This is a genomic window from Xylophilus sp. Leaf220, from assembly GCF_001421705.1.
In the GTDB taxonomy this organism is placed as follows: domain Bacteria; phylum Pseudomonadota; class Gammaproteobacteria; order Burkholderiales; family Burkholderiaceae_C; genus Xylophilus.
This window is the reverse complement of record NZ_LMKO01000002.1, coordinates 56,475-113,053: the sequence shown is the minus strand read 5'-3', so window position 1 is coordinate 113,053 and position 56,579 is coordinate 56,475. Positions and strand designations below refer to the sequence as shown.

The 56,579-nt window shown below is 69.6% G+C and carries 49 protein-coding genes (1 of these 49 only partly in view); 23 read left to right on the top strand and 26 right to left on the bottom strand.

Annotated elements, in window-relative coordinates:
• Positions 1-4 precede the first annotated feature (4 nt).
• Entirely contained in the window at positions 5-442 is a 438-nt protein-coding gene (locus ASE76_RS05385) for a hypothetical protein (RefSeq protein ID WP_055835932.1), read from the top strand.
• Positions 443-694: 252 nt separating this feature from the next.
• Here ASE76_RS05385 and ASE76_RS05380 read toward each other — a convergent pair whose 3' ends face one another.
• The 6 genes from ASE76_RS05380 to ASE76_RS05355 all read right to left on the bottom strand — a co-directional run bounded on the left by ASE76_RS05380 (position 695) and on the right by ASE76_RS05355 (position 6,869).
• Positions 695-1,267, bottom strand: a complete 573-nt coding sequence (locus ASE76_RS05380; protein ID WP_236698345.1) for a cytochrome b/b6 domain-containing protein — start codon at positions 1,265-1,267, stop codon at positions 695-697.
• Complete coding sequence (locus tag ASE76_RS05375; protein ID WP_055835929.1) at positions 1,264-1,566, bottom strand: PepSY domain-containing protein; 303 nt, start codon at positions 1,564-1,566, stop codon at positions 1,264-1,266. Before ASE76_RS05375 ends, ASE76_RS05380 begins: the two co-directional genes overlap by 4 nt.
• An 88-nt stretch (positions 1,567-1,654) precedes the next feature.
• Entirely contained in the window at positions 1,655-2,347 is a 693-nt protein-coding gene (locus tag ASE76_RS05370; RefSeq protein ID WP_055835926.1) for a Fe2+-dependent dioxygenase, read from the bottom strand.
• 11 nt (positions 2,348-2,358) lie between these two features.
• Positions 2,359-4,656: a TonB-dependent siderophore receptor gene (locus ASE76_RS05365; protein WP_236698344.1), complete on the bottom strand. Its 2,298-nt coding sequence runs from the start codon at positions 4,654-4,656 to the stop codon at positions 2,359-2,361.
• Positions 4,657-4,911: 255 nt separating this feature from the next.
• The gene (locus ASE76_RS05360; protein ID WP_055835923.1) at positions 4,912-5,646 is read right to left on the bottom strand and encodes a 16S rRNA (uracil(1498)-N(3))-methyltransferase; all 735 of its coding nucleotides are present in this window, start codon (positions 5,644-5,646) and stop codon (positions 4,912-4,914) included.
• A gap of 74 nt (positions 5,647-5,720) precedes the next feature.
• The gene (locus tag ASE76_RS05355; protein ID WP_055835920.1) at positions 5,721-6,869 is read right to left on the bottom strand and encodes an aminoglycoside phosphotransferase family protein; all 1,149 of its coding nucleotides are present in this window, start codon (positions 6,867-6,869) and stop codon (positions 5,721-5,723) included.
• A 106-nt stretch (positions 6,870-6,975) separates the two neighbouring features.
• Between ASE76_RS05355 and ASE76_RS05350 the strand changes: the two genes are divergently transcribed.
• The 3 genes from ASE76_RS05350 to rsmA all read left to right on the top strand — a co-directional run bounded on the left by ASE76_RS05350 (position 6,976) and on the right by rsmA (position 11,855).
• Positions 6,976-9,492 carry an LPS-assembly protein LptD gene (locus ASE76_RS05350; RefSeq protein ID WP_201781838.1) on the top strand — a complete coding sequence of 839 codons (2,517 nt, stop codon included), beginning with the start codon at positions 6,976-6,978 and terminating at the stop codon, positions 9,490-9,492.
• A gap of 100 nt (positions 9,493-9,592) precedes the next feature.
• Positions 9,593-11,062: a peptidylprolyl isomerase gene (locus tag ASE76_RS05345; protein ID WP_055835914.1), complete on the top strand. Its 1,470-nt coding sequence runs from the start codon at positions 9,593-9,595 to the stop codon at positions 11,060-11,062.
• Between the two features lie 13 nt (positions 11,063-11,075).
• Positions 11,076-11,855, top strand: a complete 780-nt coding sequence (rsmA, locus tag ASE76_RS05340; RefSeq protein WP_055835911.1) for a 16S rRNA (adenine(1518)-N(6)/adenine(1519)-N(6))-dimethyltransferase RsmA — start codon at positions 11,076-11,078, stop codon at positions 11,853-11,855.
• Positions 11,856-12,045: 190 nt separating this feature from the next.
• Here the strand turns inward: rsmA and ASE76_RS20420 are convergent, their stop codons facing one another.
• From ASE76_RS20420 to ASE76_RS05330, 4 genes are all read right to left on the bottom strand, one after another.
• Complete coding sequence (locus tag ASE76_RS20420; RefSeq protein WP_156362526.1) at positions 12,046-12,264, bottom strand: hypothetical protein; 219 nt, start codon at positions 12,262-12,264, stop codon at positions 12,046-12,048.
• Positions 12,243-12,668 carry a barstar family protein gene (locus ASE76_RS05335; protein ID WP_055835908.1) on the bottom strand — a complete coding sequence of 142 codons (426 nt, stop codon included), beginning with the start codon at positions 12,666-12,668 and terminating at the stop codon, positions 12,243-12,245. The genes ASE76_RS20420 and ASE76_RS05335 overlap by 22 nt, the downstream gene beginning before the upstream one ends.
• Before the next feature lie 90 nt (positions 12,669-12,758).
• The gene (locus ASE76_RS19890; RefSeq protein WP_201781837.1) at positions 12,759-13,187 is read right to left on the bottom strand and encodes a ribonuclease domain-containing protein; all 429 of its coding nucleotides are present in this window, start codon (positions 13,185-13,187) and stop codon (positions 12,759-12,761) included.
• A gap of 219 nt (positions 13,188-13,406) precedes the next feature.
• Positions 13,407-15,743, bottom strand: coding sequence for an NADP-dependent malic enzyme (locus ASE76_RS05330; protein WP_055835904.1), 2,337 nt, complete (start codon positions 15,741-15,743; stop codon positions 13,407-13,409).
• Between the two features lie 196 nt (positions 15,744-15,939).
• Between ASE76_RS05330 and ASE76_RS05325 the strand changes: the two genes are divergently transcribed.
• The 4 genes from ASE76_RS05325 to ASE76_RS05310 all read left to right on the top strand — a co-directional run bounded on the left by ASE76_RS05325 (position 15,940) and on the right by ASE76_RS05310 (position 21,140).
• On the top strand, positions 15,940-16,992 hold the full coding sequence (locus ASE76_RS05325; RefSeq protein ID WP_055835901.1) for an SPFH domain-containing protein: 1,053 nt from the start codon (positions 15,940-15,942) through the stop codon (positions 16,990-16,992).
• A gap of 127 nt (positions 16,993-17,119) precedes the next feature.
• Positions 17,120-18,613 (top strand): DUF4178 domain-containing protein, encoded by a 1,494-nt coding sequence (locus tag ASE76_RS05320; RefSeq protein WP_055835898.1) that lies wholly within the window; start codon positions 17,120-17,122, stop codon positions 18,611-18,613.
• 67 nt (positions 18,614-18,680) lie between these two features.
• The gene (locus tag ASE76_RS05315; RefSeq protein WP_055835895.1) at positions 18,681-18,905 is read left to right on the top strand and encodes a DUF350 domain-containing protein; all 225 of its coding nucleotides are present in this window, start codon (positions 18,681-18,683) and stop codon (positions 18,903-18,905) included.
• Between the two features lie 168 nt (positions 18,906-19,073).
• Complete coding sequence (locus ASE76_RS05310) at positions 19,074-21,140, top strand: glycoside hydrolase family 28 protein (RefSeq protein ID WP_082448027.1); 2,067 nt, start codon at positions 19,074-19,076, stop codon at positions 21,138-21,140.
• Between the two features lie 41 nt (positions 21,141-21,181).
• Here the strand turns inward: ASE76_RS05310 and ASE76_RS05305 are convergent, their stop codons facing one another.
• Complete coding sequence (locus tag ASE76_RS05305; RefSeq protein ID WP_055835893.1) at positions 21,182-21,430, bottom strand: hypothetical protein; 249 nt, start codon at positions 21,428-21,430, stop codon at positions 21,182-21,184.
• Between the two features lie 163 nt (positions 21,431-21,593).
• Between ASE76_RS05305 and ASE76_RS05300 the strand changes: the two genes are divergently transcribed.
• The 8 genes from ASE76_RS05300 (at position 21,594) to ASE76_RS20415 (ending at position 32,898) form a co-directional block, all read left to right on the top strand.
• Complete coding sequence (locus tag ASE76_RS05300; protein WP_055835890.1) at positions 21,594-23,144, top strand: class I SAM-dependent DNA methyltransferase; 1,551 nt, start codon at positions 21,594-21,596, stop codon at positions 23,142-23,144.
• On the top strand, positions 23,134-24,462 hold the full coding sequence (locus ASE76_RS19885; RefSeq protein WP_082448025.1) for a restriction endonuclease subunit S: 1,329 nt from the start codon (positions 23,134-23,136) through the stop codon (positions 24,460-24,462). The genes ASE76_RS05300 and ASE76_RS19885 overlap by 11 nt, the downstream gene beginning before the upstream one ends.
• An 84-nt stretch (positions 24,463-24,546) precedes the next feature.
• On the top strand, positions 24,547-25,452 hold the full coding sequence (locus tag ASE76_RS05295) for a DUF3800 domain-containing protein (protein WP_055835887.1): 906 nt from the start codon (positions 24,547-24,549) through the stop codon (positions 25,450-25,452).
• A gap of 70 nt (positions 25,453-25,522) precedes the next feature.
• Positions 25,523-28,783 (top strand): type I restriction endonuclease subunit R, encoded by a 3,261-nt coding sequence (locus ASE76_RS05290; RefSeq protein WP_055835884.1) that lies wholly within the window; start codon positions 25,523-25,525, stop codon positions 28,781-28,783.
• Entirely contained in the window at positions 28,780-30,327 is a 1,548-nt protein-coding gene (locus ASE76_RS05285) for a polyamine aminopropyltransferase (RefSeq protein WP_055835881.1), read from the top strand. The genes ASE76_RS05290 and ASE76_RS05285 overlap by 4 nt, the downstream gene beginning before the upstream one ends.
• A 141-nt stretch (positions 30,328-30,468) precedes the next feature.
• A complete protein-coding gene (locus ASE76_RS05280) occupies positions 30,469-32,115 on the top strand; it encodes an FAD-dependent oxidoreductase (RefSeq protein ID WP_055836211.1) in 1,647 nt (548 codons plus the stop codon).
• A gap of 251 nt (positions 32,116-32,366) precedes the next feature.
• Positions 32,367-32,723, top strand: a complete 357-nt coding sequence (locus tag ASE76_RS05275; protein ID WP_055835878.1) for a hypothetical protein — start codon at positions 32,367-32,369, stop codon at positions 32,721-32,723.
• Entirely contained in the window at positions 32,713-32,898 is a 186-nt protein-coding gene (locus ASE76_RS20415; RefSeq protein ID WP_055835874.1) for a hypothetical protein, read from the top strand. Before ASE76_RS05275 ends, ASE76_RS20415 begins: the two co-directional genes overlap by 11 nt.
• Before the next feature lie 98 nt (positions 32,899-32,996).
• On the opposite strand, the gene ASE76_RS05265 is transcribed toward ASE76_RS20415, so the two are convergent.
• A complete protein-coding gene (locus ASE76_RS05265) occupies positions 32,997-34,640 on the bottom strand; it encodes a methyl-accepting chemotaxis protein (protein ID WP_082448023.1) in 1,644 nt (547 codons plus the stop codon).
• Positions 34,641-34,953: 313 nt separating this feature from the next.
• Here ASE76_RS05265 and ASE76_RS05260 point away from each other — a divergent pair, with 313 nt between their 5' ends.
• From ASE76_RS05260 to ASE76_RS05245, 4 genes are all read left to right on the top strand, one after another.
• Complete coding sequence (locus tag ASE76_RS05260; RefSeq protein WP_055835872.1) at positions 34,954-35,583, top strand: DUF4198 domain-containing protein; 630 nt, start codon at positions 34,954-34,956, stop codon at positions 35,581-35,583.
• Positions 35,584-35,719: 136 nt separating this feature from the next.
• Positions 35,720-36,103, top strand: coding sequence for a DUF3649 domain-containing protein (locus ASE76_RS05255; protein WP_082448021.1), 384 nt, complete (start codon positions 35,720-35,722; stop codon positions 36,101-36,103).
• Positions 36,100-37,815, top strand: a complete 1,716-nt coding sequence (locus ASE76_RS05250) for a PepSY domain-containing protein (protein WP_055835869.1) — start codon at positions 36,100-36,102, stop codon at positions 37,813-37,815. Before ASE76_RS05255 ends, ASE76_RS05250 begins: the two co-directional genes overlap by 4 nt.
• On the top strand, positions 37,812-38,162 hold the full coding sequence (locus ASE76_RS05245) for a DUF3325 domain-containing protein (protein WP_055835866.1): 351 nt from the start codon (positions 37,812-37,814) through the stop codon (positions 38,160-38,162). The genes ASE76_RS05250 and ASE76_RS05245 overlap by 4 nt, the downstream gene beginning before the upstream one ends.
• A gap of 231 nt (positions 38,163-38,393) precedes the next feature.
• Here the strand turns inward: ASE76_RS05245 and ASE76_RS05240 are convergent, their stop codons facing one another.
• The 9 genes from ASE76_RS05240 to ASE76_RS05200 form a co-directional block, all read right to left on the bottom strand.
• Positions 38,394-39,788 carry an FAD-binding oxidoreductase gene (locus ASE76_RS05240; protein WP_055835863.1) on the bottom strand — a complete coding sequence of 465 codons (1,395 nt, stop codon included), beginning with the start codon at positions 39,786-39,788 and terminating at the stop codon, positions 38,394-38,396.
• On the bottom strand, positions 39,785-40,564 hold the full coding sequence (locus tag ASE76_RS05235; protein ID WP_236698349.1) for an ABC transporter permease: 780 nt from the start codon (positions 40,562-40,564) through the stop codon (positions 39,785-39,787). The genes ASE76_RS05240 and ASE76_RS05235 overlap by 4 nt, the downstream gene beginning before the upstream one ends.
• A gap of 238 nt (positions 40,565-40,802) precedes the next feature.
• Entirely contained in the window at positions 40,803-41,639 is an 837-nt protein-coding gene (locus ASE76_RS05230) for an ABC transporter ATP-binding protein (protein WP_055835860.1), read from the bottom strand.
• Between the two features lie 125 nt (positions 41,640-41,764).
• Positions 41,765-42,757 (bottom strand): ABC transporter substrate-binding protein, encoded by a 993-nt coding sequence (locus ASE76_RS05225; RefSeq protein WP_055835856.1) that lies wholly within the window; start codon positions 42,755-42,757, stop codon positions 41,765-41,767.
• A gap of 70 nt (positions 42,758-42,827) precedes the next feature.
• Positions 42,828-43,700: a creatininase family protein gene (locus tag ASE76_RS05220; protein ID WP_055835853.1), complete on the bottom strand. Its 873-nt coding sequence runs from the start codon at positions 43,698-43,700 to the stop codon at positions 42,828-42,830.
• Between the two features lie 175 nt (positions 43,701-43,875).
• Entirely contained in the window at positions 43,876-44,316 is a 441-nt protein-coding gene (locus ASE76_RS05215; protein ID WP_055835849.1) for a RidA family protein, read from the bottom strand.
• The gene (locus tag ASE76_RS05210; RefSeq protein ID WP_055835846.1) at positions 44,313-45,647 is read right to left on the bottom strand and encodes an amidohydrolase family protein; all 1,335 of its coding nucleotides are present in this window, start codon (positions 45,645-45,647) and stop codon (positions 44,313-44,315) included. Before ASE76_RS05210 ends, ASE76_RS05215 begins: the two co-directional genes overlap by 4 nt.
• 1,050 nt (positions 45,648-46,697) lie before the next feature.
• Positions 46,698-47,285 (bottom strand): NAD(P)H-dependent oxidoreductase, encoded by a 588-nt coding sequence (locus ASE76_RS05205; protein ID WP_055835843.1) that lies wholly within the window; start codon positions 47,283-47,285, stop codon positions 46,698-46,700.
• A gap of 112 nt (positions 47,286-47,397) precedes the next feature.
• Positions 47,398-48,081 (bottom strand): TetR family transcriptional regulator C-terminal domain-containing protein, encoded by a 684-nt coding sequence (locus ASE76_RS05200; protein ID WP_082448020.1) that lies wholly within the window; start codon positions 48,079-48,081, stop codon positions 47,398-47,400.
• A gap of 121 nt (positions 48,082-48,202) precedes the next feature.
• Between ASE76_RS05200 and ASE76_RS05195 the strand changes: the two genes are divergently transcribed.
• On the top strand, positions 48,203-48,889 hold the full coding sequence (locus ASE76_RS05195) for a DUF502 domain-containing protein (protein WP_055836201.1): 687 nt from the start codon (positions 48,203-48,205) through the stop codon (positions 48,887-48,889).
• Between the two features lie 268 nt (positions 48,890-49,157).
• On the top strand, positions 49,158-50,210 hold the full coding sequence (locus ASE76_RS05190) for an alpha/beta hydrolase (protein ID WP_055835839.1): 1,053 nt from the start codon (positions 49,158-49,160) through the stop codon (positions 50,208-50,210).
• A gap of 89 nt (positions 50,211-50,299) precedes the next feature.
• Here ASE76_RS05190 and ASE76_RS05185 read toward each other — a convergent pair whose 3' ends face one another.
• From ASE76_RS05185 to ASE76_RS05165, 5 genes are all read right to left on the bottom strand, one after another.
• Positions 50,300-51,697, bottom strand: coding sequence for an aminopeptidase P N-terminal domain-containing protein (locus ASE76_RS05185; protein ID WP_055835836.1), 1,398 nt, complete (start codon positions 51,695-51,697; stop codon positions 50,300-50,302).
• A complete protein-coding gene (locus ASE76_RS05180; protein ID WP_055835833.1) occupies positions 51,694-52,455 on the bottom strand; it encodes a nucleotidyltransferase family protein in 762 nt (253 codons plus the stop codon). Before ASE76_RS05180 ends, ASE76_RS05185 begins: the two co-directional genes overlap by 4 nt.
• Positions 52,456-52,756: 301 nt before the next feature.
• A complete protein-coding gene (locus ASE76_RS05175; protein ID WP_055835831.1) occupies positions 52,757-53,824 on the bottom strand; it encodes a hypothetical protein in 1,068 nt (355 codons plus the stop codon).
• 127 nt (positions 53,825-53,951) lie between these two features.
• A complete protein-coding gene (locus ASE76_RS05170) occupies positions 53,952-54,968 on the bottom strand; it encodes a metal-dependent hydrolase (protein WP_055835828.1) in 1,017 nt (338 codons plus the stop codon).
• A gap of 63 nt (positions 54,969-55,031) precedes the next feature.
• Positions 55,032-55,430: an S-adenosylmethionine decarboxylase family protein gene (locus ASE76_RS05165; protein WP_055835826.1), complete on the bottom strand. Its 399-nt coding sequence runs from the start codon at positions 55,428-55,430 to the stop codon at positions 55,032-55,034.
• A gap of 294 nt (positions 55,431-55,724) precedes the next feature.
• On the opposite strand from ASE76_RS05165, the gene tkt reads away from it, so the two are divergent.
• On the top strand, positions 55,725-56,579 hold the beginning of the coding sequence (tkt, locus tag ASE76_RS05160) for a transketolase (RefSeq protein WP_055836198.1). 1,185 nt of this gene lie beyond the right edge of the window; only the first 855 of its 2,040 coding nucleotides appear in the window; the start codon lies at positions 55,725-55,727; its stop codon lies off the right edge, out of view.

Genomic DNA, 56,579 nt, shown 5'->3' with positions numbered 1-56,579 from the left:
GACGATGCAGCCCACACCCATCCCGATCCGCACCGAATGCCCGCCCGGCGCCTGCGTCTGCGACCGCGACGCGCTGCTGGCCGCGCCGGGCGCCGACCTGCGGGTGCTGATGCTGACGCGCGAGGAAGAACGCCGCCTGCTGGAGCGGCTGGAAAACCTGCAGAGCCTGGCCGAGCTGCGGCGCATCGAGGCCCGCATGGCCGCACAGCTCGGCCTGCGGCTGCGGATCAGCTTCAGCCCGAACGAGGTGCGCAGCCTGCGCGGCATCGCGATCCTCGTGCTGGAGCAGCCGGGCCTGTGCAAGAAGACCCGGCAGAACATTCCCGCCGCGATCCGCAAGAGCCTGGAGCGCCGGCCGCAGATCGCCTTCGACCTGCTGGACGACGGCGGGCTGTTCGGGGGCGCGGCACCGGAGGCGCCGTCGCAGGGCGGGCTCGCCTAGTTGGCGCGCGGGTGGACTCCGTGCGGACTATCCTCGGAATGTCTGAAATGCTACAGAATCTGTAGCGTGTGGCCGGCGGTTGATAAGGACTTCGGCATCTTATATGCCTGAAACGCCTGCTGTACGGCGGCTACCTGCTATCGATTTTGTTGCAGCGATTCGCTGTAGACCGCTGCTCTCGGCTCGGCATCGCTCGCCGACCTGCCATTTCCGGCACCTGCCGTCGGTCGGGATCGCCCACAGCGGTTCTCGCTACCGCCCGTCCTCGTCCACCGCGCCGCCGCCGCGCTTGCGGCCGTGCACCATCGCCGCGACCAGGTTCTCTCGCTGGTGCCAGCCGGTGAACACCACACCCGCCACATGCAGCCCCACCAGCGCCAGCACCGCCCAGGCCAGCGCGCGGTGCAGCCAATCGAGCCAGGCCATGCCCCAGAACGCGTCGGTGGTGTAGAGCCAGCCGGTGATGCCGGTGGCGGCCACGGCGGCCAGCAGGGCGACGGCCATCCAGCCGCCGAGCGGGTTGTGGCCCAGGTAGCGGGGCGCCGTGCCGTGCAGCACCTGGGCCGCATAGCGCACCGTCGCAGCCGGGCCGCGGACGAACGTTCCGAACCGCGCGAAGCGGCCGCCCCGCGCACCCCACGCCAGCCGCGCCGCCACCGCCGCCAGCCCGGCCCATCCGGCGGCCTCGTGCCAGCGCAGCGTCTCCTCGCCGGTCAGCCAGGCGCCCGCGACCGCTGCCGCCAGCACGATGTGCAGCAGCCGCACCGGCAGGTCCCAGACCCGCACCGCCGGGGCGGGCGACGGCGTGGGGCGCGGGTCGCTCACGACGGCTGCTTGACTTCGCCGATCTTCTCGAACGTCTTGGGGTCGAAGAACACCTCCATCCGCTCGCCCTGCTGGTTGAAGCCGTAGACCTCGTAGCAGCCGTTGAAGGTCTTGACCTGCCGCACCTTCCAGCCTTCGGCCACCAGCTTCTTCTGCAGCTCCATCTGCGGCCGCATCTCTTCCTTGGGCACCGGCGCGCACCGCACGGTGTCGTGGTTGACGATCTGCGCCGCGGCGCCGCCCGAGGCCACGGCTGCCGCCAGTGCGGCGATGCCCAGGAAGAACGATGTATTTTTCATGCTTGTCGTTGGTTGGTTCGCGCCATTGCACAACGCCGGGAAGGGTGCAGGAACCGTAGCGCGTGCGCAGTAGGTTCATGCACCCTTCTCAGACGTCGAGCCACATGCGCAAAAGGTTGTGGTAGGTCGAGGTCAGGCCGATCACCGACGGATCGGTCTCGCCCAGATGCGCGCCCGAGCGCAGCCGGCGCAGGTGGTTGTCCATCTCGAACAGCAGCCGGCGCTGCTCGTCGCTGCGCACCATGCTCTGGATCCAGAAATAGCTGGCGATGCGGTGCCCGCGGGTCACCGGTTCCACCCGGTGCACGCTGGTGCCGGGATACAGCACCAGGTCGCCGGCGGCCAGCTTCACCCGCTGCTCGCCGAAGGTGTCCTCCACCATCAGCTCGCCGCCGTCGTACTCGCCGGGCTCCGACAAGAACAGGGTGCACGAGATGTCGGTGCGCACCCGGCCCGCGCCGTTGCGCAGGTAGCGCACCGCGCTGTCGACGTGGTTGCCGAAGCTGTTGGCCGCGCCGCCGTAACGGTTGAACAGCGGCGGCGAGATCTGCTTGGGCAGGGCGGCCGAGAAGAACACCGCGTGCCGCTCCAGCCCGCGCAGCAGCAGCTGCTGCACCGCCCGCGTCGCATCGCAATCCTCGGGCAGCTGTTCGTTGTTCTTGGCCTCCGCCGACTGGCTCCCCGCGGTGATCCGCCCGTCGCCCCACGGCGCATCGGCCAGGATCTCGCGGGCCCGCGCCACTTCGGCCGGGGTCAGGACTTCACGTACGTGCAACAGCATGGTGTCGAATGCTAGAACCTCACGCCAAGGGTCGCCAGTACCTGGCGCTTCGGGCCCAGGATCGTGAAGCCCGGGTACAGCTGGTCGCCGTAGGCCTTGTTGCGCAGGTTGTTGACGTTGATCTGGGCGAACACGTCGGGCGTGAACTTGTACTCGGCCATCGCGTCGGCGACCATGAAGCCGGGCACGCGGGCGGTGGCCGAGGCGGCGCCGGTGGTGCCGGTCAGCGGCCGGTTCTCGGTGGCGCCGTGGCCGCCGAGGGCCACGCGCAGCTTCGGCGTCGCCTGGTAGCTGACCCATACCGCGCCCGACTGCTTGGGCGTCAGGCCCACCCGCTGGCCGACCGAGGCCTGCGCACCGGCGGCGACGCCGGCCGCGTCGATCTTCGCGACCGGCACCCAGGTGTAGGAGCCGTAGACCTCCCACTGCGGGGTGATGCGGCCGACCACGTCCAGCTCCAGGCCGGCGGTGTGGCGCTTGCCCGAGAGGGTGTAGGCGGTGCCGGCGAAGTCGGCGTCGGTGGTGCGCTCGTTGTACTTCTCGGTGCGGAAGATCGCGCCGCGGGTCGAGAGCTTGCCGTCCAGCCAGTCGAGCTTGGCGCCCAGTTCGATGTTGCGGCTCTTCTCCGGCGGGGTGTTGGCGTTCTGCGGGGTGACGTACTGGTAGGTGTCGGCCGAGGTGTTGAACGAGGTGCCGTAGGAGAGGTGGTACGACTGCGTCGGCGAGGGCTGGAACAGCACGCCGCCGCGGTAGCTCCACGGCGACTCCTTCAGCCGGGTGCGGGCGATGTTGGTCAGCGCGCCGTTGGCGCCGGTGGCATAGGCCAGCTGCTCGAAGTCGCCCTTGAAGTTGTCATAACGCACGCCGCCCAGCAGCTTCCAGGCGGGGGCCACCTGCACCAGGTCCTGCGCGTACACGCCGAAGGCCTTGGCGCTGTAGTTGCTGGAGTTGCGCCACTGCGGCGACAGGCGGGTGCCGACCAGCCCGGCCCCGTCGTCGGGCGTGCCGATGGTGGTGGCCGGGCGGGTGCCGAGGGTGCTGCCGTTGTTCTGGAAGCGGTTGGCCTCTTCGTGCGCCGCGTCCACACCGGTCAGCACCTCGTGGCGCAGGCCGAACCAGTCGAAGGCGTTGCTGTAGTCGCTTTGCGCATACGTCGCCTTGTAGCGGTCCTTGCGGGGCGTGAGGCCCGAGCGGGTGAGGAAGGTGTTGGGGTTGAGCGAGGTGACCGCCGGCGCGCCGGTGGGACAGGCGCCGGCGGCGGTGGGCGCCGCGCCGCAGAAGCCGGCCGCGGTGCTCCACTGGGCGCGCTCGAACACGCCGCTGCGGATCTGGCTGCGCAGCTCGCCGCCGTTGTCGAACACGTGCTTCCAGGCGCCGTGCAGGTAGTTGGCCTCGCCGTCGACGAAGTCGGCGCGGGTGCCGTAGAAGTTGCCCGGCTTGACCGGTGCCAGGCCGCCGTTGAGGTAGCGGATCGCCGACATCGGCGTGTTGTTGTTCTTCAGGTGGAACAGGCCGACGGTGAACTCGTCGGCCGTGCCCAGGCCCCAGCTGAAGCTGGGCGCGATGCCGTTCTTGTCGATGTCGGCGCCGCCGTTGTCGGCCTTGTTGTACATCGCGTTGATCCGCAGGGCCGAGGTCTCGCCGGTGCGGATGTTGAAGTCGGCGGTGGTGCGCAGGTAGCCCGCGGTGCCCACGGTGCCGACCACGTCGGTCTGGTCGGCGAGCACCGGCTTCTTGTTGACCTGGTTGACCACGCCGCCGGTGGAGCCGCGGCCGAACAGCATCGAGGCCGATCCGCGCATCACCTCGACCCGGTCGAGGTTGAAGGTGTCGCGGTCGTACTGCGACGGGTCGCGCATGCCGTCGATCATCAGGTCGCCGGTGCTGGCGATCGGGAAGCCGCGCAGGCGGATGTCCTGGTCGGTGCCGTTCTCGGTCGCGGCGAAGGTAATGCCGGCGGTGTAGTGCAGCGCGTCCTTCAGCGTGTCGAGCTTGATGTCGTCGATCAGCTTCTCGGTGACGACGGTGATCGACTGCGGGATGTCGCGGATGTCCTGGTTGCCCTTGCCGATGCTGCTCTTGGTGGTCTGCAGCGCTTCCTTGCCCTGCGGCGCCTCGGCCTTCTCGGTGACGGTGACCGGCTTCAACGACACGTTGCCGGCCGGTGCCGACTGCGCCCAGCTGCCGACAGAGGCCGCCAGCATCAGCGCGCCCAGCGGGAACAGTGCATGGTCGGCGGCAGTCGATGCGGTGGCAGCGGCGCGGCGCGGTGCCGGGCGAGGGGTGGAAGGGCGGGCGGAAGCGGCCATGGTCGAACCTTGTTGGTGTCTGTTAGAGGTGGATACACGGCGTGCGGCCAGCCGTGGCAGCCGCACGCGATGCGTCGGCGCCGATTCTAGATACAGATAAGAACAACTCTTAGTCGCAATTACAGTCCGCCGAATAAAATCAGGGTAGACGGTCAGGAATGTGTCATTTTTACGACGGCGCATGGCGTCGGCACGGCAGTGGTGCCGCGCTCTTTGGGCCTTGAGGCCGGCGCGGCCCCGAACGGCCCTGCGCTGCTACAGCGCCAGCCGCGCCAGCACCGCCAACGGGGCGGTTTCGGCCCGCAGCACCGGCGCACCCAGTCGCACCGCCCTGAAGCCGGTCGCCAGGGCCGCCGCTTCTTCCTCCGGCGCCAGGCCGCCTTCGGGGCCGGAGAGCACGGTGACGGTGGTGCCCAGATCGGCGGCATCGGCCACCGCCTGCGCCAGCGGCACCGCCTGGGCGTGCAGGGAGAGCAGCAGGCGTGGGCCACAGGCCTCCGACAGCGGCGGCAGGGACGCGAGCCACGCGGAGAGGTCGGCCACCGGCGCCACGGCGGGCACCCGGTTGCGGCCGCACTGCTCGCAGGCGGCCACCGCCACCGCCTGCCAGTGGGCGATCTTCTTGTCGGCCCGCTCGCCCTTCAGCCGCAGCACGGTGCGGGCGGTGGCCAGCGGCTGGATGCCGGCGGCGCCCAGCTCGGTCGCCTTTTCCACCAGCCAGTCCATCCGCTCGTTGGCCGGCATGCCGACCGCCAGCACCACCCGCCGCGGCGCCTCGCGCTCGACGGCGGTGTGCGCGCCCACCTGCACCTCGACATCGCTACGGCCCATGCGCAGCACGGTGCAGTCGTACTCGCCGCCCCGCCCGTCGAACAGCGTCAGCGCATCGCCCGGCTGGTAGCGCAGCACCTGCACATGGCGTGCGGTGCCCGGCGGCAGCGACAGGGTGGCGCCGGTGGCGAGCGGCTCGGGACAATGGAAACGGGGCATGATGCTATGAAAATGTATAGCTAGTAGCCGGCACAGTGCGCCGGCTTCAGGCCTTTTCTATCTGTGAACGTGCCCTACACGCGACCGAACGCGAAGCCGGTCGAGGTCTCGATCTTCTCGACCTTGTCCACCAGCCGCAGCAGCGGCAGCAGCTCGCGGTAGCGGCCGGCGGTAGATCGGATGTAGGCGATGAAGCGCGGCGTGTCGGCCAGGTATTTCGGTTTGCCGTCGCGCAGGGTGATGCGGGCGAAGATGCCCGCCACCTTCAGATGGCGCTGCAGGCCCATCCACTCGACCGCGCGGTAGAAGGCGCCGAAGTCCGGATCGACCGGCAGGCCGGCCTTGCGGGCCTGCTCCCAGTAGCGCACCGTCACCTCCAGCACCATGTCTTCTTCCCAGCTCAGGAAGGCGTCCCGGGTCAGGCTGGCGATGTCGTAGGTGATCGGGCCATAGACCGCGTCCTGGAAATCGAGCACGCCCAGCGGGCCGGCGGGGTCGGCATCGTCCACCATCAGGTTGCGGGGCATGAAGTCGCGGTGCACGTACACCGGCGCGGCGGTGAGGTTGTGGGCGACCAGGGTGTCGAAAGTGCTGGCCAGCGTGGCGGCGATATCGCCCTCGACGGCGACACCGCGGTGGCGCGCCAGGTACCAGTCGGGAAACAGTTGCAACTCGCGGTGCAGCAGCGGTGCGTCGTAGGCCGGCAGTTCGCCGGGGCGCGACGCGCGCTGCCACGCGACCAGCGACTCGATCGCGCGCAGGTAGTAGGGCAGGGCGCCGGCGGCATCGTCCGGGGCTATCGTCTCCAGCACGGTGCGCCGTCCCAGGTCTTCCAGCAGCATGAAGCCCTGCGCCGCGTCCCAGTCCAGGATGCGCGGCACCCGCACGCCGGCCGCGTCCAGCAGGCCGGCCACCTGCACGAAAGGCCGGCTGTCCTCCAGGGCGGGCGGGGCGTCCATCACGATCGCGGTACCGCCGCGCAGGCCCGGTGCGTCGATCCGGAAATAGCGGCGGAAGCTCGCATCGGCCGACGCTGCGCGCAGCGTCTCGGGCCGCACGCCGTGCGCCTGAGACCGTGCCGCGAGCCATCCCGCGAACGCGGCGCCACGCGCCGGATCGGCCCAGGCGATGGGCCCGGTGTCTGCAGGAGAAGACGCGGTGGCGGGGCCGGCATCGGTGCCGGGTGGGTGCAGGCCGGCGGCGGGGGGAGCGGATGGGGTCATGGATAATCCGGATTCTACAAAGCCGACCTCCGGGCGCCGGCCTGCGAATCCTTGCCGACCTTTCCCCCTCCTGCACGCAGCGCACCGCCGATGGATGTCCCGACCGATGCATGACCTGACGACGACACCACCGGCCCCGCGCCCCCGCCGCGGTCGCCGCGCGAGCCCTGCACGCCTCTCGACCCGCCTGACGCCCCTGGCCCTGGTGGCCGCCGCACTGCTGCAGGGCGCCCCGCTGCGGGCGCAGAACATCGGCGAGGCACCGGTGGCCGATACCCCGGCCGGCGCCGGTGCCGGCGCCGCGGCCACCACCGCGGCAGACGCTCCCGCGGCTGCCACCGGCAACGCCGTGGCCGATGCGCCCCTGGTGCTGCGCCGCACGCCCTTGCTGCGCGAGACGATCGACGGCAACGAAGGCAAGCAGCGCCCGAGCTTCGTCACCGGCGACAACATCGACGGCACCGCCGACTTCAACACCATCGTCAAGGGCAACGCCGAGTTGCGCCGCGGCCCGCTGGTGATCCGGGCCAACCAGCTCGAATACACCCAGCCCGACGACCTGGCCAAGGCGCTGGGCGACGTCTACATCAACCGCGGCGGGGACATCTTCCAGGGCCCGCAGCTGGAGCTGCACGTCGACGCGTTCGAGGGCTTCTTCGTGCGCCCGCGCTACGTCTTCATCAAGAACGACGCGCACGGCGAGGCCGAGCGGGTGGATTTCATCGACGAAGAGACGATGGTGATCCACAGCGGCAACTACACCACCTGCGTGCGCCGCCCCGGCGCCGGCTGGGTGCCCGAGTGGATGGTCACCGCCCGCACGATCACGATCGACCAGCGCGCCGAGACCGGCACCGCCGAGGGCGCGGTGGTGCAGTTCAAGGGCCTGCGCACGCCGGAGCTGCCGAGCGTGACCTTCCCGTTGTCGGAAACCCGACAGTCCGGCCTCTTGCCGCCGGTGTTCGGCATCAACAACATCAGCGGCGCCGAGACCACGATTCCGTACTACTGGAACATCGCGCCCAACCGCGACGCCACGCTCTACCCGACGGTCATGAGCAAGCGCGGCGTCGACTTCGGCGGCGAATTCCGCTACCTGGAGAGCAACTACCGCGGCCAGATGCGCGGCAACTACATGCCGACCGACAAGCTGCGCGAGCGCGAGCGCTGGGGCATCGCGGCGCAGCACTTCGGCACGTTCGACACCGGCATCGCCGCGATCGGCACCGTCGGCATGAACCTCAACCTCAACCAGGTGAGCGACGACAACTACTGGCGCGACTTCACCCGCACCGTGGGCTCGCTCACCCAGCGGCTGCTGCCGACCGACCTGACGTTCCTCTGGAGCAAGGGCGACTTCTCCGCCTCGGCGCGCGCCCTCAAGTGGCAGGTGCTGCAGGACGTCAACTCCCCGATCACGCCGCCCTACGACCGGCTGCCGCAGGTCACCGCCAAGTACGCCAAGGTCGACTACGGCGGCTTCGATTTCTCGGTGGACGGCGACTACACCCAGTTCCAGTCGCGCACCGCGCTCACCAACCAGCCCAACGCCAACCGCAGCGTCGCGATGGCCCAGGTCAGCCACCCGTGGGTGGCGCCGGGCTGGTTCATCACGCCCAAGGCGCTGATCAACAGCGCCAGCTACAAGTTCGACAGCCCGCTGGCCTCCAACAACCAGACCACCGCCAGCCGCACCGTGCCGACGGTGAGCCTCGACAGCGGCCTGGTCTTCGAGCGCGACACCCGCCTCTTCGGCCGCAACCTGATCCAGACGCTGGAGCCACGCGCCTTCTACGTCTACACGCCCTTCGTCGACCAGAACTACCTGCCGGTCTACGACACGACGCGGGCCGACTTCAACTTCGCCTCGATCTACACCGAGAACGCCTTCGTCGGCCAGGACCGGATCTCCGACAACAACCTGCTGACCGTCGGCACCACCACCCGCTTCATCGACGCCGACACCGGCGCCGAGGCGGCGCGCTTCGGCATCGCGCAGCGGCTGCGCTTTCGCGACCAGCGCATCGTGATGCCGGGCGAGTCCACCGTCACCGACCGGCTGAGCGACATCATGCTGGGCGCCTCGATCAACTGGACGCCGCGCTGGGCATTCGACTCGACCGTCCAGTACAACCCGAAGACCGACCGCTCGGTGCGCTCCTCGATCGGCGGACGCTTCAACCCCGGCGATTTCCGCACCATCAGCGCGGCCTACCGCCAGCAGCGCGGCACCAGCGAGATGATCGACGTCGGCTGGCAGTGGCCGATCAACGACCTCTGGAGCTGGGGCAAGCGCGACATGACCCGCATCGCGGGCCGCGGCCTGGGCCCGGGCAACGTCTACGCCGTGGGCCGCATGAACTACAGCATGCTCGACAGCAAGATCGTCGATTCGGTGGTCGGCCTCGAGTACGAGGGCGACTGCTGGATCGGCCGGGTGGTGCTGGAGCGTCTGCAGAGCAGCAACACCACCGCCACCAAGCGGATCCTGTTCCAGGTCGAGTTCTTCGGCTTCTCCAGCGTCGGCTCCAACCCGCTGCAGGTGCTGCGCCGCAACGTCCCGCGCTACCAGTACCTGCGCGAGGACATCGCCACCCCGAGCCGTTTCAGCCGCTACGATTGACCGCCCTGCCGGGAGCGCCCGGCCGGCGGCCATCGACGGCACCCCCACCGATCGCCCCTCCCGAATGCAACTCCTGCCCCGTCTTGCGAGTCCTACCGCCATGAAGATCCGTGCTCACGTCCTGCCGCTGGCCTGCCTGGCGACCCTGATGGCCTCCGGCGCGCTCGCGCAGGGGCTGCGACCGTCGGGTTCGCCCGGCCTGGGGCTGCCTCGCGGTGCCGGTGCCGACGCGATCGCGCCGGCCACGCCGGCGGGCTCCTCCTCCGGCAGTCCGCGGGGCGCGGCCGGCGCGTCCCCTTCCGGCGCGTCGCTGTCGTCGCCTTCGGCCTCGCCGCAGCAGGCCGACTACATCGTCGCCATCGTCAACTCGGAGCCCATCCTCAACAGCGAGGTGCGCATCCGTGCCGAGCGCGCCGCCCAGCAGGCGGCCCAGGCCGGCAATCCGCTGCCGCCGCGCAACGTCTTCGTGCGCCAGGTGGTCGAGCGGCTCATCAACGAGAAGGCCCAGCTCCAGCAGGCCAAGGACACCGGCATCAAGGTGGACGACGCGGCGGTCGACCAGGCAGAGCAGAGCGTGGCCCGCCAGAACGGCGTCGAGGTGGCCGAGATGCGCCGCCGGCTCGCCGCCGACGGCATTCCGCAGGCCCGCTTCCGCGAAGACCTGCGCAGCCAGCTGACCCTGCTGCGGCTGCGCGACCGCGAGGTCGAAGGCCGGGTGAAGGTCAGCGACCTGGAGGTCGACCAGTACATCCGCGACCAGCGCGGCAAGCCCGCCGACCCCACCAGCGTCGACATCAACCTGGGCCACGTGCTGGTCATCGTGCCCGAGAACGCCACGCCGTCGGAGATCGCCACGCTGCAGGCCAAGGCCCAGCGCGCCGCCGACCGGGTGCGTGCCGGCGAGGACTTCGGCAAGGTGGCCGCCGAGATGTCGGACGCGGCCGAGCGCACCAGCGGCGGCCAGTTGGGCCTGCGCAGCAGCGACCGCTATCCGCAGCTCTTCGTCGACGCGGTCAAGAACGAGGCGGTCGGCGGCATCGTCGGCCCGATCCGGTCGCCCGCCGGCTTCCACGTGCTCAAGCTGATCGAGCGCAACCAGGGCGGCATCGGCACCGGCGTCGTCACCCAGACGCATGCCCGCCACATCCTGCTGCGCGCCGGCCCGCAGCTGACCGAGGCCGCCGCCATCGCGCGGCTGCAGGACTACAAGCGCCGCGTCCAGTCGGGCCAGGCCGACTTCCAGTCGCTGGCGCGCGAATACTCGAGCGACGGCAGCGCCAAGGACGGCGGCGACCTGGGCTGGGCCAACCCCGGCCAGTTCGTGCCCGAGTTCGAAGAGGCGCTCGACGGCATGGCCCCGGGCGACATCAGCCAGCCGGTGGTGTCGCGCTTCGGCGTCCACCTGATCCAGCTGGTCGAGCGGCGCCAGCACACGCTGACCCAGCGCGAGCAGCGCGACCTGGCCCGCAGCGCCGCCCGGGAGAAGAAGCTCGACGAGGCCTTCGTCACCTGGGCGCAGGAGACCCGCGGCCGGGCGTACGTCGAATTCCGCGAGCCGCCCCAGTGGTGAGGCCGGCCCGCGCATGAGGCACATCGCACGCAAGCGCTTCGGCCAGCACTTCCTGTCCGACCGCGGGATCATCGAGGACATCGTCCAGGCGATCGATCCGCAGCCGGGCGACCCGATGGTCGAGATCGGCCCCGGCCTGGCCGCGCTGACCCAGCCGCTGGTCGAGCGCCTCGGCGGCAAGCTCACCGTGATCGAGCTCGACCGCGACCTGGCGGTGCGCCTGCGCGCCCGGCCGCAGCTCGACGTGATCGAATCCGACGTGCTGAAAGTGGACTTCACCGAAGTCGCGCAACGGCTGGATGCTCCCAAATTGAGAGTGGTGGGCAACCTGCCCTACAACATCTCGACCCCGATCCTGTTCCACCTCCTCGACCATGTGCAGGTGGTGCGGGACCAGCACTTCATGCTGCAGAAGGAGGTGATCGACCGCATGGTCGCCCGCCCCTCGACCGCGGCGTACGGCCGGCTGTCGGTGATGCTGCAGTGGCGCTACGCGATGGAGAACGTGCTGTTCGTGCCGCCCGAGAGCTTCGACCCGCCGCCCCGAGTCGACAGCGCCGTGGTCCGCATGGTGCCGCACGAGGCGCCGGCCGCGGTGGACGTCAAGCGTCTCTCGTCCATGGTCCAGGCCGCCTTCAGCCAGCGCCGCAAACTGCTGCGCCACTCCCTCGGCCCCTGGCTGGTGCAGCAGGGCTTCGCCGGCAGCTTCGACCTGCAGCGCCGCGCCGAAGAGGTGCCGGTGGACGAATTCATCGCGCTGGCCTTGGCCCTTCCCGCAGCTGCCGACCGCTGACTGACCACAGTCACCTCGCTCCCGTCGCCGCACCCGCCGCCTCATAACCAGGCGCCCAAAGAAAAACCCGCCGAAGCGGGTTTTTCTTTGCCCAGGGCTGCCACCGATCCGGCTCCGCCGGTCGGCCGGCAGCGCCCCCAAGGGGTAGGCGAAGCGCAGCGCAGCCTGGGGGTTGGCTCTACTGCCGCCGTCAGGCGGCTGAGAGCCAATATCCTGCATTAAACGGACTGCTCATCCGCAACGCCAGCGGCGACACGTCGACGAGCTTGTCGGTCGGCATCTTCTCTGCGGGCTCGGTGGCCGCATCGATCGCGATGCTGCCGGGCACGGCTTCCGCCGCGGGGGCCTCGTTCGCCCGTTCTGCTTGGCTGGTGGATGCAGAACGGGCTACAGAAAAGAATAGAAGCAACGGAACGGTATCTTCCGGTCTCCCCAGTAGTCGGAGGCTTCGCGGAAGATGTCGAGCAGCTGCTCGCGCGCTTCCTTGTCGAACTTCGCGTGGGCCGGGATCTGCTCCAGCACCACGATGAAGCCCGGCTGCGGGCCCGATTTATGCAAGGGATCGGTCATGCAGTCGTACAACGCGTCGAAATTCTTGCCGAAGTGCGACGGGAAGGTGAACTGGGCTGCAATCGTGTCGAGCACGTCCTGCTTGGACTGCGACTCGGCCAGGTTGGCGTAGAGGAAGTGATGGCCCAGGCTCAGTGCGGCATCGCGCAGGTCGGGCACGCGGAAGGCGCGGATCGACTGCACGATGTTGTTCCGGACGCCGCGCAGGGGGGCATCGTTATCCTTACGAAGTGGCGTATCCATCTCCGCTGCTCTTTCTCTCAAAGGGTCCAAAAATCCAGGCGCGGCCATGGTGCCGCCCGTCCTGCCGGTGCGCTCCGCTCTGTGTCGCCCTCAGGGCGCGATCTCGCGGAAGCTTGTGTAGTGATCGTCGGTGTAGTAGCAGCGGTCGGGCGTGCGGGCTTCGCCGCCGCATACGATGCGGCGCGCTCCCCGGTTGCGGGCCCGCGGCGTTTCCACGGTGTACTCTCGGTAATGGCCTCGGGTGCGTGCCGGTAGAATCCGTTCGCGATTGCCGAAGACCGAGCCGTCCTTGTCGTGCCGAAACGGCCCGCCCGCCAGGATGCGCGAATAGGTGTCGCGTCCTTCGGGAGGTAGCTGGGCAAGGGAGACGGCAGCCGTCGGCGTATCGGGAAGCGGGGACCGGGCCAGTGCCGCATCTGCAGCCACCGTCGCCAGCAAGACGAGGGCACCTGTGCGCACCGCTGCCATTGCCGTGGAGAACGCATCGGACACCGTTCTCCGCACCCCAACTCGCACCATGAAAACACACCTTTCGGAAATTCGGGGTGCTTGCAGCGCCTGGACGGCGTCTACGGGTTAACCCCGAAATTTCAATCCGCTAGTGTGACGGAAAGCGGCCCGCAGCGCAAGTATTCACTTGCCGCTGCAGGCTGAGAAGGGGGCTTTTGCGGCGCACTTTACCCGCCTGAAAAACGGGCCCGGCGCTGCCCGGCCCGCCGGGGTGCCGGGCGGGGCGTCTCAGCGCGACGCGTTGGCGTCGGCGACGGTGAGGGCGGTCATGTTGACGATGCGGCGCACGGTGGCGCTCGCCGTCAGGATGTGGACCGGCTGGGCGCAGCCGAGCAGCACCGGGCCGATCGCGATGCCCCCGCCGGCCGCGGTCTTGAGCAGGTTGTACGAGATGTTGGCCGCGTCGATGTTGGGCAGCACCAGCAGGTTGGCGTCGCCCGCCAGCGAGCTGTGCGGCATGATCTGCGCGCGCTGGGCACCGTCGAGCGCCACGTCGCCGTGCATCTCGCCGTCCACCTCCAGCCACGGCGCCTGGATGCGCAGCAGCTCCAGCGTGTGGCGCATCTTGAGCGCGCTCGGCTGGTTGCTGCTGCCGAAGTTGGAGTGGCTCAGCAGCGCGGCCTTGGGCTTGAGGCCGAAGCGCACCATCTCCTCGGCCGCCATCACCGTGATCTCGGCCAGCTGCTCGGCGGTCGGGTCGTAGTTGACGTGGGTGTCGACGAGGAACACCTGGCGTTCCGGCAGCAGCAGGCCGTTCATGCAGGCGAAGGTGTTGACGCCGGCACGCTTGCCGATCACCTGCTCCACGTAGTGCAGGTGCAGCTGGGTATGGCCCCAGGTGCCGACGATCAGGCCGTCGACCTCGCCCTTGAAGAGCAGCATCGAGCCGATCAGCGCCAGCCGGCGGCGCATCTCGATCTTGGCGGTCTGCACCGTCGTGCCCTTGCGCTCGGTCATGCGGTGGTAGGTCTGCCAGAAGTCGCGGTAGCGCTCGTCGTGCTCGACGTTGACGATGTCGTAGTCGCGGCCCTGCACCAGGCGCAGGCCGAACTTCTCGATGCGCTGGGCGATGACCGCCGGCCGGCCGATCAGGGTGGGGCGCGCCAGGCGCTCGTCCACCACGATCTGGGCGGCGCGCAGGACGCGCTCTTCCTCGCCCTCGGCATAGGCCACGCGCTTCTTGCCGGCCACAGCCGCCTTCGCCGCGGCGAAGATCGGCTTCATCATCGAGCCCGAGGCGTAGACGAAGCTCTGCAGGCTGTCGCGGTAGGCGTCCATGTCCTTGATCGGCCGCAGGGCCACGCCGCTGTCGGCGGCGGCCTGGGCCACGGCCGGGGCGATCTTGATCATCAGCCGCGGATCGAAGGGCTTGGGGATCAGGTACTCCTTGCCGAAGGCCAGCGGCTCGCCGGCATAGGCGGCGGCGACCACCTCGCTCTGCTCGGCCTGGGCCAGCTCGGCGATGGCATAGACGGCAGCGATCTCCATCTCGTCGGTGATCGTGGTGGCGCCCGCATCCAGCGCACCGCGGAAGATGTAGGGGAAGCACAGGACGTTGTTGACCTGGTTCGGGTAGTCGGTGCGGCCGGTGGCCATGACCACGTCGCCGCGCACCGCGTGCGCGTCTTCCGGGGAGATCTCGGGGTTGGGGTTGGCCAGCGCGAAGATGACCGGGTTGGCCGCCATCTTCGCGACCATCGCCGGCTTCAATACGCCGCCGGCCGACAGGCCCAGGAACACGTCGGCGCCTTCGATCACGTCGCTGAGCGAGCGGGCCTCGGTCGGCTGGGCGAAGAAGGCCTTGTCCTCGTCCATCAGCTCGGTGCGGCCTGCGTAGACCACGCCGGCCAGGTCGGTCACGTAGACGTTCTCGCGCTTCAGGCCCACCTTCAGCAGCAGGGTCAGGCAGGCCAGCGCCGCGGCGCCCGCGCCCGAGGTGACCAGCTTGACGTCGCCAATGTCCTTGCCCACCACCTTCAGGCCGTTGAGCATGGCCGCGGCCACGGTGATCGCGGTGCCGTGCTGGTCGTCGTGGAAGACCGGGATCTTCATCCGCTTGCGCAGTTCGCGCTCGACGTAGAAGCAGTCGGGCGCCTTGATGTCCTCGAGGTTGATCGCGCCGAAGGTGGGCTCCAGCGCGGCGATCACCTCGACCAGCCTGGCCGGGTCCTTCTCGGCGATCTCGATGTCGAACACGTCGACGCCGGCGAACTTCTTGAACAGCACGCCCTTGCCCTCCATCACCGGCTTGGAGGCCAGCGGCCCGATGTCGCCCAGGCCCAGCACCGCGGTGCCGTTGGTGATGACGGCCACCAGGTTGCCGCGGCTGGTGTACTTGAAGGCGTTGTTCGGGTCCTTGACGATCTCCTCGCAGGGCGCGGCCACGCCGGGCGAATAGGCCAGCGCCAGGTCGCGCTGGTTGGTCAGCTGCTTGGTCGCGGCGATCGCGATCTTGCCCGGCCGGGGGAACTCGTGGTACTCGAGCGCCGCGCGGCGGAGCTCGGCACGCCGCTCTTCCATGTGGGTTTCTGCGGGGGTGGGCGTGGGGGTGGAAGGCGTGGACATTCGGGCATCTCCTGCGGCGGCGGCGAAGAGGCCGCGGCGCGCCTGGGCGCGGCCCGTGGCCTCCGGGGGAAAGCGATTGTAGACACCGGTTTCGGGCCCGCCGGGCAGGGTTTGCGGCCGACCGCAGGCGCTTTCCCGGCGCGGGGCCGGCAGTATCATCCGCGGCACCTGCCACCACCCGCACCGGAGCAACGCCATGGCCCTGATGGATTTCATCAAGAAGCAGTTCATCGACATCCTGCAGTGGACCGAGGACGGCGACGGCACGCTGGCCTGGCGCTTCCCGATGCGCGACCTGGAAATCCAGAACGGCGCGACGCTGGTGGTGCGCGAATCGCAGGTCGCGATCTTCGTCAACGAGGGCCAGGTGGCCGACGTCTTCGGCCCCGGCACCTACAAGCTGACGACGCAGACCCTGCCGGTGCTGACCTACCTGAAGAACTGGGACAAGCTGTTCGAGTCGCCCTTCAAGAGCGACGTCTACTTCTTCAGCACCCGCCAGCAGACCGACCAGAAGTGGGGCACGCCCCAGCCGATCACCATCCGCGACGCCGACTTCGGCGCGGTGCGTCTGCGCGCCTTCGGCAACTACAGCTACCGGGTGGCCGACCCTAAGCTGTTCCACACCGAGATCTCCGGCACCCGCGCCGACTACGCCACCGGCGACCTCGACGGCCAGCTGCGCGGCCTGGTGCTGCAGAACATCAGCAACGCGATCGCCGCCAGCGGCGTCGCCTTCCTCGACCTGGCGGCCAACCAGACGATGTTCGCCGACGCGCTGAAGACGCAGCTCGAGCCCGAATTCGCCAGGATCGGCCTGCAGCTCGACACGATGACGGTGCAGAACCTCTCGCTGCCCGAAGAGTTGCAGAAGGTGATGGACCAGAAGATCGGCATGGGCATGGTCGGCAACGACATGGGCCGCTTCATCCAGTACCAGACCGGCCAGGCGATCCCGAAGATGGCCGAGGGTGCGGCCGCGGGCGGCGGCGGCATCGCGGGCGACGCGATGGGCCTGGGCGCCGGCGTGGCGATGGGCCAGATCCTCGCGCAGAACCTGCAGCAGGGCCTGCAGGGCGCCGGCGCGCCTGCCGCGCCTGCCGCGGCTGCCGTCGCGGCCGCGCAGCCGGTGCGCGCCGAGGACGTGATGGCCACGCTGGAGAAGCTGGGCGAGCTCAAGGCCAAGGGCATCCTCACCCAGGAAGAGTTCGACGCCAAGAAGGGCGAGCTGCTCAAGAAGCTGGTGTAGGCCGGCGTGCAGAAGGCATCCGCCCCTGCCGGGCTTGCGCTTGCTATCGATTTAGTAGCTAGTGGTCGGCGCCGGTCGCCGGCTGCAGGCACTTTTCGCTTGAAAACGGCCTGTGCGGGGCCCCGCCATGGCTGAGCCGGCCGCCCAGCGCGTCTACCGGGCGCCATGCCCCGGCTGCGGCGCGCCGGTCGATTTCCGCAGCGCGCAGTCGACCCATGCGGTCTGCGCCTACTGCCACAGCACCATCGTGCGCAGCGGCGAGCAACTCTCGCGCATCGGCCGCATGGCCGAGCTGTTCGACGACCACAGCCCGCTGCAGCTGATGGCCTCGGGCATGCACGCCGGCCAGCCGTTCACCCTGGTCGGCCGGCTGCAGTACCGCTCCGATGCGGGCACCTGGAACGAGTGGCATGCGGCGATGGCCGACGGCAGCTCGGCGCTGCTGGCCGAGGACAACGGCAGCTACGTCTTCGCGCGGCCGGTCGTGCTGCCGATCGACGCGCCGCCGCCCGAGGCGCTGCGCCTGGGCGCCCGCACCGCCGTTGCCGGCCAGAGCTACAGCGTCGCCTACCAGGGCACGGTGACGCTGCTGGCGGCCGAGGGCGAGCTGTCGCACATCGCGCCGCTGGGCACGCCCTTTCCGGCGGCCGAGCTGCGCAGCGACGACGGCACGGTGCTGTCGCTCGACTACTTCCAGCAGCCGCCCGACGCGGCGCGCGGCACCGCGGTGCTCCTCGAGGACCTGAAGCTCACCGGCCTGCGCGACACCGTGTCGGAAAAGACCGAGGCCGCCCGCCAGTTCGCCTGCCCGAACTGCGGCGCACCGGTGCAGGTGCAGCTGGAAAACAGCAAGGCCGTCACCTGCCCGAGCTGCCGCAGCATCATCGACCTGACCGCCGGCATTGGCGGCGAGCTGCGCCACGCGCTGCAGGACGAGCCGCTGCGGCCGCTGATACCGGTGGGCAGCATCGGCCAGCTGCAGGGCGCGCAGTGGCAGGTGGTCGGCTTCCAGCACCGCATGGGCCGCGAGGCCGGCGACGACGAGAGTTTCGGCTGGAGCGAGTACCTGCTCTACGAGCGGCAGCGCGGCTTCAGCTTCCTGGTCGACGCGGAGGATGGCTGGAGCCTGGTCAAGCCGATCACCGGCGCGCCCAAGCTCAGCCGCAGCCAGGCCGAGGCCAGGTACCTCGGCACCGCCTACACGCTGCAGAGCCGCTACGACGCCGAGACCACCTACGTGCAGGGCGAGTTCTACTGGCCGGTCGAGCGCGGCCAGAAGACCGCCAACGCCGACTACCTCTACCAGCGCCAGCTGCTCTCGATGGAGCGCAGCCGCAGCGAGGTGACCTGGTCGGCCGGCAACCGGCTGGAGGGCCGCACCGTCGCCGCCGCGTTCAAGCTGCCCGAGGAGAAACGGGCCGTCATGGCCCGCGGCGAAGGCCGGCTCACCGCGGGCATCGGCTTCGGCGGCATCCTGATCCTGGTGCTGCTGCTGGTCCTGGTCGTGCTGCTGGTCGGCCGCTGCAGCAGCTGCGATCCGCAGCGCGAGAACTGCGGCAGCGGCGCCCGCAGCTCGGGCGGCTCCTGGGGCGGCTACACCAGCGGCGGCGGGCACAAGTAGCCGCGGCCCACCGCACGGCGCTGCCGCCGGCTTTTCCCATCCAACGCGTTTCCCACGGAGGCTTTTCATGCACTTCATCGAATGGTTCAGACCCGCCGCCTTCGTCGGCTCCATCCTCTTCGCGCTGGTCGGCGTGGTGGTGTTCTGGGTGTGCTTCCTGATCATCGACAAGATCACACCGGTCGACCTGTGGGCCGAGATCGTCGAGAAGCAGAACATGGCGCTCGGCATGGTGGTGGCCGCGATGTGCCTGGGCATCTCGCTGATCGTGGCGGCCGCGATCCACGGCTGACCGCGGGGCGGGCGCAGTCCTGCCGTCGAATTGGAAGTGCGGCGCAGCGCTCTGCGGCGCGGTACCGCACGCGGTTCCAGTCGTCATACAACGTTTTCGCCGGGGATGAAAATCTGCGGTAAAAGCGTGCGAAACCGAGGGTAAACGAGGAGGATTCGCCTCCTTCCGATGCGTGATAGTGCCTGTGTTGTCCTACAACTCATAACACAGCGGACCTGTCCGCAGAAGGAGACACCCTTGGAAAAGCACTTTCCCCGCACCGCCGTGGCCGATGCCGCCGGCGTGCACGCCGGCCGCCGCAGCTTCCTGCTCGGCGCCGGCACCCTGGCCGGCAGCACGCTGCTCGGTGGTCTCGCAGGCTGCGGCGGGGGCGGCGACGGCGGCTCCGGCAGCGGCGGTGTCGGCGATCCCGTCTGGGGCCTGTTCGGTACCGCGACCCGCATCGTGGACGCGCTGCAGTCTGTGTCGCAGGCGTCGTTCCCGGCGCGCGACTTCGTGGTGACCGATTTCGGCGCCCAGCCCTGCGGGGTGGTCGCCTCGCCCAACCCGTACACCAACGCGGCGCTGTCGCCCGCCAGCGCCGGCTCCGACAAGACCCACGCGCCCGGCGCCTTCGACGCGCGGCCAGCCTTCCTGGCCGCCATCCAGGCCTGCAACGCGGCCGGCGGCGGCCGTGTCGTCGTACCGCAAGGCAACTGGTACTGCGCGGGCCCGATCGTGCTGCTGAGCAACGTCCATTTCCACCTGAGCGGCGACTGCCGGATCTACTTCAGCCCGAACCCGGCCGACTATGCCAAGGACGGCCCGGTCGATTGCGGCGCCAACGGCAGGCTCTACTACAGCCGCTGGCAGGCCAACGACTGCCTGAACTTCGGCTCGCCGGTCTACGCCCGCAACCAGTCGCATATCGCCATCACCGGCACCGACAGCACGTCGGTCCTCAACGGGCAGGCGATGACGCCGTTCGCCGGCAGCGGCAACACCGCCACCTGCTGGTGGACCTACAAGGGCAACACCGGCCAGTACGGCTTCGTCAACGCGGCCACCACGCCGTCGGCGGCCTCCGTCAATCCGCTCAACGTCGACCTGCGGACCAAGGTGCCGGGTATCTCCGGCGCGCTCTACGCCCTGCTGACCAACCCGGTCACGCCCTGGCAGCAGGACCAGAACTACCTGCCCTGCCTGTCGGAGGCGGGCGTGCCGATCGAGCAGCGCATCTTCGGCCTGGGCCACTTCCTGCGGCCCTGCATGGTCAGCTTCATCAACTGCACCGACGTGCTGATGGAGAACTACCAGACCAACAACACGCCGTTCTGGCAGCACCATCCGGTCGCCTGCCGCAACGTGGTGATCCGCGGCGTGCTGGCCGACAGCACCGGCCTGAACAACGACGGCTTCGACCCCGACGCCTGCGACATGGTGCTGTGCGAGAACGTCGAGTTCAACACCGGCGACGACTGCATCGCGATCAAATCGGGCAAGAACCTCGACGTGCAGTACGGCCCGGCGCAGAACCACGTGATCCAGAACTGCGTCATGCAGAGCGGCCACGGCGGCCTGACCCTCGGCAGCGAGATGGGCGCCGGCATCCAGAAGGTGTATGCCCGCAACCTGGAGATGCGCAACATCTACTGGGCCACCAACGCGCTCAACATCGCGATCCGGATCAAGACCAACATGAACCGCGGCGGCTTCGTGCGCGACCTCTACGTGGACAACGTCACGCTCGCCAACGGCGTGAGCGTGACGCCGCAGGGCTACGGCGCCTCGCTGCTGGCGGGCAGCCCGGTCAACGCCAGCGTGCCGCTGGGCGTGGTGACGGCAGCCGCGGCCAATCCGTCGGCCTCGCAGGGCGGCATCGTCACCTTCGACTGCGACTACCAGCCAGCCAAGGACGCGATCCGCACCCGGCCCGCCACCGTGCAGAACATCTTCATCTCGCGTGTCCGGGCCGCCAACGTCACCCTGGGCGGCACGACCGCCTCGTGCTTCCAGGCGATCGTGGCGCAGGGCCCGGTCAAGCAGGACTACAACGGCCCGCAGCCGGTGCCGGCGGTGCCCGCCATCTCGGGCGTGACGATCTCCGACTGCGATTTCGGCACGCCCGCCGCGGCAGGCCCCGCCAGCGGCACGGTGCCCGGCCCGCTCTACGCCTACAACGTGCAGGGCATCGTGCTGCAGAACGTGAAGATCGCCGGTACGGTCTACAACACCACCCTCAACGACACCCGCTGACAGGGCCTGCCGCCGTCCGGGCCGCGAGGGCCTGCCGCCGGCTAGGCCGTCGCGTCCCACCACAGCCCCGCGCAGAGCGCCGCGCCCACCGCGTACAGCAGCCAGGTGCGCGACACCGCATACGGATAGAACATCAGCGCCACCCCGATCCACGTCGATGCGCGGCGCTCCTCCCGCCGCCCGCGCCGCCACGCCCACAGGCCGACCAGCCCGAAGACGATGGCGCCGGCGATGTAGGCGGGCGTGGGCAGTTCGATGCCCAGGGCGGTGAGGGTGTCGAGCGGGTCCATGGTCAGAGTCTGAAGGATGGAGCACGGTTTGGTTTGGCAGGGATCTCAAGTTCCGACTATTGCCCAGATCTTTTAGGAAGCGGCTATCCACAGGTAAGCTCAGACGCACGTTGGCAATAGCAAGCCTGTCCTTTTCTACAAAGCTATCGACCTCCTGAAATCCGTGATCGCCGACATCCGCAAGACACTCTGGGCCACCGCAGACAAGCTGCGCGCCAACATGGACGCCGCCGAATACAAGCACCTGGTGCTCGGCCTCATCTTCGTCAAATACATCTCAGACACCTTTTCCGCCCGCCGTGTCGAGCTGACCGCCCGCCTCACCAACCCCGACGACGAATACTTCTACGGCGACGCCGACCCCGCCGACATCGAAGCCGAGCTGGAAGACCGCGACTACTACAAAGAGGCCAATGTTTTCTGGGTGCCCGAAGGCGCGCGGTGGGAGGCCCTGCGCAATGCCGCCAAGCAGCCCGACATCGGCAAGCGCATCGACGACGCCCTGACCCACATCGAGGTCGAGAACCCCAAACTCAAAGGCATCCTGGACAAGCGCTACGCCCGCGCGCAACTGCCCGACGGCAAGCTGGGCGAGCTGGTCGACCTGGTCTCCACCATCGGCTTCGGTGACGACCCGGCGGTGGCCCGCGACGTGCTGGGCGAAGTGTACGAATACTTCCTGGGCATGTTCGCCAGCGCCGAAGGTAAGCGGGGCGGGCAGTTCTACACGCCCGCCAGCATCGTCAAAACCCTGGTTGCCATCCTGGCACCGCACGAAGGCAAGGTGTACGACCCCTGCTGCGGCAGCGGCGGCATGTTCGTGCAGTCCGAGAAGTTCATCGAGGCCCACGGCGGCAAGCTGGGCGACGTGAGCATCTACGGCCAGGAGGCCAACCCCACCACCTGGCGCCTGGCCGCGATGAACCTGGCCATCCGCGGCATCGACTACAACCTGGGCCGCGAACCCGACGACACCTTCACCCGCAACCAGCACCCCGACCTGCGGGCCGATTTCATTTTGGCCAATCCGCCCTTCAACGTCAGCGACTGGTGGCACGGCAGCCTGGAAGGCGACCCGCGCTGGGAATACGGCGACCCACCCCGCGGCAACGCCAACTACGCGTGGCTGCAGCACATGCTGCACCACCTGCGGCCCACCGGCCGCGCCGGCATCGTGCTGGCCAACGGCAGCATGAGCAGCAGCCAGAACAACGAGGGCGTGATCCGCGCCGCCATGGTCGATGCCGACGTGGTCGAAGTCATGGTGGCCCTGCCCGGCCAGCTGTTCTTCAATACGCAGATCCCCGCCTGCCTGTGGTTCCTGGCCAAGCGAAAGGCGCGCAAGGGCGAGGTGCTGTTCATCGACGCCCGCAAGCTGGGCCGCATGATCAGCCGCGTGCAGGCCGAGCTGACCGACAAGACGATTGCCCGCATCGAAGCCGTGGTGGCCGCCTGGCGCGGCGAGCCGGGCGCAGGCACCTATGAAGACGTGAAAGGCTTTTGCCGCAGCGTGCCCCTGGCCGAAATTGCCCAGCACGGGCATGTGCTGACGCCCGGCCGCTACGTAGGCGCGGAAGACGTGGAAGACGACGACGAAGCCTTTGCCGAGAAGATGGTCAAGCTCACCGAAAAGCTGGGCGAGCAGATGGCTAAAGGCGCGGAGCTGGATGCGGTGATTCGGGCAAAGTTGGGGGGGCTGGGGTATGAGTTCTGAGACTTTGCGCGATCTCACGGTCCACGCTATCGGTGGTGGCTGGGGGCAGGACGTGCCTGATGAACGGCACTCTGAGGCTGTTGCGGTTATCCGTGGGACTGACATTCCACGAATCGCTGCAGGGGATTTGTCATCCGTGCCCCGCCGTTTCGAGACGGCTTCTAAGGTTAAAAGCCGCTTGCTTCAACCCGGCGATATCGTCATTGAAGTCTCTGGTGGCAGTGCGGCCTCTGGGCAACACACTGGGCGAGCGATAGCTGTGTCTGCTCGGACCATTGAGAAACTAGGTGGTCGGGTTATCCCAGCGAGTTTTTGTCGACTACTACGCTTAGATTGCGACCAGATTGACCCGACGTTTATCTGCTATCAGATCCAGGGCCTCCATCTCTCAGGCGAAATTGCTGCGTTCGAGAATCAATCGACAGGGATTGCCAACTTTCAATTCACGCGTTTCGTGGAAACCGTTCGGCCCGGACTTGTCGATATAGCGGAGCAGCGAATTGCAAGCTCCGTGTTGCAATTGCTTGACAACCGCATCACCCTCCTGCGCGAAACCAACGCCACCCTCGAAGCTATAGCCCAGGCGCTGTTCAAATCCTGGTTTGTCGATTTCGACCCCGTGCGCGCCAAGATGGAAGGCCGCACGCCTGAAGGCATGGATGAGGCCGCCGCAGCGCTGTTTCCCGATGAGTTTGAAACGTCGGAGTTGGGGGAGGTGCCGAGGGGGTGGATGTACTGCAGCCTGAAAGAAGTGTGTTCAATCTTTGACTCCAAACGTGTTCCGTTGTCTGGATTGGAGCGCGCTAAACGGCGTGGCCCGTACCCGTACTACGGTGCGGCTGCATTGATGGATTACGTCGATGGATATATGTTTGACGGCGTCTATTTGCTGACGGGCGAAGATGGGTCAGTCGCAGATGCGCAGGGCTTTCCGATAACCCAATATGTTTGGGGAAAGTTTTGGGTGAACAATCACGCCCATGTTCTTCAGGGTGAAAGAGGATTTTCCACTGAGCACTTAGCTTTAGCTCTACGCCGAGTAAATATCCAGCCGTACATCACTGGCGCTGTTCAGGCAAAGCTAAGTAAATCCAATATGTGGCGGATCAACGTTCTAAATCCTGGACAAGACATGGCCAATGCATTTGGAATGGTGATCACGCCGTTGTACGAGGCAGTACGGGCGAACGTAGAACAAGCCCAAACCCTCTCCACCCTCCGCGACACCTTACTCCCCCGCCTGGTCTCCGGTCAGCTGCGCCTGCCCGACGCCCCGGTCGCTGACGAAATCGCACCAGGCAGCCCGCTGCAAGCATGACCGCTCTTTTTTTAATAGCTGGTTGCGCACGTAGTACAAGGGTCATAAGCCCCTTGGGCAAATAAACCTCACCCATCCCGAACCATGCCATCTTCCGGTACGCAATACGCGCTGTTCGAATCGGTGGAGCCCACCCCGGTGGAGCAGGCACAGCCGGAGCGTGTTGCAAGGCGGTTCAGCGACTACGTGGTGTATGTAGACGAAAGCGGAGACCACTCCCTGGCCAGCATCGACAAGGACTACCCGGTATTCGTGCTGGCGCTGTGCATTTTTCACAAGCGGCACTATGCAGAAAAGATCGTGCCTGCGGTGGAGAAGCTCAAGTTCAACTACTTCGGCCACGACAGCGTGGTACTGCACGAGAACGAGATTCGCAAGCAGAAGGGCGACTTCGCCTTCCTCGCCCACCGTCCCACGCGCGATGCATTCATGGCAGGGCTGACCTCCATCATGGAGGCCAGCAACTTCATCCTGGTGGCCTGCGTGGTGGACAAGGCCCGCGTGAACCGTGCTGCGGGGGCTGCCAGCAACCCGTATCACATTGCGCTAGGCATGGGGCTGGAGGCACTGCGCAGCTTTCTGGCCGAGAAGGGGCAAGACGCGGTGAAGACCCATGTGGTCGTGGAGTGCCGGGGCAAAAAGGAAGATGCCGAGCTGGAGCTGGAATTTCGCCGCATCTGCGATGGCGACAACCCGGGCAACCGGGGGTTGCCGTTCGACGTAGTGTTTGCCGACAAGAAAACCAACCTGGCGGGCCTGCAGCTGGCAGACCTGGTGGCCCGCCCCGTGGGCCTGCACTACCTTCGCCCTGCCCAGCCGAACCAGGCATTCGAACTGCTGAAGAAAAAGTTCTTGTGCGACGGCGACCGTGCTGGCGCAGGCGCGGGGTTCGAGGACATCGGTCTGGTGATCTATCCGCCCCAGAAAGCGAAAAGCCCCGGTGGACCCACCGAGGCTGTAGCGCCGACCAGGAACCCCCAATCCACTTAGGCCGCGAGTCTAGCCTAACGCTTGCATTGCTGCCTAGAGAGTTTGAGCCCGAGAAGAACGAGAGCGAGCCATGACCGAAGACCAACTCGAACGCGAAACGCTGGCCTGGCTTCACGACGTGGGCTACACCCACCGGCACGGCCCGGACATTGCCCAGGATGGCGCCACGCCCGAGCGGGCCGACTACCGCCAGGTGCTGCTGCCCCACCGCCTGCGCGAAGCCGTGGCCCGGCTCAACCCTGGCGTGCCGTTGGCGGCGCGGGAGGACGCGTTCAAACAGGTCGCTGATCTGGGCATTGCGTCGCTGCTGCAGGCCAACCGCGCATTCCACAAGCTGCTGGTGGGCGGAGTGCCGGTGCAGTACCAGCAGGACGGCGAAACCCGGGGCGATTTCGTGCGGCTGGTGGACTGGGCTGCCCCTGCGAAAAACGAGTGGTGGGCGGTGAGCCAGTTCACCATCAAGGGCCCGCACAAGACGCGGCGACCCGACATCGTGCTGTTCGTCAACGGCCTGCCGCTGGTGCTGCTAGAGCTGAAGAACCCGGCCGACGGTAACGCCAGCATCTGGAAGGCGTACCACCAAATCCAGACGTACAAGGAGCAGATTGCCGATGTGTTCCAGTACAACGAGCTGCTGGTGATCTCGGACGGTAGCGAGGCGCTGATGGGATCGCTCTCGGCCGATGCCGACCGCTTCATGGCCTGGCGGACGATCGACGGTGTGGCGCTGGACCCGCTGGGGCCGTTTCAGGATCTGCAGACGCTGGTGCGTGGCGTGCTGGCACCTGCGTATTTGCTGGACTACCTGCGCTACTTCGTGCTGTTCGAGGACGACGGGCAGCTGGTCAAGAAAATCGCGGGCTACCACCAGTTCCATGCGGTGCGCGCGGCCATCGACGAGGTGGTGGCCGCATCGCGCCCGGGCGGCTCGCGCAAGGGGGGCGTGGTGTGGCACACGCAAGGCAGCGGCAAGAGCATCACCATGACCTGCTTTGCCGCCCGCGTGATGCAGGAGCCCGCGATGGAGAACCCCACCATCGTCGTGATCACCGACCGCAATGATCTGGACGGGCAACTGTTTGGCGTGTTCAGCCTGGCGCAAGACCTGCTGCGCGAGCAGCCCGCGCAGGTGCTGACGCGGTCCGACCTGCGCGCCAAGCTGGCCCATCGGCCCTCGGGGGGCATTGTGTTCGCCACCATCCAGAAGTTCATGCCGGGCGAGGACGAAGATACTTTCCCCGTGCTGTCGGAGCGCAGCAACATCGTGGTGATCGCCGACGAAGCCCATCGCACGCAATACGGTTTCAAGGCCACGCTCAAGACCCGACAGCGCGGCTTCGATCCGAACAGGACTTTGGGGCTCGACGGGCATGCGCCAGCAGCTACGAAAAGCCTGGTGACCAGCGATGCCGGCAGCAGCGCTTTGCCCGCTGACTTCGAGCCCCCGGCGTACAACCTGGGGCGGGGCGTGGCGCCGGACGCAGGCCTGCAATCCGCTTGGCAAGCAGGCTACGCCCAACACTTGCGCGATGCGCTGCCCAATGCCACCTTCGTCGGCTTCACCGGCACGCCGGTGAGCAGTGCCGACCACAACACCCGCGCGGTATTCGGTGAGTACATCCATGTCTACGACATGCAGCAGGCCAAGGAAGACGGGGCCACGGTGGCCATCTACTACGAGTCCCGGCTTGCCAAGCTGCGTCTGCGGCAAGAAGATTTGCCCACTATCGATGACGAGGTGGACGAGCTCGCCGAGGACGAGGAAGAGGGCACGCAGGCACGCTTGAAGAGCCGCTGGGCAGCGTTGGAAAAGATCGTGGGCGCGTCGCCCCGTGTGGCCAGCGTGGCGGCCGACCTGGTGGCCCATTTCGAAGAGCGCAGCACGGCCCAGACAGGCAAGGCGATGGTGGTGGCCATGGGCCGCGAGATCTGCGTGCATCTGTACGACGAGATCGTGCGACTGCGTCCCGACTGGCACGACACCGACCCCGAGAAGGGCGCCATCAAGATCGTGATGACCGGTACCGCCAGCGACAAGCTGCTGCTGCGCCCGCACATCTACGACGGCAAGATGAAAAAGCGGCTGGAAAAGCGCTTCAAGGACCCGGCGGACCCACTGCGTATCGTCATCGTTCGCGACATGTGGCTTACCGGTTTCGACGCACCGTGCGTGCACACGCTGTACGTGGACAAGCCCATGAAGGGCCACAACCTGATGCAGGCGATTGCCCGGGTGAACCGCGTGTTCAAGGGCAAGCAGGGCGGGCTGGTGGTGGACTACATCGGCATCGGCAACGAGCTCAAGGCCGCGATGAAGGAGTACACCGCCAGCAAGGGCCGCGGCACGCCCACGGTGGATGCCCACGAGGCCTACAGCGTGCTGATGGAAAAGTTGCATGTGCTGCAAACCCTGCTGCACGGCTGCGACTACGGCGACTTCCTGACCGGCGGACACAGCGCCCTGGCGCGGGCCGCCAACCATGTGCTGGGCCTCCGTCCCGAAGGCGGCAAGGACGGCAAGCGCCGCTTTGCCGACACCGCCCTGGCGCTGACGCAGGCATTTTCGCTGTGCTGCACCCTGGACGAGGCCAAAGAGGTGCGCGAGGAAGTGGCTTTCATGCAGGCGGTGAAGGTGCTGCTGACCAAGCGCGAGCTCACTGCGAAAAAGCGCAACGACGAACAACGCGACGAGGCCATCCGCCAGATCATCAGCAACGCGGTGGTGTCGGACCAGGTGGTGGACATCTTTGACGCCGTGGGGTTGGACAAGCCCAATATCGGCCTGCTCGACGATGGCTTCCTGGCACAGGTGAAGAACCTGCCTGAGAGGAATCTGGCAGTGGAGCTTTTGGAGCGGCTGCTGGAGGGGGAGATCAAAAGCCGCTTTGGCAGCAACGTAGTACAGGAAAAGAAGTTTTCGGACCTTCTGGGCAATGTCATCAAGCGCTACCAGAACCGCTCCATCGAAACCGCCCAGGTGATGGAAGAGCTGGTGGACATGGCCCGAAAGTTTCGCGATGCGGCGGGGCGCGGCGAACAGCTGGGACTGTCGGGTGACGAGATGCGCTTCTACGACGCACTGGCCGTCAACGAGTCGGCCGCCCGGGAACTGACCGACGAAACCCTGAAAAAGATCGCCCACGAGCTCACCGAAAACCTGCGCCAGAACCTGAGCGTGGACTGGAGCGAGCGCGAGAGTGTGCGCGCCAAGCTGCGGCTGATGGTCAAGCGCATTTTGCGCAAGTACAAATACCCGCCGGACGCGTCGGACGCAGCGGTGGAACTGGTGCTGCAGCAGGCCCAGAAGCTGGGCGAGGCGTGGGTGGCATGACAGTGACAGAGGCGTCACCCGACACAGCCCCCCGCCACACGGGTCCCCGCCCCATCCAGGTCGCCCTGCTCGCCAGCGTCTTCGTCATCGCCGCCTGCGGACTGCTCTACGAACTGGCCGCGGGGGCGCTGGCCTCCTACCTGCTGGGCGATTCGGTGTTGCAGTTCAGCACGGTGATCGGCACCTACCTGTTCGCGATGGGGGTGGGCAGCTGGCTGTCGCGCTACCTGGAGCGGCAGCTGCCCGCGCATTTCCTGCGGATCGAACTGCTGGTGGCGCTGGCGGGCGGGCTGCTGCCGGGGCTGCTGTTCCTGGCGCATGCCTGGGTGCCGGGGGCGTTCCGGCTGCTGCTCTACGGGCTGGTGTTCGCGGTGGGCGTGCTGGTGGGGCTGGAGATTCCGCTGGTGATGCGGATCCTGAAGCGTAACGTGCAGCTCAAGGACCTGGTGAGCCAGGTGCTGACCTTCGACTACCTGGGCGCGCTGGCGGTGTCGCTGGCGTTTCCCCTGCTGCTGGTGCCGCACCTGGGGCTGGTGCGCACCGGGCTGCTGTTCGGGCTGCTGAACGCGGCGGTCGCGTTTTGGGCGCTGTGGCTGTTCCGGCACGAGCTACCGCGGCCCGGCGCGCATGCGCTGGCCTGCGTCGGCACGGCGGCCGTCCTGGCGGCGGGCTTCGCCGGGGCCGAGCGCGTCACCACGCTGGCCGAAGACCGGTTCTACCAGGACCGTATCGTCTTCGCCGCCACCTCGCCCTACCAGCGCATCGTGGTGACCCGCGGACGCGGCGGGCACCGGCTGTTCCTCAACGGCAACCTGCAGTTCGCCGAGCGCGACGAGTACCGTTATCACGAGGCGCTGGTGCACCCGGCGATGGCCGCGCACGGCGCGCCCAAGCGGGTGGCGGTGCTGGGCGGCGGCGACGGCATGGCGGTGCGCGAGATCCTCAAGTACCCGTCGGTCGAGCAGGTGACCCTGGTGGAGCTCGACCCGAACATGACCCGGCTCTTCGCCGAGCACCCGACGCTCGCCGCGCTCAACGGGCATGCGCTGGCCTCGCCCAGGCTGAAGATCGTCAATGCCGACGCCTTCGGCTGGCTGCAGCAGGTGCAGGACAGCTTCGACGTGATCGTGGTCGATTTCCCCGACCCGACCAACTTCGCGATCGGCAAGCTCTACACCCAGTCCTTCTACGCCCTGCTGGACCAGCGGCTGTCGGCCAGCGGCTACGCGGTGGTGCAGACCACCTCGCCGCTGGTGGCGCGGCGCAGCTTCTGGACGGTGGTGCAGACGATCGAATCGACCGGGCTCTCCGCCACGCCGTACCACGCGCACGTGCCCAGCTTCGGCGAGTGGGGCTTCGTGATCGCAAGCCGCCGGCCGTGGCACCTGCCGGCTGCGCTGCCGGCGGGGCTGCGGTTCCTCGACCTGCCGACGCTGCCGCTGCTGTTCGACTTTCCGCGCGACATGGCGCGGGTGCAGGCCGAGGTGAACCGGCTGTCGAACCAGGTGCTGGTGCGGACGTACGAGGAAGAATGGGGACGATGAAGTTCACCCCCAGGCTCCGCACTGCGTGTCTGCGCCTCCCCCCGCTCCGGGGGCGATACCGGCGGGCCGGCGAAGCCGGACCCACGGTATCCCTGAGTGGGGCGCGGGACGGTGCGGTGTCGTTGCCCCATGGAACCGCGCATGCGGCGGCGTGAGCTGCTGCAGCAGGCGGCCGCCGCGCTCGGGGGCGGGTGGGCGCTGGCGGGCTGCGAAGGCCGCGGCCCGGACGGTATTCCCGGCGGATTCGCCGGCACGGCGGTGGAGCGGGGCCACCTGCTGCGCACGCTGCGCGAGGTGCCGGCGCCGGCGGTGGTGCGCCGCACCGGGGTGCTGATCGCGGGTGGCGGCATCGCCGGGCTGGCGGCGGCGCGGGCGCTGCGGCTGCGGGGGCAGGGCGATTTCGCGCTGCTGGAACTGGAGGACGCGGCCGGCGGCAACAGCCGCGGCGGCAGCGTGGGCGGCATCGCCTGCCCGCTGGGCGCCCACTACCTGCCGGTGCCGGGCGACGACGTGCCCGCGGTGCAGGACCTGCTGGAAGAGCTGGGCCTGCGCCGCCGGGTGGCGGGCCGCTGGGAAGTCGACGAGCGCCACCTGTGCCACAGCCCGCAGGAGCGGCTGTTCTTCCGCGGCGAATGGCAGGAGGGCCTGCTGCCGCTGCAGGACGTGGGCGAATCCACGCTGGCCGCCTACCGCGGCTTCGCCCGGCGGGTGGCGGCGCTGCAGCGGGCGGCGCGCTTCGCCATCCCGGTGCAGCGCTCGGCCTTCGCGCCGGTGCAACTGGCGCTCGACGCGATCACCTTCGACACCTGGCTGCAGCAGGAGCAGCTGGCCGACCCGCACCTGCGCTGGTACCTCGACTACTGCTGCCGCGACGACTACGGCGCGGGGCTGGCGCGGGTGTCGGCCTGGGCCGGCATCCACTATTTCGCCAGCCGCCACGGTTTTCACGCGCCGGGCGAGGCCGAGGCCGAGCGCGACCCGGTGCTCACCTGGCCCGAGGGCAACGGCTTCCTGGCACGGGCGCTGGCTGCGCCGCTGGGCGACCGGCTGCGCACCGGCCGCACCGTGCTGCGCATCGAGGACGGCCGCCACGGCGTGACCGTCGACGCCTGGGACCATGCCGCGCAGCAAGTGGAGCGCTGGGAGGCGGCGCAGTGCATCGTCGCCCTGCCGCTGCATGTGGCGGTGCGGGTGGTCGCCCAGCCACCGGACCTGCTGCGCACCGCCGCCGCCGCCACGCCCCACGCGCCCTGGCTGGTCGCCAACCTGCACCTGGACGCGCCGCTGCACGACCGCCCCGGCCCCGCGCCCGCCTGGGACAACGTGGTCTACCAGGAGGCCGCGGCCGCCGACGCCGCCGGATTCGGCCGCGGCCTGGGCTATGTCGATGCCCGCCACCAGACGCTCGACCCGACGCCCGGACCGACGGTGCTGACCTGCTACCTCGCCCTCGGCGACCTGGCCGGCGGCCGCGCCGCGCTGCTGGACCGGCCGTGGCAGGCCTGGCGCGACGCGGTGCTGGCCGAGCTGGCGGCGCCCCACCCCGACATCGCCGAGCGCGCCACCCGCATCAAGATCACCCGCTACGGCCACGCGATGGCGGTGCCGGTGCCTGGAACCCTGCAGCGAATCGGCCTCCAGCCGGCGCGGAATGCCGGCCACACGCTATCGAAAAAGGAGCACGACGGCCCGGCGCACGGCCGGCTGCGGTTCGCCCACAGCGACTGGTCGGGCTACTCGGTGTTCGAGGAGGCGTTCAGCCGCGGGCATGCGGCCGGGAGTGCCTGAGACGGCGCACGGGTTCGGGCCTGTGGGCGGGTCGTGCCTGCGGCAGCGTCTGCGCATCCTGCGGGATCTCCTGGCCTCCGCGCCGAAAGTGCCCGCAGCCGGCGCTCCGCGGACGCTGGAGCTGAATGGGCGCTACGCGTTCTGAGCCTTCGCGTCTTTACGCCGCCTTTATCCCCGCCCGCCCAGGCTATGCACCGTTTTGACGGGGGGCCGCCCACACTGGATTCCTGTTCTTTTCCGTTCAGGAAACCATGGCCTACGCTGCCTACCGCTACCCGCCCGGTGCCGCCCGCGACACCCGCGACATCCGCAACACGACGGTCTTCCAGGTGCTCGACGTCACCGTCGCCTCCACCGACGCCTGCACGGTGCGCCGCGCCCTGGCGGCCTGCCCCGGCACCGGCGTGCTGCGCTGCGAGCCGCTGCTCCACGCCCACGCCACCTGTAGCAGCGGCACGCCCCACGTCCGGCTGATGGTGCGGCTGCCGCTCGCCAGCTACGGCGACGTGCTGCACTGCCTGCTGGAATGCGTGCCCGACGGCCAGATCGGCCCGCTGACCAGCTGGAAGGCGCACCTGACGCGCTGCGGGATCGTGCATGGCGGCTGAGCTGCTCCGCGCGCTGCTGGCGCTGGCGGCGGTGCTGGCGCCGCTGGCCGTGGCCTGGGCGGTGGTGGAGGGGCCACGGTGGTGGGCGCTGTGGCGCGGGGTGCGCCACCGCCACGCGCTGGCGCGCCGAGGCGGCAGCGGCGCCGCGCTGATGGCCGAGGAGCGCCACCGGTAGGCGATGCCGCGCATGCGACGCGGCGGCAGGCGCCGCGGGCGCCGGGAACCGCGGCTGGTACCGGCCGGGGCTGACGGGCCGCGGCTGCGGCGCCGCCTTCAGGCCGGGTAGGCGACGGGCAGCATGCCCCCCCGCCGGGGCAGCGCCGCGGCCGGCGCATGCTGCAGACGGGCCGCCACCGGCATGCCGGCCGTGGGCGAGGCGTCGAGCTTGAAGACCGACATCGCGGCCACCAGCTCCTCGGCCTGCTGGCGCAGGCTGGCGGCGGCGGCGGCGCCTTCCTCGACCAGCGCCGCGTTCTGCTGCGTGGCCTGGTCCATCTGCACCACCGCTTCGCCGACCTGGGCCACGCCGGTGGCCTGCTCGGAACTGGCGGCGCTGATCTCGCCCATGATGTCGGTGACGCGCTGGATCGCCGCCACCACCTCGGTCATGGTGCTGCCGGCCTTGCCCACCAGGGCGGTGCCGTGCTCGACGCGCTCCACGCTCGCGGTGATCAGCACCTTCACCTGCTTGGCGGCTTCGGCGCTGCGCTGGGCCAGGCTGCGCACCTCCGACGCCACCACCGCGAAGCCGCGGCCCTGGTCGCCGGCCCGGGCGGCTTCCACTGCGGCGTTCAGCGCCAGGATGTTGGTCTGGAAGGCGATGCCGTCGATCGTGCCGATGATGTCCGAGATGCGGTTGGAGCTTTCGTTGATGCCCTTCATCGTCTCGACCACTTCGCCCACCACCTGGCCGCCCTGCACCGCGACGGTAGAAGCGTTCATCGACAGCTGGTTGGCCTGCCGGGCGTTGTCGGCGTTCTGCTTGACGGTGCTCGACAGCTCCTCCATCGACGCGGCCGTCTCCTCGAGCGCGCTGGCCTGCTGTTCGGTGCGCGACGACAGGTCGTGGTTGCCCTGCGCGATCTGGGCGCTCGCGGTGGCGACGCTCTCGGCATTGGCACGCACGCCGCCCACCACCTGCAGCAGGCTGGCGCGCATCGTGGCCAGCGCCTGCATCAGCAGTGCGATCTCGTCGCGGCCGCGCGGCTCGATGGCCATCGTCAGGTCGCCGGCAGCCACACCTTCTGCCACCAGCACCGCCTCGCGCACCGGCCGGGTGATCATCCGGGTGATCCACACCGCCAGCACCGACGCGATGGCGATCGCCGCCACGACCAGGGCCAGCAGCGTCGCGACCGCACGTCCGTAGGTGCTGCGCACCATGGCCACCGCGCCGTCGCCGGACGTGCGGTTGAAGTCGGCCAGCCGGCCCAGTTCGTTGGCCATGGCGTCGAACGCCTGTTCCGATTCGCCGAAGAAGCGCTTGGACAGCTGGGCCCGCTCGGTGGCCGGCAGGGCCAGCATGGCCTTCTGCAACTCGGCGTACTTCTGGCGCTGGACCTTGTAGGCATCGAACCTGCGGCTTTCCTCACCCGGCGTGACCAGCGGCGCGTACGCCTCCTCGGCCTTCAGCATCTGGGCCATCCGCTCCTGCAACTGGGCCGTGCGGCCGGCGCGGGCATCGTCGGATTCGGGCAGGAACAGTTCGCTCTCTGTCCGCCGCACCCGGTTGGCGGCGATCCGCACGTTGCCGATCGCCTGCACGCTCGGCAGCCAGTTGGTGCCGAGATCTTCCGCGCCGGCCTGGATGCTGCGCATCTGTGTCCATCCGGCCAGCCCGATGGCGAGGGTGAGGGCGGTGGTGCTGGCGAAGGCCAGCCCCAGTTTCATTCCGATGCTGCGGCGTTTGGTGGTCATGGAGATCTCCGTGGTGGTGCCCGATTAAGTGGCAGCCTCGCTGACCGTAAGCTGAACGTAAGAGTTGACACGCTAATTATTTTGCCGATCGATGCCGGCCGCATTCAGGCCATGGGTTGCGATCGCCACAGCGTCCCACTGCCATCGGTTTTACCCGTGCAGATCCGCTGCGTACTATAATAAGAACAATTCGCGTTACGCCGGCGTTCGCCGTCGAGCCTGACCTCCACCGGGTTGCAGGCCGTCGAGTGTCGTCCGTGGCACGCCCGGTGCGCCTGCCGCGATCCGATCCCCTTTCCCAGGAGCTATTCCCATGACATTCAAATCCACCCTGCTCGTCGCACTGCTGGCCGCTTCCGGCCTGGCGCAGGCGCACTTCGTCTGGCTCGACCCGGTCTCGGCCGACGGCACGGCCAGGGCGTATTTCGGCGAGTGGGCGGACGATGTGCGGGAGACCGAGTCCGGCTACCTGAAGCTGGTGACCGCGCCGCGTGCGCCGGCGCCCGACGGCAAGCTGCTGCCGGTCACCCGCCACAACGACAGCCTGCAGTTCCAGGCCGCGCCGAACGCGGACGCGCGGCTGGTGGGCGGCTATGTCAACGACAAGGGCGTGATCAGCCTCTACCAGGCCAAGGCCGGCCGCACCGAGACCCAGCCGCGCAACCCGCTGGAGCTGGTGCCGGTGCAGCCGGGCGCAGACACCTTCGTGCTGATGCTCTCGGGCAAGCCGCTGGCCGACAAGGACGTGGTGCTCTTCGGCCCGCCGAAGTGGGAGAAGAAGTTCAAGACCGACAAGGAAGGCAAGGTCACGCTGCAGACGCCGTGGCCGGGCCAGTACGTGGCGGAGATCGGCCACCTGGACAAGGACGGCGCGGGCACCTGGGACGGCAAGGCCTACACCCAGACCCGGCACGTCGCGACCCTGACCTTCATAAAGCCCTAGTTCTCCCCCAGGCTCCGCGCTTCGCGTCTTCGCCTACCCCCTTCCGGGGGCGCTACCGGCGGACCGGCGGATCCGGATCCGCGGTCGCCCTGGTGAAGACCGTTGTGCTTACTGCCGTAGTTGCTGATTTCTCCGCATGAGTCCATCCGTTCCGTCCCATCCTTCGCCGGCTGCGCTGCAGGCGGAGCGTTCGCGCTCGACGCGGCACCGGTGGCTGCCGGTGGGCGGCGAGGGGCTGCGCTACCGCGCGGGGGTGGCGGTGCGGGCGGTGGCGGCGATCTTCGGCGGCTATGCGGTCTCGGGGTTGTCGGCGGCGGTGCTGGCGGTGCTGCTGCCGACGACCCGGGTCGAGGCGGCGGTCACCGGCACGCTCGTCGCTTTCGTGGTCTACCCCTGCGCGGTGATGTGGGTGTTCGCCGCCCGCAGTGCCTGGAGCGCCTGGCGCGGACTGCTGGTGCCGGCGGCGGTGCTTTGCGCGGTGCTGGCGGTGCATTTCTACTTCCCGGGGGCGGCGGCATGAAGGACGGTTTCCGGCAGTCGATGGCCTGGCTGCACACCTGGTCGGGGCTGCTGGTGGGCTGGGTGCTGTTCCTGGTCTTCTGCGCCGGCACCGGCGCCTACTTCAAGGACGAGATCAGCTTCTGGATGCGGCCCGAACTGCACCGGGCCGCGTCGCAGCCGGTGCCGGAGGACGAGGCGGCCGCGCGCGCGGTGGCCTTCCTGCAGCAGCGCGCGCCCGGTGCGGTGCGCTGGTTCGTCAGCCTGCCGACCGACCGCGAGCCGACGGCCCGCCTCTTCTGGAACCCGAAGCCCGCGCCGCTCGCACCCGGTGCGGCCAAGCCGCGCCGCGCCGCCTTCGGCAGCGCCTCGGTCGATCCGGCCACCGGGGCCGAGGCCGGCACCGCGCGCGCCACCCGGGGCGGCGAGTTCATCTACCGGCTGCACTTCGACCTGCACTACATGCCGGCGATCTGGGCGCGCTGGATCGTGAGCTTCTGCGCGATGTTCATGCTGGTGGCCATCGTCAGCGGCATCGTCACCCACAAGCGCATCTTCAAGGACTTCTTCACCTTCCGGCCGAAGAAGGGCCAGCGCAGCTGGCTGGACGCGCACAACGCCACCGCGGTGCTGGCGCTGCCCTTCCACCTGATGATCACCTACACCGGCCTGGTCACGCTGATGTTCATGCTGATGCCCTGGGGCCCGCAGGCCGCGTACAAGGGCGACGAGAAGGCCTTCACCGCCGAGATGTTCCCCGCCACCGCCGCCCGCGACGAGAAGCCCGCGGGCGTGGCCGCCCCGCTGGTGCCGGTGGCGCCGCTGCTGGCGCAGGCCCGGGCGCACTGGGGCGAGGGCGCCCGGGTCGGCCGGCTGCAGGTGATCCACCCGAACGACGCCAACGCCCGCATCACCCTCACCCGGCAGGACGGGCACGACCTGTCGTCCGACCAGCCGTCGATGGTGTTCCACGGCGCCACCGGCGCGCTGCTCTCGACGAGCGGCGACACGGTGCGCCCCGCGGCCCAGACCCGCGGCGTGCTCTACGGCTTGCACATCGGCCGCTTCTCCAACCCGCTGCTGCGCGGGCTGTTCTTCCTCTCGGGCCTGGCGGGCTGCGCGATGGTGGCGACCGGCCTGCTGCTGTGGGCGGTGAAGGAGCGGCAGAAATACGCCAAGGCCTTGAAGCACGGCCGCCGCGTCGGCTTCGGCCTGCGGCTGGTCGACGGGCTCAACGTGGCGGCCATCGCCGGCCTGCCGATCGCCTTCGCCGCCTACTTCTGGGCCAACCGCCTGTTGCCGGTGGTCCTGGCCGACCGGGCGCAGGCCGAGATCACCGGCTTCTTCGGCGCATGGGCGCTGGCCGCCGTCGCCGGACTGGCCTGGCCGTCGCGGCGGATGTGGCAGGCGCAGCTGTGGACCGGCGCGGCGCTGTTCGCCGGCGTGCCGCTGCTCAACGCGGCCACCACCGACAGCCACCTGGGCGTCTCGATGGTGCAGGGCCTGTGGACGGTGGCGGGCTTCGACCTGGTCTGCTTGGCCCTGGGCCTGGCGCTGGGCGCCAGCGCCTGGTGGGTCGGCCGGCGCAGGCCGGCGGCCAAGGCGCGCACGGCGCCGGCGGCAGCTCCACCGACACCTGCGCCCGCTACGGCAGCCTCCGCCGCGTCTGTCGCGGCTGCGGTGGCGCACGGCGGCGACGGTTCGCCCCACCGTTCCCTGGAGGCTGCGCGGTGAACGCCGCGATGCTCACCGCCGCCTCCTTCGCCGCGGCGGTCGGCGGCCTCTTCGCCCTTTCGCTGGCGATCGACCGCCACTACGAAGACAGCTTCGGCCGCGGCCGCGAGCCCGGCCGCCGCCGGCCCTGGATGCGCGCCGCCGGGGCGGTCGCACTGCTGGTGTCGCTGCTGGTCTGCTGCCACCTGCGCGGCGCGGCCCAGGGCTGGGTGCTGTGGTTCGGCACCCTGACCGCCGGCGCCTGGGTGGTCGTGCTGGTAATGGGCTACGCCCCGCGCCGCGCGACCGGCCTGGCCGTGGCGGCCGGCGTGCTGGCGCTGGCGGCGCTGCTCTGCTCCGCCTGGTAGGGCCGGCGCCCGCGGCGGCAATGCCGGGCCCGTACAGCGGTTTCTAAGGCAAATAAGGCCTGTAGTCGGCACCGATAGCCGGCTGCATGCTACTTATTTAATAGCAAAAGCGCATGCGACACGCATGCGGAAGGCCGGCGGCCGGCGTGGCCGCGTTTGCGAAAGAATGCGGGCAAAAAGACCTCGCAGCCGGCGCCCCGGGCCGGCCGTCAGCTATGCATTCGGTAGCAATCAGCCCGCCGTCGACGCCGCCGCCGCCATCCGCTGCTCCCATCCGCGCAGCTTGCCCGGGTTCAGCAAGCCCTGCGGATCGAAGCGGGCCTTCATCTCCACCACCGCCGGGTTGATCTGGCCCTGCTTGCCGTCCTCGACGACGTAGACGTGCGGGTTGTTGATGTGCACCCCGTGGTCGCGGTGGATCTGCATGATTTCTTCGAGCCGCGCCTCGGTGGTGAAGCGCACCAGCTGCAGGCCGCTGCAGGTGGCGGCGCCGTCCTTGGTGCGGAGGAATTCCAGGTGCATCAGCACTTCGCCGCCCAGCGCCTTTTCCAGCGCCAGCACCTGCTCGCGGTGGCGCAGGGGGTCGAAGCCGGTCTGCAGGTAGGTGAGCGTCGGGTCGACCTTCATCGCGTGCAGGGTGGTGTGGTTCCAGGTGTACTCCAGCAGCGTCTTCTTGCCGGTGCGCACCGCCTCGGCATCCTTGCGGTAGCCGATGCGGCCGCCGCGCGCCGCGACCATCTCCTGCACGGTCGATTCGGACTGCGGCGCGACCGACAGCAGCAGCGCGTGGCAGCCGGCGGGCAGCCATTCGGCGAGCGAGGCCATGTAGTCGGGCACCGGCGCGCCCAGGAAGCACACCTCCTTCTTCACGATGCCCGGCGCGGCGGCGAGGGTGCCGGCGCACTCCAGGGCCGCGGCGTAGCCCGCGTCGCCCGCCTCGAAGACGGCGATGCATTCGGTCCACGGCGTGGCGGGGGCCAGGGCCACCTCCAGCTCCAGCACGATGCCGTTGGTGCCGTAGGTGTGGTGCAGCAGCAGGGCCTCGGCGCCGCGCAGCTCCAGCACCCGGGGCTCGGGCTCTACCGTCATCACCCGCACGCCCAGCACGTTGCCGGGCGCCGCTAGCGGCCCGTAGGTGACCGAGCCGGCGCCGCCGAAGCCGCCGCCGTACAGGCCGCCCAGCGTGGCGCTGCGGTAGGTGGAGGGCAGCCAGCGCAGCTCCCAGCCGTGGGGCCGGGCCTCGTCGTCGAAGGCCGCCAGCCGGATGCCGGCCTGCGCGCGGCCCACGCCGTCGCGCGCCCAGCCGAAGCCGTTGTAGGCCGACAGGTCCAGCACCAGGCCGCCCTGCAGCGGGATGCACTGGCCGTAGTTGCCGGTGCCGCTGCCGCGCACGGTGATCGGGATGCCCTCCCGGGCGCAGGCGGCCACCACGCTGCGGATCTCGTCCTCGGTGCGGGGCCGCACCGCGATGTCGGCGCGCTTGTCGGCCAGCTGCCGCTTGAGCACCGGGCTGTACCAGGCGAAGTCCTGCGACAGGCGGGCGACGCGCGAGGCGTCGGTGATCCAGTCGGCATCGGGCAGGGCGTCCTGCAGGCGGTCGATGGCGGTGTCGGCGATGGCGTTCATGAGGTCTCCGAAGAATGCCAGGCGCCGAGCGCCCGGCGGGTCAGCCACGACATGGCGGCGAACAGCGCCACGCCGGTCAACGAGATCAGCAGCAGCGCGGCGAACATGCGCGGAATGTTCAGCTGGAAGCCCGCCTGCAGGATTTGATAAGCCAGCCCCGCGCCGGTGCCGCCGGTGCCGGCCACGAACTCGGCCACCACCGCGCCGATCAGCGCCAGGCCGCTGGAGATGCGCAGCCCGCCGAAGAAATACGGCAGCGCGCTGGGGATGCGCAGCCGCACCAGCTGCTGCCAGCGGCTGGCCCGGTTCAGCTGGAAGTAGGCCTGCAGGTCGGGGTCGATGCTGCGCAGGCCCAGCGTGGTGTTGCTGATGATCGGGAACAGCGCCACCAGCGTCGCGCAGATCACCATCGAGGCCAGCGGGTCGCGCACCCAGATGATGATCAGCGGCGCCACCGCCACGATGGGCGTGACCTGCAGCAGCACCGCGTACGGGAACAGCGCCGTCTCGATGCGCCGGCTCTGCACGAAGACGAAGGAAATCAGCACGCCCATCACCGTGGCCGTGACGAAGGCCAGCAGCGTGATCTTCACCGTCACCCACAGCGCCAGGCCCAGCGGCGCCCAGTCGGTGAAGAGCGTCTGCAGCATCAGCAGCGGCGAGGGCACCAGGTAGGGCGGCAGCTCCAGCCCGGTGACCAGGGCCTGCCAGACGGCCACCAGCACCACGCCGACCATCAGCGGATACACCACCCGCTGCACCCGGGGCTGCTGCATCAGCGGCACCCGCACCGCGGCGCGGGCCGGCGGCTTCCAGCCGGCGGGCGGCGCGCGGAAGACCGGTGCTACGGGCACCGCAGCCACCGGCATTGCCGGCACCGCGGCCTGCATCAGGTCGGCCGATGCCGCCGGCGCCTCTGCCGGAAAACTCCGTGCTTGCTGCATGGCGCTCATCGGGCCACCTCCGTGCGGGGCAGGGCGATGCGGGCGCTGCGCGAAAGGGTCGGTCGGGCGTTCATGCCGTCTCCTCCTCGGTGCTCTCGCTGGCCCGCAGCAGGCTGTCCTGCAGCTGCCGCGCATAGCGGGCGAACTCGGGCGAGACCATGAAATCGGCGGTGCGCGGGTAGGGCGCGTCGATCGTGAACTGCTCCACCACCCGGCCCGGCCGGGCGGCCATCATCACCACGCGGCTCGACAGGAACACCGCCTCGTGGATCGAGTGGGTGACGAAGACCACGGTGAGCTTCTTGCGTCGCCACAGGTCGAGCAGCTCGGCGTCGAGCTTGTGGCGGGTGATCTCGTCGAGCGCGCCGAAGGGTTCGTCCATCAGCAGCAGGTCGGGCTGCGTGACCAGGCCGCGCGCGATCGAGACGCGCATCTGCATGCCGCCCGACAGCGCCCGCGGCAGCGCGTCGGCGAACTTCGCCAGGCCCACCAGCGCCAGCGCCTCGGTCACCCGCGCATCGGCCGCCTTGCGCTCCACGCCCGCCAGGTCCAGCGGCAGCCGCACGTTGGTGCGCACGCTGGCCCAGGGCATCAGCGTGGGCGACTGGAACACGAAGGCCATCTTGCGGCCGGTCGCGTCCAGCTGCTCCACCGGCTTGCGCCACAGCAGCAGCCGGCCGTCGGTGGGCTCCAGCAGGCCGGCCACCATCTTCAGCAGCGTGCTCTTGCCGCATCCCGAGGGGCCGAGCAGGGTGACGAATTCGCCCTCCTCGATGCGCAGGTCCACCGGCAGCAGCGCCTGCGTGCCGTTGGGGTAGGTCTTCTCGACGGAGAGGATTTCCACCGCCGGCATGGCGTTCGCCTGCGCCGCCGAAGGCGCAAGGGTGTCGGTTTCGAGGCGGTTCATGGGGTGGTTCTCTTTGTACGGCCTTGTCGTGGAACACCGCGGAACCGGCTTCGCCGGGCCGCTGGTGTTGCCCCCGGTAGGGGGTTGGCGAAGCGACACGCAGTGCGCGAAGCCTGGGGGAGAGCTCAAGGAAGGACCTTCGCGTCCTTGATGAACGAGGTGGTGTAGGTCTTGGCCAGTTCGGTCTTGGCCGGGTCGAGCAGCTTGGCCGACACCAGGAAGTCGTAGCTGGCCTTGGCGCGCGCGTCGGTGATCGTGCCGATGCCCTGCGTGGCCGCGTCGCCGCCGGTGACCATGCCCAGCTCCTTCAGCTTGGCGACGCTGTAGGCCAGTTGTTCGTCGGTCATGTTGGGGTTGTCCTTCTTGATCAGGGCGTTGCCGGGCGCGGGGTCGGCCAGGTAGCTCTTCCAGCCTTCGGCCGAGGCCTTCACGAACGCGGCGACCGCCTTGGCGCGGTCCTTGAGCGTCTTGTCCATGCAGGTCACGGTGGTGGCGTAGGCCGGGAATCCGTGGTCGCTGAACATCAGCGTGTTGGCCTTCACGCCGGCCTTCTGGATCGCGTAGGGCTCCGACGTCAGGTAGCCCTGCTGCGCGGTGTTCTTGTCGGCGACGAAGGGCTGGATGTTGAAGGTGTAGGGCCGCGTCTGGCTGTCGGTGAAGCCGTACTTGGCCTTCAGCCACGGCCAGTAGCCGCGGTTGGCCGACTGGGCGATGAGGATGGTCTTGCCCTTCAGCTGCTCGAAGGTGGTCACGTCCTCGTGCGCGATCAGCACCTGCGGGTCTTTCTGGAACACGGCGGCGACGGTGGTCACCGGCACGCCGCCTTCGCGCACCTGCATCATCTGCAGGTCGCTCGATCCCATCACGCAGTCGGCCTGGCCGGCGGCCATGATCTGCACGATGTTGACCTGCGGGCCACCCATCTTCACCGTCACGTCGAGGCCCGCCTTCTGGTAGAGGCCGGTGGCGATCGCCTGGTAGAAGCCGCCGTGCTCGGCCTGCGCGTACCAGTTGGTCATGTAGACGAATTTCTCGGGCGCCTGGGCCTGTGCGGCGCCGGTGGCGGCAGCCAGTGCGAGGGCGAAGGAGCCGAGGCGGAGAGCGGTGCGGTTGCGCATGGGAAGGCCTTTCGGTGGAGCGGTGGAAGGGGTGGGAAAGAGGCGGTGTGCGATGCGATGGGCGCGCCGCTCAGGCAGGCGCCGCGAGCCCTGCGGCGGTCTGGACGAAGCCGGTGTGGTGGCCGCGCTCCCAGGTGGCTTCGGGCCGCACCACCCAGCGCAGCGCATGCAGCTCGGTCAGCACCTGCACCCAGCTGGCGGCCAGCGTCTCGAGGATCTCGACACCCTGCTCCGCCGTGGCGGTGGTCGGGTCGCCGATGATCCCGGTGGGGCCGAAGTCGCGCGCCGTCCAGGCGCAGGCCGGGCGGCCGTCGGGCGAGAGCAGGCTGATCGGGAACACCGGCGGCATGGCCGCCACCGCGCGCTCCATGTGCACCGTGTCGGGCGCCAGCGCCAGCATCAGCGCGGTCTCGGAATGGCCGGCGTGCATCGCGAGCTTCTTCTCCTGCTCGCTCACCTGCTTGCTCGACGCATTGGGCAGGCGCGAGACGCCGTGCGGTATCACCACGAAGTCGCCGTGCCGCAGCCGCAGCTCGCGCGCCGCCATCTCCAGCACCTGCGGCTGGCCGCCGTGGCCGTTGGCGAACACCAGCTTGCGAAAGCCCGAGCGGTAGACCGATTCGCCGATCTCGACGATGGTGGCCAGCAGCGTGGTGCCGGTCAGCGTCATCGTGCCGGGGAAGTGCAGGTGCTCTTCCGACTTGCCGTAGGTGATCGGCGCCATCGCGAAGGCCGGGATGTCGGCGGGCAGCAGCGCCAGCGCGCGGCCGATCACGCCGGCCGAGATGACGCTGTCGACCGAGCAGGGCAGGTGCGGCCCGTGCTGCTCGATGGCGCCGCAGGGCAGCACCACGACCGTGTTCTCGCGGTCGGGCAGCGCATCGACGTCGGTCCAGCTCAGGTAGGGCAGGAAGCGGTGGGGCGGGGTGTAGCCGTGGAGCATCGGGATCTTTCGGGGTGTGTTCGGCCAGGGGCCGTATCAAGGACGCGTGCGAGCCGGCGCCATGCCGTGCACCGGCACCGCGGCATGCTTCCGGATCCAGGGCCACCGCGGAACCGGCTTCGCCGGGCCGCCGGTGGCGCCCCCTGGGGGGAGGCGCCGCAGGCGCTTCGGGGGGTCATCGGATCCATGCTGTCGCTTCGACCTCGATCAGCACGTCGGCGGTCGGCATCAGGCCGCTCACCTCGACCACGGTGGAGGCGGGCGACACCTCGGGGAAGAACTGGCGGCGCACCGTGCTGTAGAGCGGGAAGTGGTCGAGGTTGCGGAAGTACTGCACCAGCTTGAAGACGTCCTCCATCCGGCCGCCGGCCGACTCCACCGTCTGCCGGATCAGGTCGAGCACCATCCAGCTCTGCGCGAGGATCGGGCCCTGCTTGGCGTCGGTCGAGAACTCGCCGGTGCGGCCGATGCGGTCGGCCGCGTCGCGCGGAATGTCGGCGAAGCCGCGCACGATGAGGCCCGCCGCCGGATCGACCGGGATCACGCCCGAGAGGTAGACCGTGTCGCCGATCCGGCGGTAGGCCGCGTAGCGGGCCAGGGGTTGTGCGCCGGTCATGCGAGGGCTCCTTCGGTGGCGGCCATCGCGGGGGCGGTGGTGGTGGTGGTGGCTGTGGCGGCCAGCGGCACGCCGTCGCGCCACACGGTGCGCGGCTGGCTGCGCGAGGGGAAGCCCCAGGCGTCGGCCGCGGTGAAGACGACCAGGTCGGCCGCGTCGCCCGGCTGCAGCGGCAGCCGGCCGGGCGCGCGGCCCAGCCAGTCGGCGCGGCAGAGCGCATCGGTCCAGGTGTCGAAGGGCTGGCCCAGCTGCGCGGCCAGCACGCCGGCGGCCAGCGACTCGACCGGGTCGTAGCTGCCGACCGGGCAGAACGGGTCCTGCACGTTGTCGCTGGCGACCAGCACCGGGATGCCGCGGGCGCGCGCTTCCTTCACCAACGTCAGGCCGCGCTGGCGCGGGCTGCGGCCGGTCACCGCGTCCTGCAGCAGCAGGTTGGTGAGCGGCAGGGTGACCAGGGTGATCGGCGCATCGGCCACCGCGTCCAGCACCGCCAGCGCCTCGGCCTCGGGCTTGGCCGCCAGCGCGCAGGTGTGGCCGCAAACCGCGCGGCCCCGGTAGCCGATGGCCTTCAGGTGGCGGGCGATGTGCAGCAGCCCCTGCGCGCCGGCGTGCAGCTCTTCGTCGACATGCAGGTCCAGGTCGAGGTCGTGGCGCGCCGCCGCGTCCAGCAGGTGCACCAGCGCCTGCGGGTCCCAGTTGGTCGAGTGCACGAAGCCGCCCAGCAGCGCGCCGGGCCCGCTGGCGGCGACCTGGCGGGCCAGCGCGTCGGCGGTGGCGGCGTCGGCGAACAGGTGCAGCGGCATCAGGCTGACCCGCTCCAGCACGATGCGGCCGCGCCATTCCTCGGCCAGGCCGCGCAGCACGTCCCACGCCACCGGCACCGCGGTGGGCTCCCACCAGTCGCAGTGGGTGCGCAGCCGGGTCACACCGGCCTCCCAGGCCCACTGCAGCGCCTTGGAGGCGCGGGCGTGGACGTCGGCCGGCGTCCAGTGGGCGCGGTCGGCCATCATGGCCTCGATCGCGCCCAGCAGGCCGGGCTGCACCGTGCCCATGCGGGGCAGGGTGAAGGATTTGTCGAGGTGGGTGTGGGCGTCGACCAGGCCGGGGAGGACGGGGGCGCCGTGGAGGTCGTGGACCGTCGTTGCCATGGTCGTCGCATTCGCCTGCGCGCCGAGGGCTGGCCGTGGGGGCTGGGCGGGGGCGATGGCGGCGATGCGGCCGTGGGCGATGTGGATGTCGGCCAGGGCGGGGTGGCCCGAGGGGAGGCTGGGCCAGTCGGGGGGGAGGAGCCAGCGGGGGAGGCGGGCCTGGTGGAGGAGGGTGGTGGACATGGGGGGTGGTTGACTAGCGTCGGGCGGTCAGCGGCGGGTTTTTGCCAGCGGGTGGTATGGCTCCCTCTTCCCCTGGGAGAGGGCGGGGGTGAGGGCCGCGCTCGGCTGGCCATCCACTGACGGCTGTCGGACCCGTTCCCGGCTGCCCTGCATGGCTCCCTCTCCCCCTGGGAGAGGGTGGGGGTGAGGGCGGCGCCCGGCTGACAGCCTCAGCTGCTGTTCGTGGAAACACTGCACGTGTTGGGTGCGGAGGCGGGGATGTCGCCCCCGCGGGCGAGTCACTTCTTTTGCTTCGCCAAAAGAAGTAACCAAGAAAAGGCGACCCCGCGTGCTGCGTCCCTTCGCTGCGCTGCGGGCAACCTGCGGTGCTCGCGTCAGGCGGGGTCCGCGCAAACTCGCTGCGCTCAGACATGCGCGGCCCTTTTTCCGCCTGCCGCTGCGCAGGCGGGGTCCGCGCAAACTCGCTGCGCTCAGACATGCGCGGCCCTTTTTCCGCCTGCCGCTGCGCTCCTCGGCGCATCCCGAGGGGCTTGGGAGCGGGGTCCGTCGGCTGCTGCCGGCTTCGCGGCAGTGACGCCTGGCGCCGGCGCCGGCACCAAGGCAGATTTTTGAATGAAATGTGCCTGCAGCCGGCGTACAGCGCCGGCTATCAGCTATTGATTCAATAGCGTCACGGAATATCGGCGCGCCCTCCATTGGCCGGCCAACCCTCACCCCAGCCCTCTCCCCGCGGGGGAGARGGAGCAAGACCGAAGAACCAAACAGCCGAGCAAAGCAACGCCCCACCCCCCGTGCCGAGCGAAGCAAAGGCACCCCCAGGCCGAGCGCAGCGATGGCCCGCGGGGTCGCCTTTCTTTGGTTCCTTTCTTTGGCGAAGCAAAGAAAGGGACTCGCCCGCGGGGGCGAAATCCCCGCCTCCGGACTTGAAAGCCGCAGCGCGGCGACAAGCAGCAGCGACACAGAAAAGCCGGGCGCGGCCCTCACCCCAACCCTCTCCCAGGGGGAGAGGGGGCAAGACAGCAAAGCCCAGCCGGGCGAAACGCCAGCCCCTCATCGCCACCCCCCGAACGCCCGCCCCACCCGCGCCAGAAACCTCTCCAGCACCGCTGGCGTCGCCACGTTCATGTGGTACTGCGCGTGGTACTCCACCCGCGCCCGCCCCCCGGTCAACATCCGCAGGTACCGCGTCACCACCTTGCGCGGCGGATCGCCCATCCACCAGGCCATCCACCGCGGTCGGCCGTAGGTCACCACCGCGCCGATCCGGCGGATGTGGGTGAGCGCGGGCTTGACGTTCTGCGGGTCGGAAATATCGAAGGCCACGCCCGGCACCAACACCCGGTCGCAGAAGCCCTTGAGCATCGCCGGCAGGCCGAAGCACCAGGTGGGGAAGCAGAACACCAGCGCCTCGGCCCGTTCCAGGCGCTCCACGTAGCGCTGCACCGGCACGCGGTTGGCGGGCACTTCGTGATAACCCAGGCGCTCGGCGCGGGACAGCACCGGGTCGAAATCCTCGGCGTACAGGTCGCAGTCGTCCACCTCGTGGCCGGCCGCCCGCAGGCTGCGCACCACCTCGGCATGCAGGCTGGCGTGGTAGCTGGTCTCCACCGGGTGGCAGTAGACGACGAGGATGCGCATCTTTTCTGACCGTTTGATTTGATCGAACGGTCAGATTCATGCAAGCGGCGTGCCAAGGCGGCGGCCGGCCGGGCTTCCGGGGGGCGAGGGGCGCCGGCGGGGCGCCGCGGCGTCAGTCTGGTGCGAGGCCGCAGGCCAGCAGCACGGAATTGGTGAGCTGGCGCACGATGGGGGCGCGGTCGATCGGGGCGTCGGGCGGCAGGTGCAGCATCACCCGCACCTGCACGCCGTAGTCGGCGTAGTGCTGGGTCATGGCCCAGATCTGCATCAGCAGCAGGCGCGCGTCCAGCGGCCGCAGCAGGCCGCGGGCGATCCAGCCGTCGATCAGCCGCACCTTCAGGTCGGTGGAGGCGCGGGCCTGGGGCCAGTACTTGTCCAGGTGCGCGCCGCCGGCGATCACTTCGCTGGTGAAGATGCGCGACAGGCCGGGGTTGTCCAGCGCGTAGTCCAGTTTCTTGCGGATGTAGTCCGACAGCACCCGCTTCGGGTCGTCTGCCGTCTCGTCGAAGGCGAAGGCGTGCGACCAGCCCTGCAGCACCGACTGCAGCAGCTCCTCGTACAGCTCGTCCTTGCCGTGGATGTAGTAGTGCAGCTGCGGCTTGGTGAGACCCGCCCGCTCGGCGATCGCCTGGGTCGAGGCGCCGCGCAGGCCGTGCAGGCTGAACTCTGCGATGGCCGCCTCGCGGATCGCGGCGAGGATGCGCTCGCGGCCCTGGCGTTTGCGGGGCGCGGCGGCGGCCGCGTCGGGCGGGGCGACGGCGTCGGGAAGCGGAAGGGAGGGCGGCAGGGCAGACAAGGGGCGGATTTAAGCACGAGGCCGCCGACCGGTGCCGGTCCGGCACACGCCGTGCAACACGCCCTTCGCAGGCCGCGGGGTATGCTGCGCCCCCACCTCCCGACGCCTGCCCGCCATGACCATGAAACGCTTCACCCAGTACTTCCTCCGCGGTCTGATCACCGTGCTGCCGGTGGTGCTGACCCTCTACCTGCTCTGGCTGTTCCTGAGCGCGGTGGAGGACCTGGCGCTGGTGGTGCTGCGGCCGATCATCGGCAGCTTCTACCTGCCGGGCATGGGGCTGGTGCTGGCGGTGGCCTTCATCGTGGGTGTGGGCTTCATGGTGTCGAAGGCGCGGGTGCGGCGGCTGCTGCACTACGTGGAGCTGCCGTTCACCAACATCCCGGTGGTCAAGAGCGTGTACTCGTCGCTCAAGAGCTTCGCCGACTACTTCACGCCCTCGGGCAACAAGCAGGCGGGCCAGCAGGTGGTGCTGCTGCGCTGGCCCGGCGACCAGCTGGAGATGGTGGGCCTGGTGACGCGGCGCGGCATGCACGGCCTGCCCGAGGGCTTCCTGCCCGGCGAGCGTGTCGCGGTGTACCTGCCGATGGGCTACAACATCGGCGGCTACACCGTCTTCGTGCCGCTGGAGTGGGTGCACCCGATCGAGATGTCGGTGGAAGAAGCGATGCGCTCGTCGCTGATCGCCTGGATGGCCCGCACCACACCGGCCCCCGGCACCTACACCGGGCAGGATGTCGACACCGATGTCGACACGGTCCCGCCCCCGCCTGCGGTGCCGCCTCCCTTCACGGCCGGGCCGCGCTGAAGATATTGCTACGCTTTTTGTAGCTAGAAGCCAAAACCTGAAGCTGGCTGCGGCACTGTTCGGCACCAGGCCGCGGCCACATGTCCGCAGGGCCGACTCTGCAAGGACGCACCGCAGCCACCCGCCGGCTGACGCACCACCGCCGTGCGCACCGACAGGACGCCCGGCCGACGGACGACAACAAGGAGGGTTCGCCACGCGCAGGACCGGCACCGCGGCCGCGTTCCGATGCACGGGTCGCAACCACTCCTCCGAAAGCCACAACTCCATGTCTCTGAACCTCTCCCTGCGCGCCATCGGCGCCGCCGCCGCCGTCGCCGCCCTGGTGGCCGCCACCCCCGCCTTCGCCGCCGGCACGCCCGATGCCGACATGCAGGCCGTGCTCGACGCCCACGCCAGCCTCAAGCCCAAGCCGATCGAGACCCTGACCCCGCCCGAAGCCCGCAAGCAGCCCACGCCCGCCGATGCGGTCAACAAGCTGCTGAAAGCCCAGGCCCAGCCCACCAAGCCAGAACTGCTGGTGCCCGGCATCGTTGCCAAGGACACCAACGTGGCCGGCGCCACCGGCCAGCTGCCCGCCCGCATCTACACCCCGAAGGGCCGCGGCCCGTTCCCGGTGATCGTGTACTTCCACGGCGGCGGCTGGGTGATCGCCGACCGCAAGGTCTACGACGGCGGCGCGCGTGCCCTCGCCAAGTCGGCCAATGCGGTCGTTGTGTCGGTCGACTACCGTCGCGCGCCCGAAGCCAAGTTCCCCGCCGCCTGGGACGATGCCCTGGCCGCCTACAAGTGGACGGCCGACAATGCCGCCAGCCTGAAGGGCGACCCGGCCAAGCTGGCCCTGGCGGGCGAGAGCGCCGGCGGCAACCTGGCCGTGGCCACCGCCATCGCGGCGCGCGATGCCAATCTGCCGAAGCCGCTGCACGTGCTGTCGGTCTACCCGGTCGCGCAGACCAGCCTGGAAACCCCGTCGTACAACGAGTACGCCGCCGCCAAGCCGCTCAACAAGCCGATGATCGAATGGTTCGTCAAGCACACGACCAACTCGCCGGCCGACCTGAAGGACCCGCGCATCTCGCTGGTGGACGCCAACCTCGCCGGCCTGCCGCCGGTGACCATCATCAACGCCGAGATCGACCCGCTGCGCGACGACGGCGCCCAGCTGGAGGCCGCCCTGCGCAAGGCCAACGTGCCGGTCGAGCGCAAGCTCTACGACGGCGCCACGCACGAGTTCTTCGGCATGGCCGCCGCGGTGCAGAAGGCCCGTGACGCCCAGGCCTTCGCCGGCCAGCGCCTGAAGCAGGCTTTCGGCACGCCATAATCCGCAAGCCGGAAGGCCCGATAGGAAAAACCCGCCCGGTGCGCAAGTACCGGGCGGGTTTTTTCCATGGTCGAGGCGACAACGGCCGTTCAGCCTCGCATCAGCGCCTCGATCTCCTCGGCCTGCACCGGCACGTCGCGCGTCGTCAGTTCGCAGCCGGTCTCGGTCACGATCGCGTCGTCCTCGATGCGGATGCCGATGTTCCAGAAGTCCTCGGGCACGCCGTCGGCGGGGCGGATGTAGAGGCCCGGCTCGATAGTGGTGACCATTCCGGGGCGCAGGATGCGGCTTGGCCGGCTCTGCAGCGTCTCGCCGCTCAGCGGGTCCTTGCGCTCGGTGAACTGTCCGGCCTCGCTCGGCTCCACGTAGCTGCCGCAGTCGTGCACGTCCATGCCCAGCCAGTGGCCGGTGCGGTGCATGTAGAACGGGAAGTAGGCGCGGTTCTCGATCACGTCGTCCACGCTGCCGGCGGCGTCCGCCTTCAGGATGCCCAGGTCCAGCAGGCCCTGCGACAGCACCCGCACCGTGGCGTCGTGCGCATCGGCGAAGCGGGCGCCGGCCCTGGTCGCGCCGACGGCCGCGGCCTGGCTGGCCAGCACCAGGTCGTAGACCGCGCGCTGCGGGCCGGTGAAGCGGCCGTCAGCCGGGAAGCTGCGGGTGATGTCGCCGGCATAGCCTTCGTATTCGCAGCCGGCGTCGATCAGCACCAGTTCGCCGGCGCGCAGCGGCGCGACGTCGGCCCGGTAGTGCAGCACGCAGGCGTTGGCACCCGCGGCCACGATCGAGGTGTAGGCCGGAAACTGCGCGCCGCAACGGCGGAACTCGTGCAGCAGCTCGGCCTCGAGGTGGTACTCGCGCGCATCCTCGCCGGCGCGCAGCATCCGGGCCGAGGTCTGCATCGCGCGGATGTGGGCCTGCGCGCTGATCTGGCCGGCGCGGCGCATCAGCGCCAGCTCGTGCGCGTCCTTGGTCAGCCGCATCTCGTCGAGCGGGCCGCACAGGTCGCGCTGCGTTTCGGGGCAGATCGCACCCATCCGCACCCGGGCCCGCACCTTGGCCAGCCAGCCGTCGACCCGCGTCTCCAGCCCCGCGTGGGTGGCGAAGGGGTACCAGACGGCGTCGCGGTTCTCCAGCAGGCGCGGCAGGCGGGTGTCGAGTTCGGCCGCCGACACCGCGGCGTCCACGCCCAGCGCTTCGGGCGCGGCGTCGGGGCCCAGGCGGTAGCCGTCCCAGATCTCGCGCTCCAGGTCCTTCGGCGCGCAGAACAGGGTGCTGCGGCCGTCGCCGGTCAGCACCAGCCAGGCGTTGGGCTCGGTGAAGCCGGTGAGGTAGTAGAAGTAGCTGTCGTGCCGGTAGGGAAAGTCGCTGTCGCGGTTGCGGCTGCGCTCCGGCGCGGTGGGCACCACGGCGATGCCGTCGGGGCCCAGCAGGGCGGCCAGGCGGGCGCGGCGGTCGGCGTGGATCCGGGTGTCGAGGGGTGCGGTCATGGGGTGTTGAGCAGGGCGAGTCGTTCGGGCGTGCCCACGTCGGTCCAGCGGCCGGTGTGGAGCGAGGCACTGATCCGGCCATTGTCCATCGCATGGCGCAGCAGCGGCGCCAGGGGCTGGGCCAGGCCCTGCGGATTGCCGGCCGCGATGGCGCACCAGGGCGGCATGAACAGTTCGCGCCGGTAGAGGCCGATGGTCGAGAAGGTGTAGCGCGGGGCGGCCGGGTCGGTGGGCGTGTTCACCGCCAGCCCGTCGGGGCCGATGCCGAAGTCGCCCTGCGGATGGTGCGGCGGGTTGGGCACCAGCCACAGGTGGGCCAGCTGCCCGCCGGCGACGAAGCGCTCGCGCTCGGCCGGGTCGAACGCGAAATCGGGCGCGAACACGTCGCCGGCCGCCACCCAGAAGACATCGTCCAGCAGCGGCAGGGCGCGCACGATGCCGCCCAGCGTCTCCAGCGCGTAGCCGAAGTCCTGCTCTTCTCGGGAGTATGAAATCGATAGCACGAGGCCGGCGTCCAGCGCCGGCTGCGGGCCGAAACGGTCTTCGATCTGCTCGCCCAGCCAGCCGGTGTTGACCGCCAGGTGCCGGCAGCCGCCTGCGGCCAGGGCCTGCATCGGCCACTGCATCAGCGGCCGGCCGCGCACCGGCAGCAGCGGCTTGGGGCAGGTGTCGGTCAGCGGCCGCATGCGCTCGCCGCGGCCCGCGGCCAGCAGCAGGGCGCCGGCCAGGGCGGGGACGGCGGAGGTGGGGGCAGGCATGGCCCGCGATTATCCGGAGTGCGGCGCCCTGCTGCTGGCGCACCCCTCGCCGGCCGTCGGGCAAGCCCGCACAAAACAAAACCGGCCCGGATGCAGCGAACGCATCCGGGCCGGTCGAGACGGGGGCGTACGCGCCGCCCGTTCAGGCTGCAGGCCAGGGCCCGCAGCGCGCTGCCGCATCAGTGCAGGAAAAGCGCCAGCAGGATGATGATCGGGATCGGCACGCCGAGGAAGAGCAGCAGAAGTGAGCGCATGGGAATCTCCGGAAATGGGAAGGAATGGAAGTGCGGGGGGCGGCGGATCAGAGATCGCGCTGGCGGCCACCCCAGGTGGCGGCGTAGCTGGCGACGAAGGCGCCGATCAGCAGCGACACGAAGAGCCACAGCGCGGCGGCGGCAGACGCCTTGCGCGCCTTGTCGGCCGCTTCGCGGGCGGTGTTCTCGGCATCCTGCAGCTTGGCCTTGGCCTTGGCGTAGGTGTCGTTCACCCGCTTCTCCGCGGCTTCCTGCGTCATGCCGGTCCGCTGGGCGATCAGGCTGGCGACGTAGCGCACGTCGTCTGCCGGCATCGATTCGGCGCGGATGCTGTTGACCATGATGCGGCCCACTTCGGCGACGGTCGATGCGGCGACCGGCTCGGTGTTGCGCGGTGCGGTGGCAGCGGGCGTCGTCGGCGCGGCGGGCGTGGCGGCCGCGGCGTTGGCGGCATCGGCCACCGGGTCGGTACCGGTGGCGGCGGCAGGTGCCGGGGCCGCAGCGGCCGGGGTCTGCGCCGCGGTATCGGGGCGGAACAGCGAATCGACGAAGTAGCCGTAGACCGACGAATTGCCGCCGCCCGAGGACGACGCATTACCGGCACTGCTGCCGATGGCGGCGCCCGCGGCACCGGCGGTGGTCACGGCGGCGCCGGCCACCGACGCACCGGCCTTGGCACCCATGCCCACCACGTTGCCCACGGCCGAGGCCAGGAAGGCGGCGGTCACCAGCGAGGCCACGGCCCAGGCCAGGAAGCCGTGGGCGGTGTCGCGGAAATACACCTCGTCGGTGTGCACGCCGGCCCAGCGGGTGCGCAGCCGGCCGGCCAGGTAGCCGCCCATGCCCGACGCCGCCAGCTGGGTGAAGGTGATCCAGAACACGCCGGCGACGCCGAGCGTCATCGCGCTCGCGCCCTGCGTGGACCACGGCGACGCGGACGACAGGCCCAGGCCCGACCCGAGCAGCAGCAGGATCATCGACAGGGCCGCGGCGGCGATCGCGCCGGCCACGATGGCGCCCCAGGAAACGGCACTGCCGCTGGCGGACGGCACGCCCGGGGCGTGGACCGCGACTCCGCCGGGCAGGTCGGTGGCGGGAGGTTGGCTGTAGTTCATAGGTGTGGCCCCGGAAAGAATGGAGGCTTGCACAGTGGCTTTCTACCCGGGCTGTCAGTGTGGGTAACCGGATGCATCCGGCGTAGGCCGGCGCCCCGTTGCGGTGCACCGGCCGCAGGCCCGGCGGCTACCGGCCCGGCCAGGGAGGCGTTTCGCCCTGGAGGCGCCGCCACAGCCACTGCAGCCCGGCCTTCACGTCCGGCCGGGTGGCGAGGTTGCGCGGCGGGATCGCGACGAAGCGGTCGCCCTCCCGCTGCGCCACCGTGAAGCTGAAGCTGTAGCCCGGCTCCAGGCCCATCCGCAGGTCGCTCATCACCACGCGCCGGTCGGCGCGCTCCTCCAGCTTGTAGAAGCCGTGGGTGAACCAGGCCAGGCGCGCGGCCGGCGCGCTGGCCTGCAGCGCCGGCGCCAGGGATTCGCCGCGCGGGTAGGTCTGCAGCTGCAGCGCCGCCACCGGGTCGCCCAGGCGGTGGAAGCCTTCGGCATAACCGCCGGGCGTCATCGCCAGCACCCGCCAGAGCACCGTGTTGAGCGGCGTGGGCGTGACCAGCAGCTGCGTGGTCTGCAGGCCCTGCGCAAGCAGGGCGGCCTGGGCCAGGGTGGTGACGTGCCACTGCGCGGCGGCGCTCCAGGCCAGGTACGCGGTGCTCAGCACCAGGCCCGCGGCGTTCCAGCGCAGGCCGCGCAGGCCGGCCGGCCGCAGCAGCGCCGCGCCCACGCCCACCAGCAACGGCAGCGTGTAGAGCGGATCGATGATGAAGATGCTGCCGACGTAGTACGGGTGGCTGGTGAAGGGCAGGAGCAGCTGGGTGCCGTAGACCGTCATCAGGTCGAGCAGCGGATGCGTCACCAGCGCCAGCCACACGGCCATCCACCAGCGGCCGAACAGCGCCCGCTGACCGTGCAGCCATGCGATCGCCCAGGCGATGGCCGGCGCCGCCAATGTCAGGAAGAACAGCGCATGGCTCTCGGTGCGGTGCTGGGTCATGTTGGCGATCGGGTCGCCGTGGTCGATCAGCGCGTCCAGGTCGGGCAGGGTGCCGCAGATGCCGCCCCAGAGCGCGGCCTTCCACACGGCGGTGCGCCGGCCCATCACCGCCACGCCGACCGCGGCGCCGAGCGTCAGTTGAGAGAGTGAATCCATGGCGCGCGATTCTGACGGCGGCCCGCGGCGCGCCTGTGACCAAACGCGGGCCGGTCCGGCCGGCTAACCCGGCGCCGGGTCGGCCGGCGGCACCGCGCCGCGCTGCAGCGCCTGGCGTACCGACCGCACCGGCCGGAACAGCGCCACCAGCGCCGCCTCCAGCGCGCGGGCCTTGCCGGTATGGTCGCCGCCGAAGTTGCAGACGTACACGTCGAGCGTCACCGCCCGGCGCTCGGGCCAGGTGTGGAGGCAGAGGTGCGATTCGGCCAGCAGCACCGTGGCGGTGACGCCGCCCGGCCCCTCGGCCGTCGGCGGAAAGCCGTGCGCCAGCCGCGCCACCGGCTGCAGGCCGGCCGCCCGCACCTGCGCCTCGCATGCCGCCAGCAGGGCGCAGGCATCGGTCAGCCAGCGCGCGTCGCAGCGGCAATCGTGGAGGTCGGCGGTGAGGTGCAGGCCGTGCATGGCGGGCACTGTAGTGGATGCGTGGCGGGCAGTGCGTGGCGGCCCGACGCCACGCTGTCGCGCCGGCCCTGTAGCGCGGCGATACCTGCCGCAGGCCCTCGCCGGTAAAATGCGGGGTTGCCCGCAGATTCCTGCCCGTTTCCTCCTCCCACTTCCGAAGCCTTTCCGGAGCCGCCGCCGATGGCCATCAACGAATCCCCCGCGTCCGTCCCTTCGTCCGAGGTCCAGCCTCCTGCCGCCGTCGCCGTGCGCGACGTCGCCTCGTCGCCGGCCTCCGCCGCACCCGACGTGGCCATGGCCAACGCGATCCGCGCCCTGGCGATGGATGCGGTGCAGCAGGCCAACTCGGGCCATCCCGGCGCGCCGATGGGCATGGCCGACATGGCCGTCGGCCTGTGGGGCCGCCACCTGCGCCACAACCCGGCCAACCCGCAGTGGGCCGACCGCGACCGCTTCGTGCTCTCGAACGGCCACGGCTCGATGCTGCTCTACGCGGTGCTGCACCTGACCGGCTACGACCTGCCGATCCAGGAACTGAAGAATTTCCGCCAGCTGCACAGCAAGACCCCGGGCCACCCCGAGGTCGGCTACACGCCGGGCGTGGAGACCACCACCGGCCCGCTGGGACAGGGCATCACCAACGCGGTCGGCTTCGCACTGGCCGAGAAGCTGCTGGCCCGCGAATTCAACCGCGCCGACCACACGATCGTCGACCACCACACCTACGTGTTCCTGGGCGACGGCTGCCTGATGGAAGGCATCAGCCATGAAGCGGTGGCGCTGGCCGGCGCCTGGAAGCTCAACAAGCTGGTCGCGCTGTACGACGACAACGGCATCTCGATCGACGGCCAGGTCGCGCCCTGGTTCGTCGACGACACGCCCGCCCGGTTCCGCGCCTGCGGCTGGAACGTGGTCGGCCCGGTCGACGGCCACGACGCCCAGGCGGTGGCCGCGGCCATCGCCAGCGCCAGGACATCGGCCGACAAGCCGACGCTGGTGGTGTGCAAGACCGCCATCGGCAAGGGCTCGCCCAACCGCGCCGGCACCAGCAAGGCCCACGGCGAGCCGCTGGGCGCCGACGAGATCGCACTGACCCGCCACGCCCTGTCGTGGGCCCACGTGCCCTTCGAGATTCCGGCCGACGTATAC

Excerpts from the sequence above, each read along its gene's own strand:
- rsmA (WP_055835911.1), top strand. The coding sequence starts at position 11,076 with ATGAGGCACATCGCACGCAAGCGCTTCGGCCAGCACTTCCTGTCCGAC.
- ASE76_RS05250 (WP_055835869.1), top strand. The coding sequence starts at position 36,100 with ATGAAGGACGGTTTCCGGCAGTCGATGGCCTGGCTGCACACCTGGTCG.
- ASE76_RS05275 (WP_055835878.1), top strand. The coding sequence starts at position 32,367 with ATGGCCTACGCTGCCTACCGCTACCCGCCCGGTGCCGCCCGCGACACC.
- ASE76_RS05350 (WP_201781838.1), top strand. The coding sequence starts at position 6,976 with ATGCATGACCTGACGACGACACCACCGGCCCCGCGCCCCCGCCGCGGT.
- ASE76_RS05180 (WP_055835833.1), bottom strand. The coding sequence starts at position 52,455 with ATGCCTGCCCCCACCTCCGCCGTCCCCGCCCTGGCCGGCGCCCTGCTG.
- ASE76_RS05175 (WP_055835831.1), bottom strand. The coding sequence starts at position 53,824 with ATGAACTACAGCCAACCTCCCGCCACCGACCTGCCCGGCGGAGTCGCG.
- ASE76_RS05345 (WP_055835914.1), top strand. The coding sequence starts at position 9,593 with ATGAAGATCCGTGCTCACGTCCTGCCGCTGGCCTGCCTGGCGACCCTG.
- ASE76_RS05285 (WP_055835881.1), top strand. The coding sequence starts at position 28,780 with ATGACAGTGACAGAGGCGTCACCCGACACAGCCCCCCGCCACACGGGT.
- ASE76_RS19890 (WP_201781837.1), bottom strand. The coding sequence starts at position 13,187 with ATGGTGCGAGTTGGGGTGCGGAGAACGGTGTCCGATGCGTTCTCCACG.
- ASE76_RS05375 (WP_055835929.1), bottom strand. The coding sequence starts at position 1,566 with ATGAAAAATACATCGTTCTTCCTGGGCATCGCCGCACTGGCGGCAGCC.
- ASE76_RS05295 (WP_055835887.1), top strand. The coding sequence starts at position 24,547 with ATGCCATCTTCCGGTACGCAATACGCGCTGTTCGAATCGGTGGAGCCC.
- ASE76_RS05335 (WP_055835908.1), bottom strand. The coding sequence starts at position 12,668 with ATGGATACGCCACTTCGTAAGGATAACGATGCCCCCCTGCGCGGCGTC.
- ASE76_RS05310 (WP_082448027.1), top strand. The coding sequence starts at position 19,074 with ATGCGTGATAGTGCCTGTGTTGTCCTACAACTCATAACACAGCGGACC.
- ASE76_RS05215 (WP_055835849.1), bottom strand. The coding sequence starts at position 44,316 with ATGACCGGCGCACAACCCCTGGCCCGCTACGCGGCCTACCGCCGGATC.
- ASE76_RS05290 (WP_055835884.1), top strand. The coding sequence starts at position 25,523 with ATGACCGAAGACCAACTCGAACGCGAAACGCTGGCCTGGCTTCACGAC.
- ASE76_RS20415 (WP_055835874.1), top strand. The coding sequence starts at position 32,713 with ATGGCGGCTGAGCTGCTCCGCGCGCTGCTGGCGCTGGCGGCGGTGCTG.
- ASE76_RS05195 (WP_055836201.1), top strand. The coding sequence starts at position 48,203 with ATGAAACGCTTCACCCAGTACTTCCTCCGCGGTCTGATCACCGTGCTG.
- ASE76_RS05385 (WP_055835932.1), top strand. The coding sequence starts at position 5 with ATGCAGCCCACACCCATCCCGATCCGCACCGAATGCCCGCCCGGCGCC.
- ASE76_RS05220 (WP_055835853.1), bottom strand. The coding sequence starts at position 43,700 with ATGCTCCACGGCTACACCCCGCCCCACCGCTTCCTGCCCTACCTGAGC.
- ASE76_RS05240 (WP_055835863.1), bottom strand. The coding sequence starts at position 39,788 with ATGAACGCCATCGCCGACACCGCCATCGACCGCCTGCAGGACGCCCTG.
- ASE76_RS05190 (WP_055835839.1), top strand. The coding sequence starts at position 49,158 with ATGTCTCTGAACCTCTCCCTGCGCGCCATCGGCGCCGCCGCCGCCGTC.
- ASE76_RS05205 (WP_055835843.1), bottom strand. The coding sequence starts at position 47,285 with ATGCGCATCCTCGTCGTCTACTGCCACCCGGTGGAGACCAGCTACCAC.
- ASE76_RS05360 (WP_055835923.1), bottom strand. The coding sequence starts at position 5,646 with ATGCCCCGTTTCCATTGTCCCGAGCCGCTCGCCACCGGCGCCACCCTG.
- ASE76_RS05225 (WP_055835856.1), bottom strand. The coding sequence starts at position 42,757 with ATGCGCAACCGCACCGCTCTCCGCCTCGGCTCCTTCGCCCTCGCACTG.
- ASE76_RS05330 (WP_055835904.1), bottom strand. The coding sequence starts at position 15,743 with ATGTCCACGCCTTCCACCCCCACGCCCACCCCCGCAGAAACCCACATG.
- ASE76_RS05365 (WP_236698344.1), bottom strand. The coding sequence starts at position 4,656 with ATGGCCGCTTCCGCCCGCCCTTCCACCCCTCGCCCGGCACCGCGCCGC.
- ASE76_RS05210 (WP_055835846.1), bottom strand. The coding sequence starts at position 45,647 with ATGTCCACCACCCTCCTCCACCAGGCCCGCCTCCCCCGCTGGCTCCTC.
- ASE76_RS05305 (WP_055835893.1), bottom strand. The coding sequence starts at position 21,430 with ATGGACCCGCTCGACACCCTCACCGCCCTGGGCATCGAACTGCCCACG.
- ASE76_RS05320 (WP_055835898.1), top strand. The coding sequence starts at position 17,120 with ATGGCTGAGCCGGCCGCCCAGCGCGTCTACCGGGCGCCATGCCCCGGC.
- ASE76_RS05185 (WP_055835836.1), bottom strand. The coding sequence starts at position 51,697 with ATGACCGCACCCCTCGACACCCGGATCCACGCCGACCGCCGCGCCCGC.
- ASE76_RS05280 (WP_055836211.1), top strand. The coding sequence starts at position 30,469 with ATGCGGCGGCGTGAGCTGCTGCAGCAGGCGGCCGCCGCGCTCGGGGGC.
- ASE76_RS05355 (WP_055835920.1), bottom strand. The coding sequence starts at position 6,869 with ATGACCCCATCCGCTCCCCCCGCCGCCGGCCTGCACCCACCCGGCACC.
- ASE76_RS05165 (WP_055835826.1), bottom strand. The coding sequence starts at position 55,430 with ATGCACGGCCTGCACCTCACCGCCGACCTCCACGATTGCCGCTGCGAC.
- ASE76_RS05260 (WP_055835872.1), top strand. The coding sequence starts at position 34,954 with ATGACATTCAAATCCACCCTGCTCGTCGCACTGCTGGCCGCTTCCGGC.
- ASE76_RS05370 (WP_055835926.1), bottom strand. The coding sequence starts at position 2,347 with ATGCTGTTGCACGTACGTGAAGTCCTGACCCCGGCCGAAGTGGCGCGG.
- ASE76_RS05265 (WP_082448023.1), bottom strand. The coding sequence starts at position 34,640 with ATGACCACCAAACGCCGCAGCATCGGAATGAAACTGGGGCTGGCCTTC.
- ASE76_RS05315 (WP_055835895.1), top strand. The coding sequence starts at position 18,681 with ATGCACTTCATCGAATGGTTCAGACCCGCCGCCTTCGTCGGCTCCATC.
- ASE76_RS19885 (WP_082448025.1), top strand. The coding sequence starts at position 23,134 with ATGAGTTCTGAGACTTTGCGCGATCTCACGGTCCACGCTATCGGTGGT.
- ASE76_RS05230 (WP_055835860.1), bottom strand. The coding sequence starts at position 41,639 with ATGAACCGCCTCGAAACCGACACCCTTGCGCCTTCGGCGGCGCAGGCG.
- ASE76_RS05170 (WP_055835828.1), bottom strand. The coding sequence starts at position 54,968 with ATGGATTCACTCTCTCAACTGACGCTCGGCGCCGCGGTCGGCGTGGCG.
- ASE76_RS05325 (WP_055835901.1), top strand. The coding sequence starts at position 15,940 with ATGGCCCTGATGGATTTCATCAAGAAGCAGTTCATCGACATCCTGCAG.
- ASE76_RS05235 (WP_236698349.1), bottom strand. The coding sequence starts at position 40,564 with ATGCAGCAGCCCCGGGTGCAGCGGGTGGTGTATCCGCTGATGGTCGGC.
- ASE76_RS05255 (WP_082448021.1), top strand. The coding sequence starts at position 35,720 with ATGAGTCCATCCGTTCCGTCCCATCCTTCGCCGGCTGCGCTGCAGGCG.